Source organism: Rhizobium zaerense, assembly GCF_051810725.1.
Lineage (GTDB): Bacteria > Pseudomonadota > Alphaproteobacteria > Rhizobiales > Rhizobiaceae > Rhizobium > Rhizobium leguminosarum_I.
Genome location: NZ_CM132690.1, coordinates 4,559,185 through 4,616,855, shown reverse-complemented (window position 1 = coordinate 4,616,855; position 57,671 = coordinate 4,559,185). Strand labels below are relative to the sequence as shown.

The 57,671-nt window shown below is 57.6% G+C and carries 31 protein-coding genes and 3 pseudogenes (2 of these 34 only partly in view); 14 read left to right on the top strand and 20 right to left on the bottom strand.

Features of this window, described 5'->3' with window-relative positions:
- From ACS4RR_RS22850 to ACS4RR_RS22810, 9 genes are all read right to left on the bottom strand, one after another.
- Window positions 1-331 carry the 5' end (the start) of an NAD-dependent 4,6-dehydratase LegB gene (locus tag ACS4RR_RS22850; RefSeq protein WP_456189447.1) on the bottom strand. 650 nt of this gene lie to the left of the window's left edge, so the window shows 331 of its 981 coding nt (coding positions 1-331); the start codon lies at window positions 329-331; its stop codon lies beyond the left edge, outside the window.
- The gene (locus tag ACS4RR_RS22845) at window positions 328-1,647 is read right to left on the bottom strand and encodes an ABC transporter ATP-binding protein (protein ID WP_456189446.1); all 1,320 of its coding nucleotides are present in this window, start codon (window positions 1,645-1,647) and stop codon (window positions 328-330) included. Before ACS4RR_RS22845 ends, ACS4RR_RS22850 begins: the two co-directional genes overlap by 4 nt.
- On the bottom strand, window positions 1,647-2,525 hold the full coding sequence (locus tag ACS4RR_RS22840) for an ABC transporter permease (protein WP_456190169.1): 879 nt from the start codon (window positions 2,523-2,525) through the stop codon (window positions 1,647-1,649). The genes ACS4RR_RS22845 and ACS4RR_RS22840 overlap by 1 nt, the downstream gene beginning before the upstream one ends.
- An 85-nt stretch (window positions 2,526-2,610) precedes the next feature.
- Complete coding sequence (locus tag ACS4RR_RS22835) at window positions 2,611-3,810, bottom strand: glycosyltransferase family 4 protein (RefSeq protein WP_260110133.1); 1,200 nt, start codon at window positions 3,808-3,810, stop codon at window positions 2,611-2,613.
- A 15-nt stretch (window positions 3,811-3,825) separates the two neighbouring features.
- Entirely contained in the window at window positions 3,826-4,596 is a 771-nt protein-coding gene (locus tag ACS4RR_RS22830) for a class I SAM-dependent DNA methyltransferase (RefSeq protein ID WP_260110134.1), read from the bottom strand.
- Window positions 4,593-5,702 carry a DegT/DnrJ/EryC1/StrS family aminotransferase gene (locus ACS4RR_RS22825; RefSeq protein ID WP_260057355.1) on the bottom strand — a complete coding sequence of 370 codons (1,110 nt, stop codon included), beginning with the start codon at window positions 5,700-5,702 and terminating at the stop codon, window positions 4,593-4,595. Before ACS4RR_RS22825 ends, ACS4RR_RS22830 begins: the two co-directional genes overlap by 4 nt.
- Window positions 5,699-6,133 (bottom strand): hypothetical protein, encoded by a 435-nt coding sequence (locus ACS4RR_RS22820; RefSeq protein WP_017967130.1) that lies wholly within the window; start codon window positions 6,131-6,133, stop codon window positions 5,699-5,701. Before ACS4RR_RS22820 ends, ACS4RR_RS22825 begins: the two co-directional genes overlap by 4 nt.
- Before the next feature lie 28 nt (window positions 6,134-6,161).
- Complete coding sequence (locus ACS4RR_RS22815) at window positions 6,162-7,097, bottom strand: glycosyltransferase family protein (RefSeq protein WP_260110136.1); 936 nt, start codon at window positions 7,095-7,097, stop codon at window positions 6,162-6,164.
- Window positions 7,098-7,099: 2 nt separating this feature from the next.
- Window positions 7,100-8,296, bottom strand: coding sequence for a glycosyltransferase family 4 protein (locus ACS4RR_RS22810; RefSeq protein WP_260110137.1), 1,197 nt, complete (start codon window positions 8,294-8,296; stop codon window positions 7,100-7,102).
- Between the two features lie 589 nt (window positions 8,297-8,885).
- On the opposite strand from ACS4RR_RS22810, the gene gmd reads away from it, so the two are divergent.
- Both gmd and fcl read left to right on the top strand, forming a co-directional pair.
- On the top strand, window positions 8,886-9,947 hold the full coding sequence (gmd, locus tag ACS4RR_RS22805) for a GDP-mannose 4,6-dehydratase (RefSeq protein WP_017967134.1): 1,062 nt from the start codon (window positions 8,886-8,888) through the stop codon (window positions 9,945-9,947).
- Window positions 9,948-10,898: a GDP-L-fucose synthase gene (gene fcl / locus ACS4RR_RS22800; RefSeq protein WP_311202874.1), complete on the top strand. Its 951-nt coding sequence runs from the start codon at window positions 9,948-9,950 to the stop codon at window positions 10,896-10,898.
- A gap of 68 nt (window positions 10,899-10,966) precedes the next feature.
- Here the strand turns inward: fcl and ACS4RR_RS22795 are convergent.
- Window positions 10,967-11,053 (bottom strand): annotated as a pseudogene (locus tag ACS4RR_RS22795) (IS5 family transposase); the annotation flags it as partial.
- A 288-nt stretch (window positions 11,054-11,341) separates the two neighbouring features.
- Between ACS4RR_RS22795 and ACS4RR_RS22790 the strand changes: the two are divergent.
- A complete protein-coding gene (locus tag ACS4RR_RS22790; protein ID WP_260110139.1) occupies window positions 11,342-12,364 on the top strand; it encodes a class I SAM-dependent methyltransferase in 1,023 nt (340 codons plus the stop codon).
- A gap of 149 nt (window positions 12,365-12,513) precedes the next feature.
- Window positions 12,514-12,642 (top strand): hypothetical protein, encoded by a 129-nt coding sequence (locus ACS4RR_RS22785; protein ID WP_456189445.1) that lies wholly within the window; start codon window positions 12,514-12,516, stop codon window positions 12,640-12,642.
- Window positions 12,643-12,669: 27 nt separating this feature from the next.
- Here ACS4RR_RS22785 and ACS4RR_RS22780 read toward each other — a convergent pair whose 3' ends face one another.
- Window positions 12,670-14,652 carry an acyltransferase family protein gene (locus ACS4RR_RS22780; protein ID WP_260110140.1) on the bottom strand — a complete coding sequence of 661 codons (1,983 nt, stop codon included), beginning with the start codon at window positions 14,650-14,652 and terminating at the stop codon, window positions 12,670-12,672.
- A gap of 1,355 nt (window positions 14,653-16,007) precedes the next feature.
- Here ACS4RR_RS22780 and ACS4RR_RS22775 point away from each other — a divergent pair.
- Window positions 16,008-16,139, top strand: a complete 132-nt coding sequence (locus ACS4RR_RS22775) for a hypothetical protein (protein WP_311202875.1) — start codon at window positions 16,008-16,010, stop codon at window positions 16,137-16,139.
- Window positions 16,140-16,267: 128 nt separating this feature from the next.
- Here the strand turns inward: ACS4RR_RS22775 and fba are convergent, their stop codons facing one another.
- Window positions 16,268-17,332 (bottom strand): class II fructose-bisphosphate aldolase, encoded by a 1,065-nt coding sequence (fba, locus tag ACS4RR_RS22770; RefSeq protein WP_260110141.1) that lies wholly within the window; start codon window positions 17,330-17,332, stop codon window positions 16,268-16,270.
- Between the two features lie 406 nt (window positions 17,333-17,738).
- Here fba and ACS4RR_RS22765 point away from each other — a divergent pair, with 406 nt between their 5' ends.
- Window positions 17,739-18,917: an acetate/propionate family kinase gene (locus tag ACS4RR_RS22765; protein ID WP_456189444.1), complete on the top strand. Its 1,179-nt coding sequence runs from the start codon at window positions 17,739-17,741 to the stop codon at window positions 18,915-18,917.
- Between the two features lie 300 nt (window positions 18,918-19,217).
- Window positions 19,218-20,903 carry an ABC transporter ATP-binding protein/permease gene (locus ACS4RR_RS22760; protein WP_260110142.1) on the top strand — a complete coding sequence of 562 codons (1,686 nt, stop codon included), beginning with the start codon at window positions 19,218-19,220 and terminating at the stop codon, window positions 20,901-20,903.
- Between the two features lie 86 nt (window positions 20,904-20,989).
- On the opposite strand, the pseudogene ACS4RR_RS22755 reads toward ACS4RR_RS22760, so the two are convergent.
- From ACS4RR_RS22755 to ACS4RR_RS22730, 6 genes and pseudogenes are all read right to left on the bottom strand, one after another.
- Window positions 20,990-21,312 (bottom strand): annotated as a pseudogene (locus tag ACS4RR_RS22755) (IS66 family transposase); the annotation flags it as partial.
- Between the two features lie 282 nt (window positions 21,313-21,594).
- The gene (locus ACS4RR_RS22750; protein WP_260110143.1) at window positions 21,595-22,914 is read right to left on the bottom strand and encodes a glucoamylase family protein; all 1,320 of its coding nucleotides are present in this window, start codon (window positions 22,912-22,914) and stop codon (window positions 21,595-21,597) included.
- 5 nt (window positions 22,915-22,919) lie between these two features.
- Window positions 22,920-26,831, bottom strand: coding sequence for a GH36-type glycosyl hydrolase domain-containing protein (locus ACS4RR_RS22745; protein ID WP_260110144.1), 3,912 nt, complete (start codon window positions 26,829-26,831; stop codon window positions 22,920-22,922).
- Window positions 26,832-26,909: 78 nt separating this feature from the next.
- The gene (locus ACS4RR_RS22740) at window positions 26,910-27,479 is read right to left on the bottom strand and encodes a histidine phosphatase family protein (protein WP_260110145.1); all 570 of its coding nucleotides are present in this window, start codon (window positions 27,477-27,479) and stop codon (window positions 26,910-26,912) included.
- A 16-nt stretch (window positions 27,480-27,495) separates the two neighbouring features.
- Window positions 27,496-29,955: a phosphoketolase family protein gene (locus ACS4RR_RS22735; protein WP_260110146.1), complete on the bottom strand. Its 2,460-nt coding sequence runs from the start codon at window positions 29,953-29,955 to the stop codon at window positions 27,496-27,498.
- Between the two features lie 337 nt (window positions 29,956-30,292).
- Window positions 30,293-30,907: pseudogene (locus ACS4RR_RS22730) on the bottom strand (CBS domain-containing protein).
- A 243-nt stretch (window positions 30,908-31,150) separates the two neighbouring features.
- Here ACS4RR_RS22730 and ACS4RR_RS22725 point away from each other — a divergent pair.
- From ACS4RR_RS22725 to ACS4RR_RS22700, 6 genes are all read left to right on the top strand, one after another.
- Window positions 31,151-31,429, top strand: coding sequence for a hypothetical protein (locus ACS4RR_RS22725; protein WP_260110149.1), 279 nt, complete (start codon window positions 31,151-31,153; stop codon window positions 31,427-31,429).
- A 407-nt stretch (window positions 31,430-31,836) separates the two neighbouring features.
- Complete coding sequence (locus ACS4RR_RS22720; protein ID WP_222385716.1) at window positions 31,837-31,986, top strand: hypothetical protein; 150 nt, start codon at window positions 31,837-31,839, stop codon at window positions 31,984-31,986.
- Window positions 31,987-32,055: 69 nt separating this feature from the next.
- The gene (locus ACS4RR_RS22715) at window positions 32,056-32,988 is read left to right on the top strand and encodes a hypothetical protein (RefSeq protein WP_456189443.1); all 933 of its coding nucleotides are present in this window, start codon (window positions 32,056-32,058) and stop codon (window positions 32,986-32,988) included.
- 422 nt (window positions 32,989-33,410) lie between these two features.
- Window positions 33,411-37,037, top strand: a complete 3,627-nt coding sequence (locus tag ACS4RR_RS22710) for a DUF3427 domain-containing protein (RefSeq protein WP_456189442.1) — start codon at window positions 33,411-33,413, stop codon at window positions 37,035-37,037.
- Window positions 37,038-37,516: 479 nt separating this feature from the next.
- Window positions 37,517-40,249, top strand: a complete 2,733-nt coding sequence (locus ACS4RR_RS22705) for a UvrD-helicase domain-containing protein (protein ID WP_456189441.1) — start codon at window positions 37,517-37,519, stop codon at window positions 40,247-40,249.
- 258 nt (window positions 40,250-40,507) lie between these two features.
- Complete coding sequence (locus ACS4RR_RS22700; protein ID WP_456189440.1) at window positions 40,508-44,266, top strand: ATP-dependent DNA helicase; 3,759 nt, start codon at window positions 40,508-40,510, stop codon at window positions 44,264-44,266.
- A gap of 468 nt (window positions 44,267-44,734) precedes the next feature.
- On the opposite strand, the gene ACS4RR_RS22695 is transcribed toward ACS4RR_RS22700, so the two are convergent.
- Window positions 44,735-47,356, bottom strand: coding sequence for a DEAD/DEAH box helicase (locus tag ACS4RR_RS22695; protein WP_456189439.1), 2,622 nt, complete (start codon window positions 47,354-47,356; stop codon window positions 44,735-44,737).
- The gene (locus tag ACS4RR_RS22690; protein WP_456189438.1) at window positions 47,346-54,734 is read right to left on the bottom strand and encodes a sacsin N-terminal ATP-binding-like domain-containing protein; all 7,389 of its coding nucleotides are present in this window, start codon (window positions 54,732-54,734) and stop codon (window positions 47,346-47,348) included. Before ACS4RR_RS22690 ends, ACS4RR_RS22695 begins: the two co-directional genes overlap by 11 nt.
- A gap of 465 nt (window positions 54,735-55,199) precedes the next feature.
- Between ACS4RR_RS22690 and hsdR the strand changes: the two genes are divergently transcribed.
- On the top strand, window positions 55,200-57,671 hold the 5' portion of the coding sequence (gene hsdR, locus ACS4RR_RS22685) for a type I restriction-modification system endonuclease (protein ID WP_456189437.1). Its footprint extends 939 nt past the window's final position; 2,472 of the gene's 3,411 nt are visible here — the first part of the coding sequence; it begins with the start codon at window positions 55,200-55,202; its stop codon lies beyond the right edge, outside the window.

The window sequence follows — 57,671 nt, the reverse complement described above, 5'->3', positions numbered from 1 at the left end:
CGAGAGCGCCCTGAAGTACATTCAACGTGCCATTAATGTTGGTGTCCACATAGCTGGACGGCGCCTGATAGGAATAGGGAATAGCGATGAGAGCGGCCAGATGAAATATCGTGTCAACGCCTTTTGCGATGGCACGCATTTGCGCCGGGTCGCGAACGTCGCCAAGAATGACCTCGAACTCGCCGCGATATTCAGACTGGTCCAGCCAGCCCCAGCTGGAAAACGAGTTGTACTGGCAAAGGGCGCGGACTTCGACGCCTGCCCTTGTCAGGGTTTCAACGAGATGGGAGCCGATGAAGCCGTCCGCGCCGGTCACAAGTACTTTCTTCATTTCAATAAGCCCTCAGAATCGCGGCGGTAGAGCATCTTCACATCCCAGGGGAGCTGGATTGCCGAAATTGATGGTTTTCGTTGCTGGCCCAGCATCTGGATGATCCCGACATTGTCTTCGACTTCGAACCGAATACCCTCAACCACCGAATAGATCGAAAAACGGCTGGAAATGCCGGCGCGGAGATAAAAGGTTCCGGTGTTCAACAAGCCAGCCGGAATGATTACTCGCGCCCGATAATAACCTGGAGGCCGGGTGTCGAGGCGGCTTACGTCGAGTTCCGGATCGGACAGGCTGATGATCGGGGAATAACCATCCTCCATCATGATCTGCAGCCCGACGGAAAGCCCTGTCAGTGGCTCGCGCAGTTCATACTCCATCTCGACGATAAAATTCTTCGTGAGTTCAACGGTTTGTGCTAGCTCGCCGTCTTCGTTTCGGATGGAAAGGCGAGAGATCACCGCCTTGCCGTCGACATCCTGTGGGTCGATTTCAAAATCTATCTTCCCGCTCAGTTCAGGCCGGTCGAGATAGGCGCGAATGACATCGGACGTACTGCCCACCGCAGCAACGCGACCGTCGGACAACAGAATGGATCGAGGGCAAAGACTGCTTACAGCCGTCATATTATGGCTGACGAACATGATTGTTCGGCCCGCCTTGGTCACCTCCCGCATTCGGCCCATACATTTGTTCTGGAAGTTGACGTCGCCAACTGCCAGAACCTCATCGACAAGAAGTATTTCGGGTTCCAGATGTGCCGCAACGGAAAAGGCAAGTCGAACATACATGCCTGAAGAGTAACGTTTGACTGGGGTGTCGATGAATTCGCCGATTTCTGCGAACTCGACAATTTCATCGAACTTCGTGCGAACTTCGGAGTGTGTCATTCCAAGAATGGCACCGTTTAAGTAAACGTTTTCGCGGCCCGTGAGTTCGGGGTGGAAGCCGGTTCCGACTTCCAAGAGGCTCGCAATCCTGCCTCGAATGCCAATATAGCCCGAGGTTGGACGCGTTATGCGAGACATCAGCTTCAGAAGGGTCGACTTGCCTGCCCCATTGCGACCGATGACGCCAACGATATCGCCGCGGGAAATCTCGAAGGAGACATCATCCAGGGCGTGAAAAATATCGTTCTTAAGTCGAGCCTTGTTCTGTCTGTCGGAAGCGTAATCCGACACGGAGGCATTGGGGTCCGGCAGATTGCGCAACCGCGCCCACCAGCTTTGGAGGTCACGGTACAAGGTGCCGTGATTGATGATACCCAAGCGATAGTGTTTGCTGACATTCTCGGCGTGTATAACGATATCATTCATCAAACGGTATCCATAGCGGTTGCCTCAGCCCGCGCAAAAAGTATCAAGCCGCCAATTATAATAATCAGAGTGGCCGCGACATTCGCCAGGCAAATGCTCAGAGGAAGCGGCGACGCGTCGAAAAGTGCCCAACGGAATACCTGAACCGGAGTCGTCATCGGATTGAGGTAGTAAAACCATTGATATCGTTCGGGAACCTGGCTGAAAGCATAAACGACGGGTGTCGCATACATCCAAAGCTGCGTAACGAAACCGACGGCATAAACCAGGTCACGATATCGAACTGTCAGCGCGGAAACCAAGAGTCCCATTCCCACACCAAGCGTTGCAACATATAGCAAAATCAATGGTGTCGCGAAAACGAAACGCAAGCTGATCACTATAGCATCCTGGCTAAGCCAGAGAACAAAAGAGATCGTAAGCAGAAGCGTGAATTGGATGGCAAATGCGACCAGGCCGCTCATCGCGACTGCGAGTGGTACGACTAGCCGGGGGAAATACACTTTTCCAAACAAGTTCGAGTTTTTCGAAAATGTTTCTGAGTTATTGGTGAGGCAAGCTGAGAAATAATTCCAGATAATGGTGCCGGACATATAAAAGACAAGCGGGGAAATTCCATCGGTGGAGAGATTGGCAATCTTTCCGAAGACGACGTAATAGGTGATCGTCGTCAGTATCGGTTGTATGAGATACCAAACCGGTCCAAGCACGGTTTGCTTGTAGAATGTCGTGAAATCTCTTTTGAAGAACATCCAGATAAGTTCACGATATTTCCACGCAGTCATCAGCCCGACGCTGATGGTGCCGGACGGCTTGATGACTATATCCCAGGGTTCGGTGCCGCTTTCCCTTTCCTGTTTTGTCACGTGACCTGTCATATTAATGCGCTCAAACTCTCCGTTAGCCGTTGCTCGTGCCATATTTTCTAGGGCCTCAGGGGACCGCATGGACCGACGCCATGTATCACGCGACTCGATCGAGGACACGCCCCAAAATTTCTCTCAGACGGTGGTCGAAATCTTCTTGCTTCCACAAGGAAGCTCTTTCAAGCCCCTTTTTGATCAAAGAGGAACGTAGGTCTTCATCTTCCCACAGGCGGTTCATTGCCCCTTGAATTTCCTCGACGGATTGCGGCGAGAAATAGAGAGCCGCGTCGCCGCACTGTTCACGCATACCATACTTGTCCGATATCAAAACGGGGCAACCGCACACCATCGCTTCAAGCGGCGGAATGTTTGTCGGGCCGAAAAAAGTCGGCATGACCAACCCTTGGGCACGACGATAAAACCCAGCCAGATCCGAATCCGGCACATAACCGACGAAATGAACCGCTTGGGAGAGGCCAAGCTCGCTCGCCATGGCTTTGACGGCCGCATATTCGCGCTTTGTGTTGCCCGCCAAGACCAGTTCCATGTCCGGATGAGTCCTGCGCGCGGCTGCCAGCGCTTGTATGAGCCGCACATGGTTCTTGTGGGGCCAGAATTGCGCCGGATAAAAATAGAATTTTTCCGGAAGTCGGTAGTGTTCGGCGAAGGCGGACGTCTCAACCGAATCTGTCAGATAGTTCGGAGCGATATAAGGCAGTGGACATATGTGATCTTCTGGCGTGCCGTAGCTTTCCATGACATGCCGCCGCCCGGTTTCGGAATCGACGAGCACGGCAGCACTCTGGTTCGCAAGGTGACGGAACCGGCTTTCTCTCAGTTGAAATCGCAACCAGCTTCCGGCTTCTGGAAAGCTGGGTTCATATCTGTGCATCAAATCGTGAACGGTTGCGATCGAGGGCTCCTTGATCTGCCAGGTCAGGACGTCTTGAGCCGGAAAAATCCACAGATCACATTGGAGAGATGCCAATTCACGCACGATTGGGTTCACCCATCTCGCGACGACGCGCGCTACGGACCCGGGCAGAACCATGAACAGCTTGGCAAGTGTCTCACCCCGCTCCCAGTGCTGCAGCGGGACGGCCTTCAGCGGGCTGGCATCAAGTTCAGAGCGCCAGGCTTCGTCACCATAGGCAACGATGACTTCCACGTCCGTGCCGTCGATTGAAGACAGGGCCTGCACGAGGCTTTGCGCGTACTGGAACATACCACCGGCATGGCGGCTTACTCCCAGATAGAAGCCAATCCTCTTCCGACGCAAGGTAATTCGGCTGTCCAAATGTATCGCCAACAGTCAGCCCGCGTTCTTGCGCGCTACGACACAGACGCCCCAGGTTTCGGTCCCCGGTGTCGAACTGGACATCCACTCTTCGGCAATCACACGGCTCATCCCAGCATTCGTCAGGAGACGATCTATCTCGTTCAGGAAGAGGTAGCGCATGCGGTGGGTTTCGCAAACCATTTCGGTCTTGGCGCTCAGCTTCTCCGTCGCGAAGATCGTGTAATTGACATCCACGATATTCTCGGCGTCATGCACCACCGACTCTGCGACGCGAACGACGGAAATCTCGTCGTTTTCCAAGCGCTTGACGCGGGTACTCGGCCGCTGCCAAAGGACTGCTGGTCCGTACCAGAAGTCGAATATGAAAATTCCGCCATCTTCGAGATGGTGGGAGACAGTCTCCATCATCGCTTCGAGATCGGCATCGGACGTCTGATAGCTCAGAACATGAAAAAGGGAGATGACCGCCTGGAATCGCCGATCCGTCCGGAATGTGCGTGCATCGCCCAGCGTGAAATCAAGTTTGCCGCCCGACTGTGCCGCCTTCGGCATGGCCGCCGCAAGCATGGTTTCCGACAGCTCTACCCCCAGCACCCCATATCCGTCTTCTGCGATCTTCTCGGCGTGAATGCCGGTGCCGGAGCCTAGCTCCAGAATCTGCGAGATCGGGCCGGTGGCATAACGCCCCAGCAGAGCTTTCACATAAGCTGTTTCGCCCTCGTAATCTTTGTCCTTATAGAGAAGGTCGTAATACTGGGAGTACAATCCGAAACTGGTCGTCAACGGATGACCTCCGCCACGATACCCGCGACTTCGCGAATTTGATCTTCCCTCAACGCCATGCCGCTTGGAATATAGAAGCCGCGGCGCGCAAGCTTTGCGGCGATGGGAAGACCTGCATCCTTGAAGAATCCCATCTTCTGCAGAACGGGCTGCTCGTGCATCGGCCAGAAAAACGGACGGCTGCCTACGCCTTTAGCCGCCAATCGTTTCATCGCTTCGGCTGCGTCGAAATCGATCTCGTCCTTCAGAACGATGCCATAGACCCAATAGATATTCCGGGCATAGCTTGTTTCGGGCAACGGCAGTTGAATGCCGGGCAGGTCCTGAAGCAGATCGGTATACAGTTTGCCCATCGCACGTTTGCGCTCGACGAATTCCGCAAGGCGCTCAAGCTGCGCGCAACCCAGAGCCGCCTGCATATTCGTCATACGCATATTCCAGCCCAGTTCCTCGTGAACGAAGCGGCGGGCAGGCAGGAAGCAGAGATTTCGCAGGCTCCGAGATCTGTCGGCAAGGGCGTCGGAATCGGTGACGATCATGCCACCTTCGCCTGTGGTAATGTGCTTATTGGGATAGAAGCTGAAAATGCTGACATCGCCGAAACTGCCGCAAGGCTGGCCGTTATATGTCTGTCCATGCATTTCTGCAGCGTCTTCGATGATCTTGAGGTCGTGGCGGCGGGCGATCTCGTTGATCGCGGTCATATCGCAGGGCAGGCCGTAGATATGTACCACCATGATGGCGCGCGTCTTCGGAGTGATAGCTGCTTCGATCTTCGTCGGATCGATATTCCAGGTGAGGGGATCCGAGTCCACCGCAACCGGCACACAACCGGCTCTCACGATGGCTGCGGCACAGGAAATGATCGTGAAGGACGGCATGATGACCTCAGTGCCTTCCTCCAGGCCAAGCGCCATCATGCCAGCGTCGAGAGCCATCGAACCATTCGCAACGGCGATTGCGTGCTTGCGGCCGACAGTCGCGGCAAACTCACGCTCAAAGCGTGTGATGAAGGGGCCCTCGGAGGAAATCCAACCGGTCTCGATGCATTCCAGCAGATACTTACTTTCGTTACCGTTCAGCAGCGGCTCATTAACCGGAATCATTCGGCACCCTTTATCTTCAGTTCGCGCACTGACGGTACAAATCGCGTCTTGTCGGATTCCCCGGCGTAAGGCCCCTGCTTGACTTCGATGATTTCAGCTTCTTCGATAATTTCAAAACCATGTCCGCCGAAGGCGAGCAGTATGACGTCGCCTGCGCGCAGTATGGCGCTTTCGTAATATTCCTGCGCGTCGGAATAGAAGTCCACGCGGACTACGCCCGACTTTATAAGCAGGACTTCCTTCGTGTAGAGAACCTCGCGCGCGACGGCGTTGTGAACATGGGGTTGGATGACATAGCCCGTCGGTCGCTTCATATAGGCGAGTTGCTGCGAAAATTCGTCCGGCGTGAAGAATTGGATGCCATCGAACGTGTAGTTCGACCGCAATATCATGGCCTGCAGTTCGCCACCGTTCGTGATCTTTTCTATCATGTTTCTCTTTCCCAAATCGACCGATGCGTCAGGATGTCGCCAAACCGACTACTTTGCGTATGCGCTTGACCCCGGCCGAGAATACGAGCTTGTAAAAATCATTCATCCGCCGGCGGCGCATCTTTGCGAAAAAGCCCAACACGCGCAGTCGCATTTGTTCGTTAACTTCAACATCGATCTTTTGCAATTTCCCCGGCGCATGCCCGAGGTTGCCCGCGTAATAATCGACATCGCTGCAGTGGACTCCGCTGTCGTCAAACCCTGAGTTCTCCACAAGGCTCTGGCGAGGATAGAGGGTCAGCATATTGTCCAGATAAGCGCTGGCATGCCACCTGATCGCCCAAGATTGATTCTTGCCTTTGACTTGATTGCGCAGCATCGCGATGAAAAAGGCGTTCCCACCGTAGTCGAAAGCTTTGGCAAGGCCTTTCTCTTTCAGGCCCATCAGAAGCTTAGCCCCATTGGGTTCGAAATGTTTCCATGCCCGGGCCCACGTGGCCCATCCCCAACAGTCCGCCCCACGTAGGAAATAGCTCTCGGGAGCATCGTCATTGGGGACTGGATAGGCGTAACCGTGAATGCTGGCGACGCGCTCCTCATCTGCATAAAGATCCAGCCCCTGGTTCATATAGCGCAAGAAGTCAGGCGAAGTTATCAGATCATCCTCGACGACGATGACGCGGCCATATTGTTCGCACAGGCGGCCCACGCCATCGATGATAGAACCTGCAAGGCCATAATTTCTTTCACGTTCGACGACGGTGACCGACTTGAAACCCGTTACCGCCTTTGCCTGTTCACGGACCTGGCGCACGCGTTCCGCTTCTTTTTCATTGCGCTGACCGTCGCAAAAAATGAACAGCGGCGTCTGTTCCGCCAATTCGTTTGCCTGCAATGCAGCGACGGTTCGTGCCATATGCATGGGACGATTGAAGACAAAAAGTATGACTGGTGCGCATTCCATGATTATTCCCAGCATTTCCTGCGTTGCGCAAACTGCTCGAGCCTATGCACGAATAGGGTCTCGGCTTCGAGCCGCTCCGTGTCGATCGCCTTTAGCTGCTTACGCCCTTTTTCGATCAGATCAACTGCCACCGCAGGATCCCGAATGCGCAACATTGCTTCGGCCCACTGCTCTGCGTCATTAGCGTCGGCAAACAACGCCGCATCGCCGACCTGTTCATTGAGATGCGCCGAATAGATCAACGGGCGGCCGACTGCCCAGGCTTCCAACGGCGGTAGATTGGTCGGGCCAAAATAAGTCGACATCACGACGGCCAGAGCGCCTTCGTAAAGCGCGCGCATGTGATCAACCGGCACAAAGCCGAGAAACGTCACATTGTCAGAGACGCCTAACCGCTGCGCTTGCTGCTTGATCCGGGCCAAATTACCGCTGTCCGCACCCGAAAAGACCACGCGTATGTCGGAATTAACGGCCGTCTTTTTCTTTAACAACGAGACCGCTTCAAGAATGCGTATATGGTTCTTATGAGGCCAGAATTGCGCGGGATAGAAATAATAGCCATCCCTCAGCCCGTAATTGCCGAGCACGGCTGTCCGATCGATCGAATGCGCTTCACTTAAGAACGGAGAGGGCTCGAACGGCATCGCAATCATGCGCTCTTCGTCAATTCCGTAGCGAACGACGATTCTCTTCAGTAGCTGATGTGATGCCACCATGACGGCGACGGCACGTGGCAGGCATGTGGAAAAGTGCCGCTCTCGTTCTTCGAATCTGCCATCGGAGCTCACTTCTGGAAATTCGAGATCGTCCCGATGACAGAGATCAAGGACGGTCGTGATGTAGTTGAGCTTGCGGAAATAGGTCGGAGTTGAGGAATGGGTAACGAAATACGCTAGATCCATGCCTGCTTTCAGCAGCGCATTTTCGATTTTGCTTGCCATCCACGCTTTGCCAATTTCCTTGCGGCTCAGGCGGCGCAACACGGCGAGTGCAATTCGAGATAGCCTTCCGGCGGCAGGCAGGTATTCTGCGGGAACTTCAAGCCGCTTGAGATGCTGCAGATTGGCTTTGATCGTCGTGAAAGCCACGACCTCATGCTGTTTTCCGATGATACGCTGGAGTTGTACTATCGCATTGATTGCTTGATTGAATCCGCCACCGACCTGAATCGGGTTTTCTAACAAGATGCCAATTTTCATGCTTTGACTAACCTCGGCGTCTGCGCCAGCAGACGGCTACTTCACATTTCGATCAGGCCGGAGAACCGCGTCGTTTTTCACAGATAATCTGACACTGCGGATCTCGCTCCTCAATTTCTCGTCCCCATTGTAAGAGGGTCACAGCCAGCGGATGCTGTCACGAATTGATCGTCAGGGAGATCCGCAAAACGGCGCTCTCACCAATTGGCGCGAGGGGCCATCCGCGTCATCCATTCAGTTGCACCTAATTAATTCCTGGTATTCGCCTTAGCATATCCTGCGATCACGACAACACCCACAACGGCCCGGTCACAAGCAAAGTTGGACCTGTGTGGAGGGTGTCGTTGCAAACTCGAGACGGTGATCGACAATTTCTTCTATGGTGCTTGAATGGCCATCAAAATCTGGAGCGGGAAAGCAAACTGAAGGGCAAGGTGACCTCTTGCCCGATGTGTGCCAATCTCACGTCAACCGCGGAGATTGACGATACTCATTTCGCCAGCCTGGCCGCAGTTACATGGGGGTTGCACTCGTTCGGCCGTTTCCATAAACACGACCCGAAGATTGTATCGAAAGACGATGTGAAAAAATGACGAAAACCGCGCTTATTACAGGGGTGACCGGTCAGGATGGTGCCTACTTGGCCGAATTGCTTCTGAGCAAGGGCTATACGGTGCACGGTATCAAGCGGCGGTCGTCGTCTTTTAATACCGGCCGCATCGAACATATCTATCAGGATCCGCATGAGACACATCCTCGTTTCATCCTCCACTATGGCGATATGATCGACTCGACCAACCTGCTGCGGATCGTGCAGCAGACGCAGCCCGATGAAATCTACAATCTTGCCGCACAAAGCCATGTGGGCGTCAGCTTCGAAACGCCTGAATATACGGCGGATGCCGATGGCGTCGGGACGTTGAGGTTGCTCGAAGCGATCCGTATCCTAGGGCTCGAGAAAAAGACCCGATTCTACCAGGCGTCGACCTCGGAACTCTACGGTCTTGTGCAGGAAGTGCCGCAGAACGAGAAGACGCCCTTTTACCCGCGTTCTCCCTACGCCGCAGCCAAGCTCTATGCCTACTGGATCGTCGTGAATTATCGCGAGGCCTACGGCATGCATGCGTCGAACGGCATTCTTTTCAATCACGAAAGCCCGCTTCGCGGCGAAACCTTCGTCACGCGCAAGATCACGATGGCGGTGGCTGCCATCCATCTGGGGCGACAGGATAAGCTTTTCCTCGGCAATCTTGACGCCAAGCGTGACTGGGGCCACGCGCGTGAATATGTCGAGGGCATGTGGCGCATGCTGCAGCAGGACAAGCCGGATGACTACGTCTTGGCGACCGGTGAGACGACGAGTGTCCGCCAGTTTGTGGAGTGGGCTTTTGCCGACGTAGGCATTGCTTTGGAATGGAAGGGGTCCGGCGTCGATGAAAAGGGCTATGACGCCGCGTCCGGTGCGTGCCTTGTAGAAATCGATCCTCGATATTTCCGCCCGACAGAAGTCGATCTTCTGCTTGGCGACCCGACCAAGGCACGTCAGAAACTCGGCTGGCAGCACAAGACGCCGGTTCGCGAGCTCGCCGCTGAAATGGTACGGGAGGATGTCAAGCACTGGAAGGCTCAAAACAGCCGGAAAGAGATCTGAGTGTACGACCTGTCCAACAAGAAAATCTGGGTTGCCGGCCATCGCGGTATGGTCGGCAGTGCTCTTGTGCGTCGGCTTCAATCCGAAGATTGCAACGTCATCACGGCCACGCGCCGGGAGGTCGATTTGACGCGGCAGGAGGAGGTCGAGAAATTTGCTGAAGCAACCCGACCTGACGCGATCATTCTCGCCGCGGCCAAGGTTGGCGGTATCCTCGCGAACGACAGCTATCCCGCAGAATTTATCTATGACAATCTGATTATCGAAGCGAACATCTTCGAAGCCGCCCACCGGGCGGGAGTGGACCGGCTGCTGTTCCTGGGTTCAAGCTGCATTTATCCCAAGCTCGCTCCGCAGCCGATTCCCGAAGAGGCTCTGTTGACCGGTCCGCTTGAGCCGACCAACGAATGGTACGCGATTGCCAAGATCACCGGTATCAAGCTCGCGGAAGCATACCGTAAGCAATACGGCCACGATTACATTTCCGCCATGCCCACCAATCTATATGGCCCAGGCGATAATTTCGACCTGAATTCCAGTCACGTGCTGCCTGCGCTTATCCGCAAGGCGCATGCCGCGAAACTTCGCAATGACCCGCATATGGTGGTCTGGGGCACAGGAACCCCGCGCCGAGAATTCCTTCACGTCGACGACTGCGCCGACGCGTTGGTGTTTCTCCTCAAAACCTATTCGGGCTCGCAGCACGTCAATGTCGGCTCGGGCACAGATCTCGAAATTATCGAATTGACGCGTTTGGTATGCCGCGTTGTCGGTTACGAAGGTGAGATCATTCATGATCTTTCCAAGCCTGATGGCACGCCGCGAAAATTGATGAGCAATCAGAAGCTGCAGGACATGGGCTGGAAACCGCGCATTTCGCTTGAGGATGGCATCCGCGCTACTTACGCTTGGTTCCTTGAGTTCGAAAACAGATCTGATCCAGCGGTCTGATACCAGGTCGGTGATGACCGGCATTCCCTTTCTAGGCTATCCCGTGAATGATGGCAGCAGACCCGCACGGCAGCCGGAGCGAGGAATGCAGCGAATGACCTTTCCGTTTTGTCGTAACGGGTGGCGATGCGCCGAAACTGCTTGAGCCGGCTGAACAGAAGCGATCTGGGCTTGCCCGCCAGAATGGCCAGCAGGTCCGGAATGGCCTTGTAGCCTGAAGCTCCACCACCCGTCGGGATCAGGCCGAGAGGGCGGTTCGATCTGCAGTTTGCCGACGGAAGAGCAACTCGAGTACGTCGCGGCGGTCGGCAGGACAGTTCCGCCATTGAGGCGGGAGAGCCCGATAGGGCTAGCGCGGTAAGTATTGTGGAATATGCGAATATGCGCATATTCTGCGACTGGCGCTGCCAGACAAGACCGGTCGCGGGCCTCTGGGGGATCCCATGGAAACAATCGTCGAGGACGCCCATGCTGGCGTCGTGTCGCCCGAACTCGTGGTCGATGCACTGTTTGCATGCCGGAAGACGGCAGCGATCAGGGCGGCCATTGAGCTTGATCTCTTTACTCATATCGGCGAGGGCAAAACGGCCGCATTGCTGGCGTCGGCGACAAGCGCCTCGGAGCGTGGGGTGCGCATCCTCTGCGACTATCTCGTGGTCCACGGATTCCTGACAAAGGAGAGCGGCCAGTACCGAATGACGCCCTCGACCAGAATGTTCCTCGATCGCAATTCGCCAGCCTATATGGGCTCTGCCGTCGAGTTCGTCGCTGCACCCGAAATACTCGACAATTTTCTGTGCGATCCGGCCGCCATCGTGCGAAACGGCGGTTCGGCCGGACTTGCAAACCTTTCGGCGGACAATCCCGTCTGGTTGAAGTTTGCGCGCGGCATGGGCTCCTTCACGGGGCTCAGCGCCAAAATACTCGCTGACGAAATCTCCGGCTGGACTAGGCATCCCAAGAAAGTTTTGGACATTGCTGCAGGTCCAGGCTTTTTCGGGATCGAAATTGCGAAGGCCCTTCCATCGGCGGAGATCGTCGCGGTCGACTGGGCCGCCGTGTTGGAGCTGTCGAGGCAGAATGCGGAAAATGCCGGCGTGTCTGACCGGTACCAGACAATTGCCGGCAGTGCCTTTGATGTGGAATGGAGCACGGGTTATGATCTTGTCCTGCTCCCGAATTTTCTGCACCATTTCGATCTGCCGACCTGTGCCCAACTGTTACGAAAGATCGTCGCGAGCCTTGCAGAGGGTGGTCGGATCGTCGCGGTAGATTTCGTACCGAACGAAGATGGCGTGTCGCCGCCTTTTCCTGCGGCCTTCTCTTGGGAGATGCTCGCCAGCACGCCGGCGGGCCAGGCTTATACGCAAAGTGAACTGACTGAGATGGCAGGACTGGCCGGTCTTGCCGGCGTCATCGTCAAACCCTTGCCGCCAACTCCGGCAAGCCTCATCCTGTTTGAATAGCAGCAAGAGGTTGGCGCTCCCATCGTCCTCTATTACACGGGCGTGCCGTCAAGGCTGGCAGATGAACGTCATTGACGCAATCCCGGGCTACCACGCTGACGCTCAGGGATGCGCTGCAGGGCAACTATGCGACCGCTGTCTGATCGAACGTGACCCAAATGCACGCCGGCTCGATCGAGCTCAGCGACGTCTGGTATGAGGACGGGAAGTGGAAGGCGCTCATTGTCTGCTTCCAGTTCATGCGCGATGAGAACCAACTCACCGAGTCGATGGGGTAGTTCACCGTCTTCCCGGCGTCTGGCCGCTTAATCTGATGGAGAGGTGGAAGACGTTCGACCAGCGTTCGGCTGAGAACTTGCAGTTCGTTCGGATTGCCTGGCGTGCGGCAGTACCAGGAAATTGAGGAGACCGCCGCCCCGTAGGTCGGCGCTTCTCTTTTCCAAAATGTCACCAATCAAGGTCGTCAGAAATTCTGCCGTCAGATGGGTCCAGTCTGTCATAAACGGAACACCCCCGCTGCTGGTGAGGCATTTCTCCTTGTCGTAGTCGCAGTGAAGCTTGATGATATCGACGTAGTTGAATGCAAGATCAGAAGGGAAAAATGGCAGTTGCGCTATGGTCTGGTTGGCTGGTGGATAGGTCGCCAATCGCAGGCACGTAGAGGCATCAGATTTTGTCTGAAGCATTAGCCCCAGGCACGAGTGCAAGTCGTCTAGCTGGAAATAATCTCCGAAGACGTAAATTCGCGCGTTATCCGAGTGGCTTTTCATCCAGGAAAGAAGCTCAAACCTAAACGGGTTGACAGTGTACTCAAAAGGCCGATGACTCGTCAGGAATATCGCTTTCGTTCGGCTGAGCAATGACTTGTCGTTGATATATTTTTCAAAGGGAATGCAGTATTTGTCGTAAATGCTGGCGCGAGAGGGGGCCTTAACAATATCGTTCTTGATCTCCACCATGCAGTTTAAGTAGCTGATTGCCACGACTTGATATCGGTCCGCATCGATGTAACTTTTCAGCGCGACTGACCAGTTTCTGGCGTACGAGTCACCAATTATGAAGATAACGGGCTTCCCGGCTTGAATGTTGTTGTTCAAGCTTAGAAAAGTGCTTTCGAGTCGTGCTTCGTTCGTCTGCGCGAGAGATGGATAAACTTGATCCAACCTGTGAGGAAAACCGGCCATAGAGACTGCTGACACAACAGCAGCCGTGATGGTTACAACTGATGAGCTTAGGTAGATCCAGAGAGCGCGGCTTCTCCTGGTGCGGCGAAGGGGCTTTTCGATAACGACAAAGCTGACCACCGCGACCAAGACCGTCGCTGCGATGGCGAGGAGCTTATCGCCATTGTTGAAATTCAAGCTTGTCAGCCGCGCGAAGGCGAAGACCGGATAATGCCACAAATATAAAGAGTAGGATACTAATCCGGTGAGCGCCGCAGGTCGAGAAGCCAACAGGCGCCCGACCGCGTCCTGCTGACTGGTGAATGCGAGCACCAGACAGGTCCCAATGACCGGGATCACAGTTACCAAGCCAGGATGAATCGTGTCCTTTCTAAACAAGATGAGCGAACCAAGAACGAGGATAAGCCCGGCCGCCGCGAGTAACGGCCGAGGGCGAGTTCGTCCACGCCCCACCTCGTGATAGGCGAGAAGCGTTCCGGCCAGCAGTTCCCAAGCGCGGGTGAGTGGCGAGTAAAAGGCTTGTTGCTGATCATACCGTACCGTCACGACACACAACACAAAGCTGAGGGATGCCACAAGCAACACGCATGGCAAAAACCTTGATTTCAGGTATCGGCGCACGATCAGCAATAAGAGGGGAAACCCGATATAAAATTGCTCTTCGACGCTCAACGACCAGGTGTGAAGAAAAGGCTTGAGAAGGGTGTTGGGCTCCCCGTACTGGGCCGCAGTAAAATAGAAATAGATATTCGATCCGAATAGGAGCGACGAACCTATGGAATTCGCGAAATCCAGAAGTTCCGATGGTAATAAAAGGTAATATGCAAAGGGCATTGTCGCGAAAACGACTGCAAACAACGCCGGCAGAATTCTTCGCGCACGCCGAGCATAGAATTTGAGGAAATCAATACGCCCCGTTGCTTCGATTTCTGTCAGCAGAATTTGGGAGATCAGAAAGCCACTGATCACAAAAAACACATCGACGCCGATGTATCCGCCCTGCAGCAACGTGTGGCCGGCAACCGTGAACTCGGCGTGATACAGAATAACCGCGATCACCGAGATGGCCCTTAAGCCATCGATCTCTGGTCTGTGAACCTTCAATGCTAGCGCCTGCCTTCGATATCCAGAGCGTAACGTTGTCGCGCCCAACATTGGCGCTTTTGGGCTGCCTAACACAGAGATCCTGGAGGGAGAACAGTATAGCCTGATAAAAGATCTGCGGGCGCGGCCGATTTCAATCTTTATTATCAGTGCTGTTGTAAATCAGCATTCCGGAACCCTCATTAGTCTGCATTTGTTTTCCCAGTCGCTGACCAATTTTGTCTACGGGCCGTTCCAGAAGCGACAAGACGTCAGGCCGAAGCCGAAATCAATAGAAATCGAAATAAGCGCGTGTAATGCGTAAATGCTCGCCCGAGCCAAGATGTCAGCTCCGCTGACATCTTGCGCCCGTCGATTTAAATGATCAGGGCAGAAAAGGAAGCAGGCATTGGAGGAAGGGACGGGGAGGGCAGATAAAAGCAAAAGCGTTTCACTGGAAAAATCAACGCTTAAAATTTGGCTGGGGAACCTGTATTCTCACATCATGTCAATGGCTTATCGAAATACCCTCTGTTTTCCCGCCGCGAGCGACCGTGGATGTCACCTTTGTGCCCTGGCTTTGGGCCTCAGTCAACAGGAAGGCTATTGCGGCAATTATTTCCGCTTTCGACCCAAAGCGGACTTTATAGACACGTTCGCTGAAGGGCACTTTTGCCCCACCTTGCCCGCACTGGCGATGCCTGAGGCGTCAGATTGTTTCTCGTGGCAGCGTCTTGCAGCAGTCTGCTGGCCTGCTGGACCGACCGACTGAGTCAGGCCAACCGCCAGATCTGAAACTGGCCCTTGCACGGCTGGCATTTCCGACGATTGCCACGCCTTACGGTATCGCCGCGGTAGAGCGTGCTCGGGATTTCTGAACAGCCGGTATAAGGGTATCGAGCAGGTTCATCGCGTGTCCTCGTCCCAAGAACCGATGAATTCTCGCCGGGAAAAACGGCCCCGGCATTGCGTTCCTGTCCGTTGCCGTAGCAAGAATGCCCCCGGTGCATGCTTACCCTTCACCTGCGCTCTGCATCGAGGGGCCATTGTCGGCCCTGACACATGGCGAGCCATGAGAGACGCGTGACGGCGACCGCTCTGACGATGATTGTTGATTGCAGTGGGAACTGATGGTCATGTCCTTACATAATCCGGCATCAGTTCAGGATTAGCTGGAGACGCATGAATTCGATTGGTGTCAATTACCGCTGCGTGCCATCGATGTTGGCATGTACTTTATCTTGTTTTTTGAGATAGCGACCACTGCCGCGGCACTAACCTCATTCGCCCACCCGGATGCAAGCGACACTGCGTACACACATGGCATTCATGATGGCACTCACGAGTCACCGCGGCAATGAGGTGGCGAGATCGGTGTGGCCGTCACGCAGGAACTCGTCGTCCACCTGTCCGACATCGTGCTCAGGCGCAGCACGCGTGCGATTGAGGGAACGCTGAGGATGGAAGGCTTGGGCGAGGTCTGCGGGATTGCCGCAGCGGGGCTCTGATGGACGGAACAGCGACTTGCCGCGGAGATCGACGTCGTGACGTCGTTGAAGACTTCCATGGCCAGAGCCTGGATGAAATAGCAGAGGGCAGGGCAGCGGACGCTCCGGCGTCCGCTGCCCATTCGCTATCAATAAAAAGTCGGGTCTAGCGCGCCTGAGTTGTAACGCTTTGCCATTTCCGAAAGGGGAATCGGCCGGATTTGCGAAGCCTTGCCCGCCGTTCCGAACTGTTCGAACCGTTCCTTGCAGAGCTTCGTCAGCGCCGTCATCGCCGGCTTCAGATATTTGCGTGGATCGAATTCGCTGGGGTCTTCCTGCAGAATACGCCGGACCTGGCCGGTCATCGCCATTCGGACATCGGTATCGATGTTGATCTTGCGAACACCATTCTTGATACCGCCCTGTATTTCCTCGACCGGCACGCCCCATGTCGGCTTCATCTGACCGCCGTACTGGTTGATGATCTCCTGCAGTTCGATCGGGACCGAGGACGAGCCATGCATGACGAGATGTGTGTTCGGGAGCTTACGGTGAATTTCTTCGATGACGTTCATCGCCAGCACCGACCCGTCCGGCTTGCGGCTGAACTTGTAGGCGCCGTGCGATGCGCCCATCGCAACCGCAAGCGCATCGACCCTGGTTTCGCGGACGAATTTGACAGCTTCGTCCGGATTAGTCAGAAGCTGATCTTGCGAGAGCTTGCCTTCGGCTCCGTGGCCGTCCTCGGCTTCGCCCATGCCGGTCTCCAGCGAACCTAGGACGCCGAGTTCTCCCTCCACGGAAACGCCGCCGAGATGAGCCATCTCCGTCACCTGTTTGGTGACCCCGACATTGTAGTCCCAATCGGCCGGTGTTTTGGCATCCGCCTTCAGCGAGCCGTCCATCATGACGGATGTGAAGCCGGCTTGAATGGCGGTTATGCAACTGGACGGTGCGTTGCCGTGATCGAGGTGCACGCAGACCGGGATGTGGGGATAGATTTCGACGACGGCATCCATTATGTGCTTCAGCATGATGTCGTTGGCATAGGCTCGGGCGCCCCGAGAAGCCTGCATGATCGCGGGCGCGTCGAGCGAATCGGCCGCCTCCATAATCGCGAGGGCCTGTTCCATATTGTTGATATTGAATGCTGGCACTCCGTAGCATTTTTCTGCGGCGTGATCGAGCAACTGTCTTAATGTAATGCGTGCCATCAAGCTCTCTCCTTCTGAGCAGCCCGAAATGGGGCAGAAGATAAGTGCATGTATCCTCATTGTAGCGCGGATTGGTCGAAACCCGAAGCGTTACTGCGACCTCAGCAAATATAAAAGCCCGGCTCCGCATCGTACGGGGAGCAACTTCGCGCAAAAAGCGGCCGGCATTTGGCACAAGTCCAATCCTCGAGAACTATCTGGCCGGGAGACCACTTAGATGCGCGGTGACAAAAAGCAGCCGGTAAGATGAGAACCCTGATCAACGATCAATGGAGGCATGCCGACGCCGCGGGAATTGTGCTAATCTTGCATTCGGGTTTCCGTGCGCAGCCGACTGGCATCGTGCTCGCTCACGACGCTCTACGCCGCCGCCCGTCGGCGTAAAATAGAAGTGGCGGCCTGAGCTATGGACGCAATTCTTGTCATCAATGCAGGCTCGTCGAGCCTGAAATTTCAGATCTTCGAGATCGCCGACACTGGCCCCAAACGCTGCATCCGGGGCCAGATCGATGGCATCGGCATACGACCTCGTCTCGTGGCGAGCGCCGCCGATGGAACGGTCCTAGTCGATCGCCGATATACGCCAGACGTGGTCGACCACCTGCCGGCGGCCATCTCCGAAACCCGTGCCTGGTTGCAGACCCTCGAGGGGTTCACGCTCCGGGCAATTGGTCACCGTGTCGTCCATGGCGGTCCGGACTACGCAAAACCGATCCTGATCAACCACGACATCCTGGACACGCTCGCCACTTTCCAGGAGCTTGCGCCGCTGCACCAGCCAAACAATCTGGCGCCCATCCGGCTCGCCATGGAGATCAATCCGGATCTGCCGCAGGTCGCTTGTTTCGACACGGCTTTCCATCGCGGTCACGCCCCGCATACGGATTGTTACGCCTTGCCATCGACCTATTACGATCATGGCGTGCGCCGATACGGCTTCCACGGCCTGTCCTACGAATATATCGCCGAGCGGTTGACCGAAGTCGCGCCCGGCATCGCAGGTGGACGCGTTATTGTTGCCCACCTCGGCAGCGGCGCCTCCATGTGTGCGCTGAAGGAGGCGCGCAGCGTGGAGACGACGATGGGCTTCACTGCGCTCGACGGCTTGCCGATGAGCACCCGGCCGGGACAGATGGATCCCGGTGTCGTGCTGTACTTGATCGATCAAAAGGGCATGACCGCAGCGGAGGTGACCGATCTCCTCTACAGGTCGTCCGGCCTGAAGGGCCTTTCCGGCTTCTCAGGTGATATGCGCGATCTTCTTGTCAGCGCCGACGCGCGTGCCGCCTTCGCGATCGATCACTTCGTCCATCGCTGTGGGCTGAGTGTCGGCACGCTTGCCGCCGCGCTCGGAGGTCTCGACGCATTCGTGTTTACAGCCGGCGTCGGGGAGAACTCAGCCCAGATCTGCGCCCGCATCAGCGAACGGCTTGCTTGGCTCGGCGCCGAACTCGATCCCGCGGCCAATGAAGCGGGCGCGACTCTCATTTCCGCTCCGGCAAGCCGCGTTGCACTCTATGTTCTGCCGACGGATGAGGAACTGATGATCGCGCGCCATACGCTTGCGCTCATCACAACGTCCTGAAAGCAAACGCTGGGATTGCGCTTGGCGGCTTCTTCAGCCGCTCTCGACCCGATCCTGACCTTCGTGTTGCTGCCCGGGAAGGTCCGCAAAACCCAGAGGAGCAGTTCTTCGCTCGAGCGCGGAGTCGATGGGACAGCAGAGCGGGCAAATGACAGCAGACGGGAATTCCGTAAGTCGAATGCTGGCTAATCGCGATAGAGACCTAGGGTCAAGCAGCGGCAAGACGATTTCAAGTTAAGACGATCGTTCGCCGGTTGCAGCTGGGTCGTAAGTCATTGAGTTTGCCAAAGGGAGGATGACATGAATAGCCAGAAAATTCCGCTCAAGGTAACAGCAGTTCGCTTTGCGCGCGCGATCCGGGATTTTTCGAGCTCCGATGTCGGCAAGAAGGCCAATTTGATGTTTGCGGGGCTCGCTGCGCTGTTATTCGGCGTAAGCGGCCTCAACGTTGTCAACAGCTACGTCGGCCGAAACTTCATGACCGCGATTGCAGACCGCCAGACCCCCGAGTTCATCCGGCAAGCGATCTTTTACGTCGGTGTGTTCGCTGCATTGACAGTTTTTTCGGTCATCGCACGATTTGTCGAAGAACGGCTGGCACTACTTTGGCGCGAATTCATAGCCCGGCGCGCTGTGACACTTTATCTCGCCAATGGCACCTATTACCGCCTGGATGTCTCGGGGCAACTTACCAACCCGGACCAGCGGATCGCGGATGACGTTCGCGCGTTCACCAGCACGACGCTCTCCTTTGTCCTGTTACTGTTCAACGGCACTCTGACGATAGTGGCCTTTTCCAGCGTGCTGTGGTCAATCAGCCCATTGCTGTTTGTCGTGGCTGTCCTCTATGCGGCTAGCGGCTCTTATCTGACGGTTCTGCTCGGACGGCCGCTGATCAATCTGAACTACGATCAACTCGACAAGGAGGCCAACTTCCGCTCCAGCCTCATTCATGTTCGGGAAAACGCCGAGTCGATCATCCTGGAGCGCGGCGAGGGGCGACAGCAAATTCTCCTGTCGCATCGACTTGACGATGTGGTCGCAAACTTTCGCCGAATTACGGCCGTCAATCGCAACGTGGGGTTCTTCACCACCGGCTATAACTGGCTAATCCAGATTATTCCGGCTCTGATCGTCGCTCCGGCATTCATAAGAGGAGACATCGAGTTTGGCGTGATCACACAGTCGGCCGCAGCCTTCGCGATGCTCGTAGGCGCGTTCTCGCTGATTGTCACCCAGTTCCACTCTATCTCGAACTTTGCCGTACTGGTCGCTCGGCTCAACTCCTTACTGGAGGCAATCGAACAATCACAAACAACCGCGGAGTCGACCATCGAGATTGTCGAGCGAGGGGGGTGTTTGGCCTACGAGCGGCTATCCTTGCTGTCATCAAACGGCACTCCTCTGCTGAAGGAGTTGTCGGTATCGATCCCGCTCGGGACCCTCGTGTTGCTCACCGGACCTAGCCAGGCTCCGGGGACGGCGTTGTTCAGAGCGACGGCGGGCATTCCGACGCCCGGCACAGGGCGCATAATTCGCCCTGGTTCCAACGACATCGTGTTTCTCAAGCAACGCCCTTATCTGCCGCCAGGGACGTTGCGCCAGATTCTTGTGCCTCTGGAGAATGCAGGCGAAATTTCGGATGACCGAATGTTCCAGGTGTTGCGCGAACTTGATCTCGAACGGGTCGTGAGCCAGGCGGGCGGGTTGGATAAGGAACAAGGCTGGGAAATGTCGCTTTCGCTGACTGAGCAGCAGCTCTTAGCCGTTGCGAAAGTTCTGCTCGCGCCGCCGCAGGTCGTCTTCCTGGATCGAGTCGACACGACACTGGGGTCCGAAAAACTCCGCAAGATCCTGCGCCTCCTTTCCGACCGTTCGATCACCTGCATCAATAGCGGAGAAGCCAACGACGCGCGTGATCTGTATCACGCGGTCCTTGAGTACAGTGAGGATGGTCGCTGGACGTGGGCACCGAACCGAGTCTGATCTTTACTGAAATGGCCCGCAAGAACTACCGACCAATCACGGTCAAGAAGGCCTGCAACGGTCAGAGGAGCTGTTTCGGGAATTGTTTACGCGGCCGCAGCAATAGCTGCCGGCCTTGCGCCTTCCAATTCCACGATAGAAAATCGTCGGTCATGCCGGCCGGATGGTCGGCGATACGGGCAAGTACATCGGCAAGCCAAGCCTGCGGATTATGTGGTTCATTTTTCGCTGTGACGATCAAGCTATAAATCGCGGCCCGCTGACCACCGCGGTCAGAACCGGCAAACAGCCATGCTTTTCTTCCCAAAGCCACGCCGCGCAGCGATCGCTCTGCTCAATAATTCGACGAGCAGATGCGGCCGTCATCGAGGAACCGGATAAACGTGGCCCAGCGGTTCAGCATGTAATTTTCATGAGGGATTAATTGGCGCAAACTAATAAGGCCGAGCGCGCAAAACAGGGCAGCCGCGGGGAATATGTCCCGCAGCCATGTCAACGATGACCAGTCTCTAGCCAAGAGAGCGCCTTCCTTTCGCTTGGAGCCGAAAAACGGGATTTCGTGGTGAACGAAATAGCCGGCGATGCGTTGTTCGACCCCTCGAAATCGGGCGCCTCACCTGAAGCCCATCCTCTGCTTTGAAACGAGGGCGGTAGTCGGCTCTATCCGCGCGAGACGATACACACATCCGACCTAGAGCCATCCCCCCGAAAAACCTGCTCGGCGCAACCCGGTCACAATGGGCTTGCATTGGCGCATGATGTTCCAGAGCAAGCCGGTCCGATAGTTTTCGATCATCAGCACCACCGGTCCTTGGTCAATGCCAAAGTGATAGGGACTTACCCACCATCCGGTCGGACTGGCTTCCATGGAATAGGTCTGGTTGAACGACGGCTTGAAACCGTAAAGCCGGCTCATGCCGAGATTCATCCGCGCAAAATTGCCCACCGTCGGCACGACGATCTCCGGCGCGAACGGCAGCGAGGCGACAACGACCCAGGGCGCCACGGTCCCATCATCAGGTCCGAAGGGGGCGCCTCGGGCAATGTAGTCGAAGAACTCCCGATCGACCCCATCGATCGTTCGCTTGCCCCAGCCGGGTCCATCGCAGGCGGTGAATCCCCAACAATGCTCCCCATAGCCTGCGAAGTTCATCGGGTTGCGAATTGCGTATTCCTGCTGGACATATGTCGCATGCCGGCTGTTTTCGAAATAATCGGTGTCATGCTCGCGCATGAACGCATCGCGTATGCCTCGAAAATCTATCCACATATGTGACAGCTGGTGGGTGAAGAGCGGTCCCGAATATAGCAGTTCCCGGCCGTAGATATTCCTCCATTCGTAGCTCTCGGTGTAGGCGGCGTAAGATTCGGGCGGCAGCGGGTGAGTTGGGGATCCGAGACCAATGATGTAGAGAAGCAGGCCTTCATCATAGCCGCGCCATCGATAGGGGATGAAGCCGCTCTCCGGACGCCAGCCATGCGTCAAGGTTGCGCCGCCGTCGCGGGCCCAATTCCAATCGGCCCGCTCGTAAAGCGCCGTTGCGAGCCCGCGGATTTCCGCCTCATCGGCCGTATCCCGATCAAAGTAGGTGGCAACGGTCAAGGCGCCCGCAAACAGGAAAGCGGAGTCGATTGTCGACAGCTCGCATTGCCAAACTCGGCGGCCCGTTTCGATATCCAGAAAATGATAGAAGAAGCCCTTGTAACCTGATGAATCCGGCTCAGGTCCCTGCGGGCATGCCATCAGGTATCTCAGGCGGCTGCGGGTGATCTTTGCCGCAAATTCGCGGATGAGGACGCCGCGCTCCACAACCACGGGGATGGTCGCCAGCGCCATGCCGATCGCCGCGATGCTTGCCGGGGCGTTCGGTTCTGTCTTGTCGCGGACGAGGCCGTTGTCCGGATTGGTGCAGTGGAGATAGTATAAGACAGTGGTGAACTGCAGCCGACCGAGATCCTGGTCGGTTGGCATGCGGTCGAGATCGGCGTCGGTTGAGAGCGTTTCGGGCATGGCCGCTAACCGACTATGACGTGGACATCGTGCGTACGTCCGTCTTCCGCAAGCCGGACGGCTCCGTTCGCGACGGGTTCACCGTCCAGCGTGACTGAATGGACGCCTCGGCCGATGCCCTTTGTGTTGTCGAAACGGATTCGATAGGTCGTCGATCCAGCTCGGTATGTGATCTCATAGGATGGCCAGCTTTCCGGAACGCACGGTTCAAACCGCAGCAACCGCCCTTGCTGGCGAAACCCAAGGATCGCCTCGAGCGCCGCGCGATAGAACCAACTGGCCGATCCAGTGTACCAGGTCCATCCACCGCGCCCCGTGTGCGGAGGCGCGCCATAGATATCGGCGGCGACCGCATATGGTTCGACCTTGTAGCGTTCGACTTGATCCTTCGTTGCACCGTGATAAATCGGATTGATCAGGTTCCAAAGCTTTAGCGCGAGATCGCCGTCGCCCTGCAAGGCCGTCGCCCAGACAACCCAGGTTGCCGCATGCGTGTATTGCCCGCCATTTTCACGGATGCCGGGGACATAGCCCTTGATGTAACCGGGCTGCAGCACGCCTTCGTCGAAAGGCGGGTCGAACAACTTGATCAGCTTGTCTTGCTGGCGCACCAGCCGGTCGTGGACCGCACGCATTGCCTGCGAAGTGCGTTTCACATCGGCCTCGCCGGAGATGACGGCCCAGGCTTGCGGAATGGCGTCGATCTGGCATTCGTCGTTCAGGGATGACCCAAGCGGCGTGCCATCGTCAAAATATGCCCGGCGATACCAGCCACCGTCCCAGGCTTTGGCTTCCAAGGCAATGCGCAGGGCCTCGGCTCGTTCGCGGCACCAGGCGGCACGGCTTTCATCTCCGCGTGACGCTGAAATCGTGGCAAATGAATTTAGGACCGTGAGAAAGAACCAGCCGTTCCAGACGCTCTCGCCCTTGCCTTCGGCGCCGACCTTATTCATGCCATCGTTCCAGTCACCTGTTCCCATAAGGGGAAGTCCGTGACTGCCTAAACGGTAGCCATGCTCCAGCGCCCGGACGCAATGCTCGTAGATGGTGCCGGACTGTTCGCTGGTCGCTGGTTGGTTGAAGTCTTCCTCCTGGTCGTCTCTCAGCACCGGTGACGTGATGAAGGGAACAGTCTCGTCAAGCAGTTGAACGTCGCCCGTCGTGGAGACATAATGGTGAACGACGAGAGGCAGGAAATACAAGTCGTCGGTGATCCGGGTGCGAACGCCGACGCCAGATGGCGGGTGCCACCAGTGCTGGACATCCCCCTCCTCAAATTGGCGCGCCGCCGATCGCAGGATGTGTGAGCGGGCCTCGCTCGGCACGCTGTAGACCAGTGCCATCACGTCCTGCAGTTGGTCCCTGAATCCATACGCGCCGCCAGACTGATAGTTGGACGTGCGCGCCCATACGCGGCATGCCAAAACCTGGTACAACAGCCAGCGGTTCATCATCAAGTTCAAGCCCGCGTCCGGCGTCGAGACCTGAATTGTGTTCAGAATGTCATCCCACTGGCGGCAGACAGCCGACAGGCTCGCGGCTGCGCGCTCGAGGTCGCTATGCTCATGGACGAGCCTACGGACCTCATCGAGGCCGGCAGCCTCTCCAAGGACGAAGACAACCTCTCTGCTTTCGCCGGGGGGCAGGGAGATATCGACCATCAGCGCGGCGCAGGGATCCAGTAGCGGACCAAAACGTTCCGCCAGATCTATTCGCTCCAGGGCCGACGGCTGAAACACGAAACCATATTTGCCGAGAAACTCTCTACGGTCGGCCGTGGCCGACCTTGCCGGCTGACTGGCGCCTGCAAACGCCAGCTTTCCGGCAAAATCGCCGGCCCAGGGATTGTTGGCTACGATCGCACCGGATCTGGCATCCCGCTCGCAGACGATCCGCGTTGCTGTCTCTTCGCGCTGCGACCCAAGCACCCACTCGGCGAAATAGGTTGCGGTCACATGCCGAACGCGGGTGTCCTCGTTGCTAAGCCTGAGACGCATGATTTTGACCGGATCGTTAGGCGCGACCGATACCGTCAGCTCTTGCTTGAGATGACGACTGTAACTTGCATACCGGCTGTAACCTTGGCCGTGACGAACAGTCACGACCGCACCGGGACCGAGCGGTAGGGGCGTCGGCGTCCAGACATCGCCGGTTTCCTCATCCCGCAAATAGAGGACCTCGCCCGGTGCATCCGTAACCGGATCGTTCGACCACGGCGTCAGCCGGTTCATCTGGCTGTTCTCTGACCAGGTGTAGCCAAGACCGGCTTCGGTTGTCAGGCAGCCATAATTAGGATTTGCGATCACATTGGTCCAAGGCGCCGGTGGCAAGGCGGGGGCTCTGGGGCTGACCGCATCCACGCGCACGACATACTCGCGTCCGTCGGGCGTGAAGCCCCCGAATCCGTTCCAGTGCTGTAAATCCTCGAGCGCGTCGGGATGTGGGGCCGCAGGTTGCCCGCTCACCCGAACGGCTAACGTCTGTGAAAGAGGTGGCAGAGCGGGGGAAGGCAGGTTGAGCTGATGGGCAAGTGTGCCGCTGCTTCCCAGCAGGACGATGCGCGCTGCCGCGGCGATGGTCGCCACGTGATCGCTTTCGGTATCGGGTTCGGAAAGGACAAAGATTCCGCCAGGTTTACCGATCATTTCGGCGTGCGGGCCTGACTGCAGCGTTTCAGTCTGTCGCTTGGCGCTGGCTGCGCTGTCGTCGAGTAGTACCAGGTCGAATCTCAGGCCCCTACGACCGGCGAAATCGTGGCCCATCGTCACTTGGCTAACCAAGGCATCATCCCTGTCGCCAATGGCTCGGAGAAGCACGATCGGAAGGTCGCCGGAGATACCATGGGCCCACAGAGCGGTTCGATCCAATCGATCTCTCTGGGGCTGCCCAGCCGCCTGCCGCATGGCCGGGTTCGCGAATACGACATTCCCGGCCAGCCGATTGAACAGCGAGACATCGCCAGATTTCAGGTTCGACGTGCGAAGCTCATTTTCGTATGTCTCTGAAGCGTCGGAGAACGCTCGCTCGACCGTGTCGAACTTGGCATATCTTTCGGCGATGAGTTGCACGGCTGACTTGTCATCTGTAGCGCCTGTGACAAAGGCCACGCGTGCCTTGGCGCCTGGCGCCAGACGAACCGTCCGCCGCAGACAGAAAATCGGATCGAGGACGGGGCCAGTCGTTCCGGAGAGCGATGCACCCGCGTCGAATACGACGGGGTTGGCCGTTGTCCGGCCCCGGCCAAGAAATCTCAGCCGATCGGTTTCATATTGGACCGCTTGGGAAGACGGCAGGTTCGATGAAGAAACGTGAACTGCCCATGTGGCTTTCTCCTCGGCAGCACGGGGCCTGCGGCGCGCAAATAAGGCGCCTGTCGCCTCGTCATATCGTGTTTCGACAAAAAGCTTGGCAAAACCCGGATGCGCCATGTCCGCGCGACGATTGTTCAGGCAAACTTCGGCATAGCTTGTCAGTTCGAGGATTCGCTCCCGTGTGCCATGGTTCGTGACCGTGAGCATACGCACTTCCGCATCCAGATCGGGTACGACACAGATTTTCGTGAGGATATCAATGTCACCGGCATGACAGCGGAATTCGGCCCTGTCTCCGTAAAAGGCGTGCTCATAGACATTCGAGGACCGAAACAATGGCTGCTTTCCGATGGACCAGAGCTCGTTGTCAGTCAGATCCCGAACGTAACAAAATTGGCCCCAGCAATCACGGGTGCTGTCCTCGCGCCACCGGGTGATGTCGAGCCCTTGCCATGTTCCGTAACCCGCCCCGGCGGCTGTAACCAGGACACTGTACCGATCGTTGGAAAGCAACGCGACAGCGGAACTCGGATCCGCCATTTCCGCGACGCTATCGTGTCTCGCCGCCGCCTCGGGGTTTCTGTGGCCGTGAATTGATTTTACCATCAACGTTTTCCCACTTAGAACGACGACGCCCACCACGAAAGCAAGACCATCACCAACTGCTGGCAGCTGTCCCGCACACTACTCATAGACTTGTCCATTCCAGACCCTCACTGCCGGTATCTCGTGGTAGTAGGTAAGGATGCTCAACGTGCCGGTATTCAGGAGAAAATGCTGTCCGGCACCCGGTGGCAGGCCGATCCATCGTGCTGCAAGCACGCGCAGCACGTGCCCATGCGCGAACAACGCAACGTCGCCATCTGCAGCCCGTGTGCGCGCCACGACTTGATCCACCCGAGCACCAATTTGCCCCGGCGTCTCGCCTCCGGGGCATCCATCACGGAAAACCAACCAACCCGGTCTTTTCGCCTGAATTTGCTGGGGCAGCAGGCCCTCATATTCGCCGTAGTTCCACTCCATCAGGCCTGGTTCAATGATGGCCTTGGTGCCGAAGCCTACCAAGTCACACGTCTCCCGTGCCCGCTGCAGCGGACTCACAAGAACGAGCGCGAATGTTTGCCGAGCCAACAATGGCCGCATCCGTTCCGCTTGTTGTCGTCCGTTGTCGGTCAAGGGGACGTCTGTCATGCCCGTGTGTTGCCCGCTTAGGCTCCACTCGGTCTCCCCATGCCTGATCACGAATACTTTCACGTCCAGCCCTCCTGGCTCAGACGTTGTCTGCCTCTGTCGATCGCAGCTCTCCCAAGGCAGCCGACTGTCCCCACGTCCAGCTCGAGATTTCGGGCACGTCGTCGCCATATTTTTCGATGTGCTGCCGGTGTTCGATCAGCTTATGGTGAATAGCCTGTTTGAAATAGGCTGCGCGCGCACCGAGTTGCGGCAACCGGTCGATCACGTCCTCGACCAGATGGAAGCGATCCATCTCATTCAGCACCACCATGTCGAACGGCGTCGTCGTCGTGCCTTCTTCCTTGTAGCCGCGGACGTGCAGATTGCCGTGGTTGGTGCGGCGGTAAGTGAGCCGGTGGATGAGCCAAGGATAGCCATGGAAGGCGAAGATTATCGGCTTGTTCTTGGTGAACAGAGCATCGAAATCGCGGTCCGGCAGCCCGTGCGGATGCTCTTCCGGCGGCTGCAGCTTCATCAGGTTAACCACATTGATGACGCGGACCTTCAGCTCCGGCAGATGCTCCCGGATTAGCTCGACCGCTGCCAGCGTCTCAAGTGTTGGAACATCCCCACAACATGCCATCACGACGTCAGGCTCGGTGCCCTTGTCGTTGCTTGCCCATTCCCAAATGCCAAGGCCCTCACTGCAATGCTTGATGGCCTGATCCATCGTGAGCCACTGCGGGGCAGGCTGCTTGCCGGCGACAATGACGTTGACGTAGTTGCGGCTGCGCAGGCAGTGATCGGTCACGGAGAGCAGCGTATTGGCGTCCGGCGGCAGATAAATCCGGACAACATCTGCCTTCTTGTTGACCACATGATCGATGAACCCCGGATCCTGGTGGCTGAAGCCATTGTGATCCTGCCGCCAGACGTGGGAGCTCAGGAAGTAGTTGAGGGAGGCGATCGACCGCCGCCATGGGATCTCGTGGCAGACCTTCAGCCATTTGGCGTGCTGATTGAACATCGAATCAATGATGTGAATGAACGCTTCGTAGCAGGAGAAGAAGCCGTGCCGGCCGGTTAGCAGGTAGCCTTCCAGCCAGCCCTGGCATTGATGCTCGCTGAGCACCTCCATCACCCGTCCGTCCGGCGCCAGATGATCGTCCTCCGGATAGATATCCGCCATGTAGCAGCGGTTGGTGACTTCGAGCACATCCTGCCAGCGATTCGAGTTGTTTTCGTCAGGGCTGAACAGGCGGAAGTTGTTGCTCTCCATGTTCATCTTCATGATATCGCGGAGAAACGCCCCCATCATCCGCGCCGATTCGGCGATGGTTGCTCCAGGGCTCGGCACGGATACCGCGTAGTCCTGGAAGTCGGGCATCTTCAGGTCCTGCAGCAGCAATCCGCCGTTGGCGTGCGGGTTGTCGCTCATTCGACGATGCCCTGCGGGGGCAAGCGCTGCCAGCTCCGGTTTGAACCGGCCTCCGTCGTCAAACAGTTCCTCGGGGCGGTAGCTCTTCATCCATGCTTCGAGAATGCGGAGGTGTTCCGGCTTGTCCATGTCGCCCATCGGCACCTGGTGCGACCGCCAATAGCCCTCCGACTTCTTGCCGTCTATCTCAGGCGGGCAGGTCCAGCCCTTCGGTGTGCGGAAAACGATCATCGGCCACATGGGACGCTTCACGTTGCCCCTGTCGCGGGCATCTGCCCAGATCTCCTGGATATCCGCCACTGCGGTATCAAGGGCGCCTGCCAGATGCTGGTGCACGCTCGCGGGCTCATCGCCCTCGACGAAATATGGCGTGTAACCCATGCCTTCGAAAAATTTCCTTAGCTCGTCGCGGGGAATGCGGGCTAGAAAGCACGGGTTGGCGATCTTGTAGCCGTTCAGGTGCAGGATCGGCAGCACACAGCCATCGCGAGCAGGATTCAGGAACTTGTTGCTTTGCCAGCCTGTTGCAAGCGGCCCCGTCTCGGCTTCTCCGTCGCCGACGACGCAGGCGACAATTAGATCCGGGTTGTCGAACGCCGCGCCGTAGGCGTGGCTGAGGGCATAGCCCAGTTCCCCGCCCTCGTGAATGCTGCCGGGTGTTTCCGGAGCAACGTGGCTTGGGATGCCGCCTGGAAAACTGAACTGTTTGAACAGCCTCTTCATGCCTTCCGTGTCTTGGCCAATGTTAGGGTAGACTTCGCTGTAGGTGCCTTCGAGATAGGCGTGCGCGACCAACGATGGCCCGCCATGTCCCGGCCCGATGACGTAGATCATGTTGAGATCATCGCGTTTGATAACGCGGTTGAGGTGGGCGTAGAGCATGTTCAAGCCTGGCGACGTGCCCCAGTGACCAAGCAGTCGCGGCTTTATGTGCTCGCGCTTTAGCGGTTCTTTCAGCAAAGGATTGTCGAGAAGATAGATCTGTCCGACCGACAGATAGTTCGATGCCCGCCAGTAGGCATCCATCGACTGCAATTCTTCCGCCGAAAGGGGGCCGCCCGCTGCCGTGTTCTCCTTCATGGCGACCTTTACGTCTCCTGCCGTCTTGAGCGAAACCATGGGTGCCTCCTCCTCTGAGCCCAGATTGCTGCGGTAAGATCTTTCAAGGTGAGAAATCGTCGAATTTTCAAAACTGCTAGCGACTGGGGCGAACGCCCTGGCATTGGGATGCTGGCCGCAAGGGCACAGTTCGTAGCGCAGTCGTTATCGACCGAATATTGCCACAGCAGCATGTTTGGACATCAGCATGAAACGCTGGCGCGTCCGTGATTATCGCCCAGCATATGTCCCGCTCGGCTATCCAAAACAGCTTCGTCCCAGTTTGCAAATATTCACGCGTTCTAATACTCGCACGAAATGCATCCGAAGCACAGTTAAAATCGACGGTGCCTGACGTTTAATCCGAACGCGCGATCGCAGATCTTTTCGGATCTTCGGAGAAATGCTCAACCACTCCTCTCACGACGCGAACACTTTTGGCAGCAACGCGCGCCGCCTTCTTGCACTCTGCCGTGTCAACGTTTCCCCATAGATGAGCCACACCGTCGGTTACGGCTACGGTCACGTCTCTTCCGAGAAGACCCGTATTTTCGCTGAGCCGTATCGCGATGCTGCGACGGACGGCTTCGTCACCTCGCGCGGTTTCGTCTAGGTCGGCTCTAACAATCACTTTCAGAAGATCTGCACGACTGATGATGCCGACCAGCACGCCCTCTCTCATAACGGGAATGCGCTTGATGCCATGCTTTTGCATCAACCCGGAAACCCGTCCAAGCGACGCGTCCTCTTCCACGACCACTGGCGCGCGGCTCATGACGTCTGCAACCCGCCACGAGTTACTCTTGACGTAATCTGTAGCTTGCTCCCCGGCGGTAAGTACTCACGTTCCGAGTTCGGCGATGGTTCCCCGCCCCAATTCCGTTCTGCGCAGCAGATCACCCTCACTGATGATCCCGACGAGGCAACCCGCATCGTCGATGACCGGAACACCGCTAATGCGATAGGTAAGCATGACCTCGGTACAGGTGTCCTGGAAGCCGACTTGATGGCCGCGGAGAGCGCTCGGTCCCGGAAAGGCGTTGCAGAACCTGGGAGACGATCCACAGCGATCAAAAATGTCACTTTCGTAGGGCGTCTGCGGGTTCTCCCTAATTCGATGGGCGCTTCCTCGACCAGATCCGGCGCCGGCCGTTCGCGATCTCGCCTCCCATGCGCGAAGCCGACAGCAAGGATCACGTCATATTCGGCATCGGATATGCCAGTCAGACGAAAAGCTGGCAAGCGCCGCTCGATCGATGGGCTCGATCAGTGGTTTTTCGTGTTCTCCAGCGGCCACGATTTCTTCGACGAACTGGCAGAGCTCGGAATCGAGACAAATGCCTACCACCGTCCATCGATCGATGTTGCTGAGGCAGCCTGGCGCCGACTTGGTGACTCCTTTCTTGAAATCCCGCGCCACCCTGAGCAAGGCGAGCCGTGGGCGCTGAAAGAGTTCGGGCAGCCGACAGTTCGCCGCGGCAAGCGGCGTCGTTAGTCAACTCCAGGCGGAAGGCTATCAAGAGCGTGGGTGGCTTTGGGCGTTAGTCCTGCGACGAGTCGTCGATATCCTTACCCAAGGCACCCTCAATGCCTCTGCGCACTCCCATCAGAAACGGTGTGCTGTTGCCGCGAGTGACAGGTTGTTCCGGAATACTAGGAAGGGCTACGGCTGTCCCGCGTACGGTTCTGTAGCCAACTTCGAAACCATCTCTAAAAGAGCCTTCTCTGACTATGTCGACCATTGTCGGACCCTCACGTTTCACACCAAAGTCGCACACCCCCGGTCGGTCGTCAATTTCCCGTAAAAAGGCTTGGACCAGCATGGGTCGCTTCTTCAGCATGTCCCCGCCAAGGGGTCACGGGCCGCTTGAGCCTCTTCGCAGTTTAATCAAAGGAAATCCCATGACAATCACCACCGCCCCAACGAGCGACCCAAAACCTGCGCCCGAAGCTGAAGACGAAACAAACCCGCCGCCTGCCGAGGCGACAGAAGACACGGGCATTCCCTTCGACGACGAAACCACCTTCAGCGACGGAGCCGGCTGGGCATAGCCCAACGCCACGTCACCAAAATCACAGTTTCACAGCCGCCTCTGCGCGGCTTTTTTCATGGAGAATTGAATGCCATTAACTGCAAGGCAGGTTTGGCGCGACTTCGTTTCGGACGGCATTCCGGCGTCTGGAAACCACAAGCCATCAAAACCGGATGTCCGAGCTTGGGGCACCTACCTCGAAAGCTTCATCACAGGATCATCAGTCGTCAAAAGCCCAGTTTTTTTGACGAATGCTCTTCTGCTTGCCGATGTGGCCCACGACGATAACACGATGGCGTGGGTCATCGCCGACCCGACGACCGCATATAACGGCCTCTATCAGAAGTCTGGGGCTTCCGGCCTCGGCACGTGGGCGCGCGTCGCCGATCTGCCGTTCCCGTTCATCCCGGCTTCGAACGTCGGAGCCGGCACGGCTAGCGCGATCCAGGCGACGACGGACATTCCGATCTCCGAAACGGCGCTGATCTGGCTTCCGATTTTTGCCACTAACACGACCACGCCTGTCACGGTTGCCTTCAACGGCGGATCGGCGCTCACTATCAAGACCAATCCCGGCAATGATCCGGTAGTCGGCGGCCTGCTCGGCGGTATGATCGTGCTCGGTCGCCAGCAGGGCAGCGAGTTCCGGCTCATCAGCGACCAGGCGTCTTCGGCGATCGTAGCGGCAGCGGAAGCTGCGGCCGATCGCGCCGAAGACGGTCCGACCTCGCCCTCAATAATAGTGGCGTGCCGTCTTCGTCTTCAGCTTCGAAAGCATCGATCCGCATCAATCTCGGCCGGCTCTTATGCTCGGCCAGCGCGTCGACGGCGGCATCCTTGGTCGCGTTGTAGTAACACGAGCGCGCCAGTAGAAGATGTTGCCGCGGCGAATAAGGTTCTCGACGTCGTGGCGGACCGCCATAAGGTGTTTGCCCTTGCCTGCCACCTGCGACGCCGCCGCGCTTGTTCGCGCGTGGGCATCACCTGCGGGCTACTGTTCTGGGCATCAGGTCGCCAATGACGCCAAAACGATATCCGGCACGACTGGAAAATCAAGGAATTAAGGGGATTTAGGGAGAATTGGCTGGGGAACCTGGATTCTCACATGATTTCAATGGCTTAACAAGATTGCCTTGAAATCCCCTCTGTTTTTCCGTCGCGAGCGACCGTGGATGCCACCTTTGTGCCCTGGCTTTGGGCCGCAGTCAACAGGAGGGGTATACCGGCAATAATTTCCGCTTTCGGGGCGAAGTTGTTGTCTGGCCGTCACCTTGTTAACGACCGCTCATTCCCGTCATAGCTTGCATTCCTGCCGCGTCCCAGAAGTGGTCGTCTCGGTGAATCGGCGAGGCGGCAAGTTTGCGCCAAAGCAATCTTGAATCGAAGCCGCCCTAATTCTCTTCCTTAGATTGAACGCGCTTCCACTTCACGGTTCCACATTGGATGGCGCCTCAGCCAGGTGCCGAAAACGCGGCGGGTTCTCAGAAATCATTGTGTGGAAAAGCATCAGCCATCCTGGGATGCTTCGGCGATGCAGCCCATAGTTTGCCGATGATCCAATGCCCTTTCTGCACCGCTGAACTGAGCCGCATCGCCTTTATGGACGATCAAGTCGTCGCCCTGTGGGACGCCTTCCCGGTGTCGCCAGGACATTTACTCATCGTTCCACGACGGCATGCGGCGACATGGGACGATCTTTCAGCGGACGAGAAGCAGGCAATCTGGCAGAACATCGACAGGGCAAAAATCGAGATCGAACGAAAGCATAAGTCGGATGGGTACAATGTCGGTTTCAATCTGGCTGAGGCTGCAGGACAAACGGTCTCCCATTTTCACCTGCATGTCATTCCGCGCTGCCTAGGTGACGTCGACGATCCGAGAGGCGGCGTCAGGCATGTTATCCCGCACAAAGCCAACTACCTAGCCCAGGAGGTGAGCAGCACCGAAGCGTTAAAGCGCTTGGTCACTGGCGGAAGCGACCACCTTCTGCCCCATCTCATCATGCATATGGACGAGGCGAACGCCTGCGACATCGCAGTAGCATTTCTGCTTGATAGCGGCGCCAGACTGATCGTCGAACATCTGAAAGATTTTCTGGCCCGCGGTGGACGAGCCCGAATTCTCGTCGGCGACTACATGGACGTGACGGAGCCGATGGCTCTGCGGCGTCTGGCCGATCTCGACGGCGATCTGACGTTCCGGGTCTTCGAGGCTGCGGCGCAGGGATTTCACCTAAAGACCTATATCTTTTTATCGGGCAAGGAGGGCGTGGCATTCGTCGGCAGTTCCAACCTGTCAGAGGCGGCGCTGACCACATCCATCGAGTGGAACTACAAGGTCATTTCCAGCCACGACCGGTCGGCCTTCCCCCAGATCACCAATGGCTTCGAAGACCTGTTCAATTCCTATAGCGCCGTCTCCGTCACGCCGGAGTGGATTGACCGCTATGAAAGCCGGAGGAATCCGCTAGGCTTCCAGGATGCTGGCTTAGCATACGAGCCGCCGCTGCCCCCTCCCGAACCCCACGCCATCCAACGGCAGGCCCTCGCAGCGCTCGAGCACACACGGCAGGACGGATTTACGGCGGGCCTTGTTGTGCTCGCTACCGGTCTTGGCAAGACTTGGCTGGCGGCCTTCGACAGCGATCGCCTCGAATATCGTCGCATCCTCTTCGTCGCCCACCGCGAGGAAATACTCAATCAGGCGATCGAGACATTTCGACGTGTGCGACCGACAGCTCGGATCGGAAGGTTGGCGGGCGATTACAAGGACACGGATGCCGATCTCCTTTTCGCCTCCGTTCAAACTCTCGGCAAGGTGAACCAGATCAAGCAATTTCGACCGGACACCTTCGATTATATCGTCATCGATGAGTTCCATCACGCAGCAGCGACCACCTACCGACGCATCATCGATTACTTCGAACCAAAGTTCCTCCTCGGTCTGACGGCGACGCCCGAGCGGAGCGATGGAGCTGATCTCCTCGGTCTGTGCCAAGAGAACCTCGTCTTCCAGGCCGGTGTACATCTGGGGATAGAAGCCGGGCATCTCTGCCCCTTTCATTACTTCGGCGTCCCGGACAAAGTAGATTATCGGAATATCCCCTGGCGCAGCGCGCAGTTCGACATGGCAGAACTCACCGCTGCTGTCGCCACAGAAGCACGAGCGCAGAACGCGCTCGAACAGTACCGACTGCGCGGCGGGACGAAGTGCATCGGCTTCTGCTGCTCCCAGACGCATGCGGATTTCATGGCCGACTTCTTCAACCGCCACGGCGTGCCCGCTGTCGCCGTCCATTCCGGCATCAACTCCGCACCTCGGGCTACGTCGCTGCAGAGACTGGAAGTGGGCGAACTCGAGGTAGTGTTTGCCGTCGACATGTTCAACGAAGGTGTCGATGTCCCAAGTATCGATACCGTGTTGATGTTGCGGCCAACGGAATCGACTATAATCTGGCTGCAACAGCTCGGCCGCGGTTTGCGAAAGTCCGCAAACAAGAAGCGTCTCGTTGTCATCGACTATATTGGCAACCATCGTATCTTCCTCACGAAGTTGCGTGCGATCGCCTCGATTGCGAATGTCGATGCGTCTTCTGGTGGCCGTATCCGCGAGCTCCTGGAACGGCTGCAAGGCGATCAGATCAATCTGCCCACCGGTTGTGAGGTGACATACGACCTCGAGGCAGTCGACATACTGCGCATGCTGGTGAAACCAGCCAGCACCGAGAATGCGCTGGAAGACTTTTACCGCGACTTCCAGGAGCGGCATGGCTTCCGCCCAACAGCGTCAGAGGTTTTCCACTCAGGCAACAATCCAAGAAGCAGCAGCGAACGTTCCTGGCTTGGTTTCGTGGAACGCATGCGCGGGTTGGACGATCTGGAACGATCGACCTGGTTGGAGCATCGGGATTTCTTTCGGGAGATGGAGAAGACCGAATTAACCCGAAGCTACAAGCTCGTTACGCTTCTCGCACTGTTCGATGAGGAGACCGTGCGGGACCGCTGTACCGTCGATGAGCTCGTCGAGCGCGTCGCGCAGTTGGCCTCTCGAGTCCATAAGCTTCAGCAGGATTTCTCTGTCGATCTCGCCGATCGGAAAGCGCTCAGATCGCTCGTGTTAAGGTTTCCGATCGATGTCCTGACGAAGCTCCGGGATAGCGAGGGCGCTCCGTATTTTGACTTGCGAGAAGATCAATTCGGCTTAGTCAAAGTCCCACGGGATAGGGCGACGTTTAGCCAACTTCTGCGGGAAATCCTCGATTGGCGTCTTGCGCAATATTTGAGCAGAAGCGGTGTTCCCAATGAGCCGGCGGAAGCTGTTTGCCGCGTCGCCCGAAACACGAGCGGACAACCTGTCTTATTCCTCCCGACGACGTCGGGCGCAGGGCGGCTGCCGGAAGGGCTCCTGCACGTTATCATAGACGATCAGCCGATGGAGGCTACAGTTGCCAAGATCGCAATTAACGTCGTGCGGAGAGCCGACGATTCATCCAACCGCTTGTCCACCATTCTTCGCGGATGGTTCGGCGACGACGCCGGACTTCCGGGCAAAGGCGATCGTGTCCGATTCCGATACCAGAGCGATATCTGGCGCATGGAGCCGATGGGTGTACAGGCCCAGGCACAGACAGGCCTTCGGCTTTGGGAACGCTATTCGCGCGAGGCTATCCCTCCAGCTTTCGGGCTAACCTTCGATCAGGCGACGTGGAACGCTGGTTTTGTGCCAAAACCGCCTCACATCTTTCTGCTCGTCACCTTGGAGAAGGAGGGGATGATGGACGAGCACCGCTATGCTGATCACTTCACCTCAGCCACGGAATTCTCATGGCAAAGTCAGAATAGGACCAAGCAACAATCGAAGCATGGCGAGATGATCCGTGACCATCAAGCCCTGGGTCTTCACGTCCACTTGCTCGTCCGAAAGACGAAGAAGATCGGATCCAAGCCGGCACCATTCATCTACTGTGGCGAAGTGGATTTCGAAACCTGGAAAGGCGAGATGCCGATTACCGTGACATGGCGACTACGTGAGGCGGTGCCGTCGACGCTTCTGTCACAACTAAAGGTCTGAACTATTGGCGCTTTCAAGTGCGTCAGAACGCTGGGTTGACTAGGCGGCGGGCTACGTGCGCCAGTGCGGAAATGACTTCCAGGTCAACTTGCCGAGACTGAGCGCCCTCATTGTCGGTAGTCGGGGGCGCGAAACTCTTCGTTTAAATCCGCCTTACTTCATCCTCGTTAGTGGGCTCACTCAACATGGCCATTAGTTATTGGTCATGTGCATCCTCTTTACCACTCGCGATGTATAGTCGGATCATCGATGGCAAAGCCGAGCTGCGCCGCCGAACGCGATACGAGGCTCCAATATTGAATCGACTGCAACAACGGCCATTGCTTGGACTGCTTGTGAACCCATTCGGGACAACGTTTCAGGCCATGGAGCTCGATGGGGACTACCTGCGCGTTACTCGCCGCGGATTGACCTCTTCCGTATCCCTTGAAGCGATATCTGCTGCTCCGTTGGTACGGAAGGGAACTGTTGGTGCGACGATGACAGTTGCCACGGCAGAGCGCCATCTCGTGGTGCGCGGCCTCCGGCATCCTGATGCGCACATGTTCGCCGAAGAAGTCAAAAGAGCCTGGATCGGGTTCAATCTTTCGGCGCTGGAACGTGAAGCAGATAGCTTGCTTCGCCTTCATCGAGCGATTGCCGACCTTGCCAAGCCCACTCGTTATCCCGCTGCATGCCAAGTCGCGCCGCTTCTGAGCGATGCCAGGGCACTCGAGACCTTGCTGCTATCGAAACTTCAGCCAGACGCCATCGGGGCCGACCAAGCCGAGCGTGTTGCGCTTGTGAGGAAGTTCGCCGCCGAGCCTGACACGATGAGAACGAGCGCAATCGCTACCTTTGTTTCTGCCGAGCTCGAACGCTGGAAGGATTTCTTCGATACGATCGAAAGCAAGCCTCTGACGCCGGAACAACGCCTCTCTGTGATGGTGGACGAAGACGCAACGCTGGTGTTGGCCGGCGCCGGATCCGGAAAGACCAGCGTGATCACTGCCAAGGCCGCCTATCTGATCAAGGCCGGTATACGTCGGCCGGATGAAATACTGCTGCTGGCATTCGCAAAGAATGCCGCCGAGGAAATGTCGGAACGAGTCGAGGCACGATCCGGCGTGCCGATCGTGGCGCGAACTTTCCACGCAATTGCCTATGACATCATCGGGAGTGTCGAAGGGTCAAAGCCGGCACTGGCGGATCACGCTACGGACGAGCTGGCGTTCACGAACTTAATTAAGCAGATTCTGAAGGATCTCGTTCACGCGCTGTCTGAAGTGTCCAAGGCAATCATTCAGTGGTTTGCGCACTTTCTGATCGAACCGAAGACCGAGTGGGACTTCAAGACCAAACACGATTTCTACACGCATATGGAAAAGCAGGATCTCCGCACCCTGCAGGGAGAGAAGGTCAAGAGTTACGAAGAGCTGCAGATTGCCAACTGGCTTTACGAAAACGGCATCGAATACGAATATGAGCCGGACTACCAGCATAAGATCCGAGAGACGGGACGCCGAGACTATTGCCCGGATTTTCGCCTGACTGAAAGTGGTGTCTACATCGAGCATTTCGGTGTGCGGCGTCAAAAGATGCCCGATGGCAGCGAGCGGCTGACCACAGCACCCTTCGTCGACCGTGACCATTACCTGGCAGGCATGGAATGGAAGCGCGAGCTTCACACGGCTTATGAAACCACGCTCATCGAGACATATAGCTACGAACGGCAGGAGGGGCGTCTGCTCATTGCCTTGGCAGAGAAGCTCGAACCGCATGTGACGCTGAAACCTCGCCCAGCCGATACAATCTTTGACCGCGTGATTGAGCTGAATCAGGTAGACGCCTTCTCACAACTGCTAGGGACGTTCCTGCGCAAGTTCAAAAGCGGCGGCTACAGCGTCGCCGATTGTGACGAAAAGTCCGAGCGATTGAGGCTGGGCAGTCGCGCCAAGGCGTTCCTCGCCGTCTTCGCGCCAGTTTTCGCGGAATATCAGAAACGTCTGGGCGAACGGATCGACTTCGAAGATATGATCCTGCGAGCCGCCCGGTATGCCGAAACTGGCCGATATATAAGCCCGTTCCGCCACATCCTTGTGGACGAGTTTCAGGACATATCACAGAGCCGTGCCCGGCTGGTGAAGGCGTTGAAAGCTCAGCACCCGGATGTCCGTGTATTTGCGGTTGGAGACGACTGGCAATCGATCTTCCGATTTGCAGGATCGGACATCCATCTGATGCGCCACTTCGGCGAAGAATTTGGTGGGAGCTTCAACGGAATGACCGGAGTCCACCGGACAGTCGATCTTGGCCGCACATTCCGATCGATCGACCAGATCGCATATGCGGCGAGGGCGTTTGTGCTGAAAAACCCGGCCCAGCTCTCCAAGCAGATCGTTCCCGCAGGGAAGGCAACCGAGCCGGCCATCAGGATCGTGATGACGCCAAAAAACGAAGAGGAGAGGAAGCTCCGTGACGTTCTTGCGGAAATCTCCACGAGAATCGATCCCGCAAGTACCGCGAGTGTGTTGCTGCTGGGGCGGTATCGCTTTCTTCAGCCGGACATGAGCGACGTTCGGCGAAGGTTCCCCCGGCTACGCATCAATTTCAAGACGATCCATGCATCGAAGGGCCTCGAAGCAGACCATGTAATTCTTCTAAATGCGGACAGCGGCCGGTTGGGCTTCCCTTCCGAGATCGTCGATGACCCCTTGCTTGCGTTGGTATCGCCAGAGGAGGAATCGTTCGAGAACGCGGAGGAGCGTCGGGTCATGTATGTTGCGATGACGCGAGCCCGTCACACGCTGACGATTATGGCTTCGAACTCCAGGCCTTCGTCCTTTGTAACCGAACTCAACAAGGACCCTGAATACGGGATCGCCTCGGCGCCCGGCAGCGAACAGACTGTGCACGAATGCGGAGAGTGTGGCGGACGGTTGCTCGATGTCCGGGGCCAGGATGCGCGGATCTGGTATCGCTGCGAACATGTGCAGCACTGTGGCAACTTGCTACCCGCCTGCTCGTCCTGTGGAGTTGGGCTTCCGAGCCGTACGAATAAATCAGCGGAGATGCGGTGCAACTGCGATGCAAGCTTTCCATCATGTCCGGAATGCAAGGATGGATGGCTGATTGAACGGTCCGGGCGTTACGGTGCCTTCCTGAGCTGTGTCCGCTATCCCGCGTGCACAGGAAAGACGAAAACTTTGTCCAGAATCGGCGGGCGCGCTTAGGTTGCCTCGTTAGCCTTCGAGAGGAGGGCGTCGCCTCGAGTGAAATGGGTCCCCGCAGGCCAGCTACGCGTCTCTGCCAATCGTCATCGCCTGTGGCGAGGCTAAAAAATGCAGTTGGTTAGCTTTCGTCGGCCTTTCAAATGGGAGCGCAGGTTGTAGGCTTGCGTGTGCGACTAGGGTTAAGCCGCGCGTCGGGACGTAACCGTCGCCCTTGCAGATAATGGGGTAACAGGCCCGCAAGCGGCCGGAGGGGAACAAATGATCTTGGGATCGAGGAAACTACCGTCGCAGCATGTGACGATACGTGTGCCGTGGCACGACGGAGGTTGGAACGGCCGCGTGTGCACCGCCCCCTCGGCAAACACCTCCTGCCTCGTCCTGAGTCGGGTCGCCGCCGGGAAGCGCGACGATCAGGACGACTACGCCGCACAGCTCTTCGAGGAACTGGCTGCTTCGGTCATGCCGCCGTGCATCGACGAGCGGGTGAGCTTTATGGCGGACCATGACCTCGTTCTGAAGAAGCAGCATCCTTACAAGACGTCGAGCCCCGAGAGCCATGGCCACTTCGGCGAGACCACGCTTAGGCTCGAGGCCTTCTCAGCCGCCTGTATCCCATTCGGATGGATGCTAAAGTCTAACGTGGAAGGAAACGAGAAGTCAGGCGAGGTCGGGAAGGCGGCAGCGCTTCGCCTCGGCTATGAACCCGAGCGCGAACCCGAACTCTCATTCGAGACCGGCTGGGTCCAGGACAAGGCCAACCAGCTCGTGATGCTTGACACTTTCTTTGGTGCGCTAGAGCCTGAAGCATCCCTCTGCTTTTTCTATGCGAAGAAGACACCCCTTTCTGACAGTGCTAGCCGCGTGATCATCGGGGCGGCGCGCGTGAAGGGTATAGGCCAATACACCGAATACGCGTACGATTCGCCGGGGGACCTTCAGGGCGTCCTTTGGGAACGATGCGTCCGGCATAGTCTGCGCCCCGGAGGCGCCGACGGGTTTCTGATGCCCTACTACGACGTGCTCGCTGCCGCGGACGCCGACGCCGGCATTGGGGTCGAGGAGTGTGTCGCGTTTGCGCCCGACGACCAGTTCGACGCCTTCTCCTACGGATCCGAACATCTGAGTCATGATGGCGCCATCGCGTCGCTTCTCGCATGTGCAGGCGCGCTGAGGGCGTCAGCAAAGGTGATCGAGACGGACATTTCGGCCGCGCTCGCGTGGATCGACCGTGAAGTCGCCCGCCTCTGGACCGCCAGGGGGATCCACCCAGGGCTCGGAAGCGCGCTTACAGCTTTCGGACTCGAGCACGGGGCGCTGCTCGCGTACGAGATCGCGAGCGCCGGAAGTAAGGAAGGCGACGTCTTCGACGCCTTCTCGTTCATCGACGGGTTCGTCGCCGCACCGACGTCGTTCCCGGAAGCGGAGTTGTTCGGCTTCGGATCGACATACCGTGAGAAGTGGCGGGGCTTGGCGAAACCTCGCCGGCAGCTTCTCGACCTCATCGCCCGATGTAGCCTCAGCGCCGACCAAGCGATCAGGGCCTACCAGCCAAGCCAGCGCGGTTACTCGGAGGAGACAACGGACGCCGAGATCCTGGCGAACCCCTACTTATTGTTCGAGCGCGACGAAGCCGCGGCAGACCGCACCTCTTTTGCCACGATCGACCGCGGAGTCTTCCCGCCTGGCGCAGTCCGCGAGAAGGCTCTCCTGCCGCCGGGCACTAGAATGAGCGACGGCATCGACCGCCGAAGGGTGCGTGCGCTCGTAACTGAACTGCTCGAGCGGGCCGCACAACTGGAGGGCCACACCCTGCTGCCGCGGAGCTGGATAGTGCGCCGCGCACTCGATTCGGCCCTGGACCCCCGCTGTGCGGTCGACGAGGACGTCCTCGACATGGCGGCTGGCTATCTCGCGGACATCCTGGAGGAGGCGAAGACCTCGGGTGGCGAGCCCGCGCTAAAGCTGAGACGCTACGGCTTAGCCCGCACGTCGATCGCCAACGCGGTGCGGAAACGAGTTATGGGCAAGCGGCATGTACTCGCCCATAACTGGCGCGCACTTGTGGACGCCGCGTTGCCAGATATGGACACCGGCCCCGACGTTGAGATCGAGGAGCTGGCTCGCCAGGAGAAGACGATTGCGCTCGAACAGCTCGCATCGGGGCGCTTCTCGGTGCTGATTGGGCCCGCTGGGTCGGGTAAGACCACGCTGCTCAAGGTCATCTGCGATCTCCCCGAGATCGCGGCAGGCCGCGTCCTGCTGCTTGCACCGACGGGCAAGGCGCGTGTCCGCCTTGAAGAGGCCACCGAGCGCCTGGGTGAGGGCATGACCCTCGCGCAGTTCCTCCAGCGCCACGAACGTTACGACGGGTCGAGCGGTCGCTACTTCCGCAATTCGGAGGCCCCGCGCGAGAAGGGCTACCGCTCCGTGATCGTCGATGAGTGCTCAATGCTTACGGAGGATCAATTGGCGGCACTCATCGACGCAATCGAGGGTGTCGACAGGCTCATCCTCGTGGGCGATCCCCGTCAACTGCCGCCGATTGGCGCGGGCAGACCCTTCGTCGACATATGCCGGCAGCTTGGGCCGGACGACACACAATCAAAGTTTCCTAGGGTGGCCCCTGGGTATGCCGAATTGACGATCATCGGACGGCAGCGTGGTCACGCCAGAGGCGACGTGCTGCTGGCCAGGCAGTTCAGTGGTGAACCGCTAGATGCAGGAGCCGACGAGGTCTGGAATGCCTTGCAGCTTGGAACGCTGTCGCACGTCAAAACCGCCCGCTGGGATCTGCCTAGCGCTCTCGAGCCCCTCCTCGCCGAAGAACTGGTGCGAGGGCTCAAGCTGGTTGACGGGTCGGACCAGATTGGCTTCGAGCGAAGCATCGGTGGCAGCGAGTGGGAGGGCCACATGCTGTTTTGGGCACGTCGAGCTGGCGAGACCGAGGGCGGCGCAGCGGCGAGTTCGCACGACTGGCAGATCCTGTCGCCGGTTCGTGCGGGTCTGTCAGGCGTTGAGGCGATCAACCTAGCAGTGCAGCGACGCTTCCGGAGCAAAGTACGCGAGCGGGCGCTGACCAGGTACGCGAAGGTCCCAAAGCCGGCTGGGCCGCAGGGAGTACTTTGGGGCGACAAGGTCATCAATCTTCGCAACAACGGGCGCCGACGGACCTATCCACCCCAGCCATCGTCCTACATCGCGAACGGTGACGTCGGAGTGGTCGTCGGCGGCTACAAGACGGCTAAGATGAAGTTTCGTCCTAAGGACCTTGAGGTTGAGTTCGCGAGCCAACCGGGGATCAAATTCACCTACTATGCAGGCGAGTTCTCCGGCGAGGAGGGTTCGCCAGATCTCGAACTTGCCTACGCGCTGACGGTGCACAAGACCCAGGGAAGCCAGTTTGGCCGATCCTTCCTCGTGCTGCCGCGCAACTGCCGCCCGCTCTCGCGCGAACTGCTCTACACGGCCATTACCCGGCACCGGGATGAACTTGTCATTCTCCACGAAGACGAACTCGGCACGCTACGTCGTTACGCGGATCCGTCCGCTTCCGAAATTGCGCGACGAATGACGGACCTGTTCACGGATCCCGGCCCGATTGAGGTCAAAACGAGCTCGGGGCCACGCTTCCTCGACCAGCATCTCCTGCACCGCACGAGCAGGGGCGAGTTCGTCAGGTCTAAGTCCGAACTCGCGATCGCGGAGAAGCTGCACGGCATGGGCATCGCCTACGTCTACGAACAACCCGTGCTGCTTGGCGGCAAAACCCGCTGGCCCGACTTCACGATCGCCGACGATGAGTCCGGCGTCACCTATTACTGGGAGCACTTGGGCATGTTATCGGACCCGCAATACGCGGCGAGATGGCAGACCAAGCGAGCCGGCTATCTCGCGGCCGGAATCCGGCCGATCGAGGAGAACGCAGGTGGAGACGTGCTGATCGAGACGCGCGAGCTTGCCGGCGCTGGGCTCGACATGAGCGAGGTGGAGCGACTTGCGAAACTCATGTTGTCGTAGCTTTTGCCCGTCGCGCCACCGAACAGGTGCTCGTTGCTGAAGACGTTGCCGGCTGCTGATTCTACCGTCCTGGAGGTCCGCGTCATAGGGCTCCTGCGCCACCATCTGCGTGACAACCTTGTCGCCGGTCTAGTCGATACCCAGTACACCGAGGTGGATCGGCAATCGTAGAAATCTCACGAGCTGCCAAGCGCGGAAAGCGGCTGGAGTGTTGATTTCCATTGAGAACTCTCAGTGGAATCAACACTCTGGCTTCGAGCCTCAGCCAACAGCAGGGGCTAGCGGCAATAATTTCCGCTTTCGGGGTAGAAGTCGCCGTCTGGCCATCTCGCGTGCATGACTGCTTTGGACCCTATCTAGGTCATCCGCGTAGCCGAGAACTTCTAAGGCGGATATGCTCGCCGAACCCACATCGATCGCATTGTTGGACAGACGTCCGGTGCGCTGCTGACAGAATATCGATGCTCATCAAACCGACGCTCGCTCTGGAAGCAGTGCGACTATTAGCCGAAGTTTCGGGCGTCTGAAGGGAAGCTCTAAGATTGTGTCGTGAGTTTTTAATGTCGTAAACAACCCCTCAAGATCCAAGAGTTCGGCAACACTCGGTGGGGTCGCTATGTCCATACCAGGTTCCAGGTTGTTCAGCCGCAGAAGCAGTTCCCAGTCGCGCTGTACACTCGACCTAGCATTGCCTGTCCCTTCAATACCGATGACGATCCGGTGCACGGTCGCGCCCGTTCCAGTAATCTCGTCCTCGACCTGGGCGATGACCAAGGGGCCACAAATGCCACCTACGCGCGTCAAAAATACTTTTTGATCAGTGCTTTCCGCGACCGCGCGATCCAGTAGCGGATGTCCAACCCCAAGAAGCCGAAATAGCGGCTGGTCCGAACGCATGAATCGATCAAACGTGAGCGCATCATACCTGTCACGAAGTTCAAGGCTTCCCCGCCAGACCTCGGGGGTTGCCACGGATAGGCCTTCGTCACCTCTGATCACCCGGCGGCCAGCTAAGGACATGGCGTTGCGGAAAAAAGGTTCCAAGGCAGGCAGGTCGAGTTTGGGAATCTCAGCCCCTGCCGACTGGAAATCATAACGGGCGACATTGCCAAGCATCGCTCTCACGGTTTCAACGGCATCGCGCCCGCCGAACTGTTGGGTGCTCTGATCAAACCAAACCGAAAGCCCGTCTCCGCCGCGTAAGGACCCCTCCGCATACAGCTCATCAAAGAACTGATTGCCAGCCATGCCGATCACCAGTAGCGAAATATCCTCCGGCTCATCCATCGAAGCGGAAAGGGTCGCCTGAATCCGCGTGAGTTTTTCCTGCAAGAGTGCCCAGATGCGCGCCTCGACTGTTCGGGGGTTGCGGAGCAAGAATACGCTAACGGCACGCTTCTGCCCGTATCGATTGAGTCGGCCAACCCTTTGGTGCAGCCGCATAGGGTTCCACGGCATGTCGACATGAACAAGCACTGCACAGCGTTCCTGAAGGTCAATGCCCTCTCCGCCGGCTTCCGTTGAAATGAGGAAGCGGGTCCGACCGGCGTTGAAATCATCCGCGGCGGTGTCGCGCGAAAGCGGCAGTGTGATTTCCACGCCATCGGCGGAGGAAACAACAAGACGTTCGTCGCCATTGATGAAGCCTACGCAGCCCCTGCCGAACCTAGCCTCCAGCGCCTTATGAACCAACGCCTGCGTGGCCTTGTATTCCGTGAACAAGAGTACCGGCTCGCCTTCCGGAAGTTCGTTCTCGATTAGGTCGAGCAGCGTTGCGATTTTAGTTTCGTCCGCTATCTCATCCGCCAGGGCGATGATTTCATCCAGACGCGCGATTTCATCCTGCATTAGTAGGATGGCAATCTGACCGGGCCGGCTTTCCTCGATCTCGGCGATTTCGTCGAGTGTCTCGGGATCGGCCGTATCGCTGGAGGCGGCGTCCAGCACCGTGCTGACCAGCATGGCACGTCTGCGTCGCAATGCCCGGGTGATGGCAGAGATCGAGCTGGCCGCCAGTTTTTGCAGCGCGATCAACAAGAGCATCCTCGCAGTCTGTTGTCGACCTGAAAGGCTTGCCGCATAGGCCCGACCATCCAGGATGAACTCGCTCATCGTGTGATAGAAGGCTTCTTCAGCCTCGGAATAGCTGTAATCGACGGCGCGGGTCTCAACCGGACGAAAAAGCTTGTTCCCTTCAAGGTCCGTAACAAGTGCTTTGTTGTTGCGAATCATGGCCCGTGGGAGGGCGGAAAGCTGTTCGGCCATCTCTTTCTCCGGGTTGAAGAGATCAGGCCGCAGAAGCTGCATAAGTGCAAGAAAGCCGAAGTCCTTACCGCGATGCGGTGTGCCGGTGAATAGAACAAGCGATCCGATCCTGCCCGCATTTGCAAGCTCGCTCAGCAAGCCGTAGGTCAATGTCGCGGCCCGCTCCTGCGCCTGAAAATGGTGTGCTTCGTCTACGATGACCAAATCCCAGGGTTCGGCCTGAAGCAACCGTTTACGCGGTTTCTCCATGCGAAGCGTGTGGAAAGACGCGACGACCTGCTGCGCCGTCTCCCAAAAGCTGATGCGGCCCCGATCACTGTCGGCGGTGTATTCCTGCAGGCGGATGTCGAACATCGTCTTCATCCGGGCTCGCCATTGCGGCACCAGACGCGCCGGCGCGAGAACAAGCACCCGCCGGACCCTGCCTGAGGCGATCAATGGCTCGAGGATCAGCCCTGCTTCGATGGTTTTGCCAAGGCCGACATCATCGGCGACCAGCCAGCGGATTGGCCATTGCCGTGTCACTTGCCGACAAACCCAGAGTTGATGCGGCAGTAATTGCACCCGAGAGCGTGAAAACACCCCCCACTGGTCATTGACTGAAGATATGGCAAGGGCCTGCGCTCGACACAGAACAGCCAGGCTGTCGTCCATTTGACCCGCTCGCAGCGCGCTGTTGAGCGATCGTTGCAAACTGAGACTTGCGCGCTCGACCTGTTGGATCGCGGTGTCGAACCGGACAACAACAGTCGGACCAAGATCGGTCACCACAAACCCTTCGCCATGCATCTCATGGCGGACAAGCTGATCCGGCTCAAGCTTCATAGTAGTCGGGCTCCATCAATTCGTCTTCAAAATGGGTGTCAGAGCGCCCGCCGGATCCTGCAAGCATCAGCAGTACAGCCTCCCTCCGGGTATCACTGACGATCTGCATGGGTAGATCCAGGTCGCCCAAGAAATCAGCATCCTGGCCAAGGTGGCTTGTTATGACATCATGAAGCTCGCGAGAAAGCTCCATGTCCCCTGGTTCTCCCAGATCATAGCCGATGTGGTTGCGACACAGGTTTCGAACCCGTCCGGAGGCCGCCCATCCATACGGGATGAGCAGACGCCTATCGCGGTCGCCCCAGAGCTCGGCACGCATCCCTTCGCGAATTAGCCAGTTGGCCCCAAGCCCCAGGCTTTGGGTCAGTGGTGCACCTTCGAGGCCCCTAGGTTGCCATATTTCGGATGCACTCACACGCCAGACATCCCTCAAAGAGATCGCTCCCCTTTGCCGCAAGACCTTGGGCAGATTGCGATAGGCATCGACATAGTCCGGCAGCCAGCGCGCCAGTACATAAAGATCGGCGAGAGCCCTCCGCCATTGCGGATACTCGATTTTCCAGACATTCGGGCTGGCGAAGTCCTCTAGGTTCCGTAGCCAAGGTCCTGGATTGGCGGGCAATTTCGCCCGCGCCATCTCCTGCCACCAACCCGCCTGTCGCGCCCTGATGATGAAGTTGCGGTGGGCGCCATCTTGCGTGCGCCCTAGCGTGCGAAAGATCGCAAGTGCGAAGAACGTAAACCAACCTTCGCGCTGCTCATCCGCTTCTTGTGCGGCAAGCTGGCGAGGATGAAATTCGGAGGGGTAAATCGTCGCTTCATAAGCCTTCCGCTCTTCCTGGTGGTTTTTATTCCACCAGTCGTGCAGGCGCCGAAGAAAACCTTGCGGGTTGGCCTCTTTCTCTTTCTCCTCGTAGAGCGCGGGTTGAACCACGCCAGACCAGAGCAGGCGCTGCTCCGCAGGGTAGAGTATTCCGAGAAGTCGCGGCAAATCCTCGGGAGGAACTGATTTGCCGAGAGCACTGGTGCGAAATTCATCGGAGGTTTCGGGCAGCCAGTCGGGGCGATCGCGGGCCAACAACTTACCCAACTTGCCGTCCTGTCTGCCCTCAAGAATATAGGTTAGGACAGCTTGTTTCTGGGCATCGCTATTGGCTGAGTTAGCCCATTGTGCCAGCGCTTCTGCTCCGCGCTGAAAGCCGCTTTGTCTCATTGCTAGCCGGTAAAGCGCCAATGCGTTGCCAATGTAACCTCGTTCAGCCAGATGCTTTTCTGGCGCAAAATCCAAAATGCGCTGCTCCTCCTCATCACCGTCTTTTGCTGTACGTGGGGGCAACGCTGCCTTCTGCCAAACACCGTTGCTCATCAGGAATTTGAGGCTTGAGAGAAACTCCAGAATGTCGGCTTCTTCCTCTTTGTCGGCCGACTTCATGAGCGTTTCGTTGACCAGCGCACCAATGCGATGCGCAGTATCCGGAGCCACTTGCTTCGCTTCTCCAACTTCACGGCGCAGCAGATCGACTAGCCTGAAGGCCGGTGGGCAACCAAAGCCCAATTTCTCAATTTTCCCAGCGACACTGGCGGAGATTGCGGATTGCCCGATGATCTCAATCGCCTGCCAGCCATCCAGTGACATCAGTACCCTCGAGTCCGAAAGTACCCCCATCACCACGAAGCGTGCCTCATCCACGCGCAAGAAGGAACTGAACGGCTGGGGCAAACCAGTAGCAAGAGCGGGACGATCGGCAATCAACCGGCCAAAGCCACGATCGGCCGCGTGCAGGTGCCTAGCGAGTGGGTCAGACTGATCCAATTCGAATAACTCGCCGAGAGCACGCACAAAGCTTGCGGGGCCGCTATCTTGTGACCTGTCCGAAAACCCGGCGGCTCCACACAGGGTCGCCCAATCGCGTGAGACGAGATCATAAAGTGCGACAAGGCGCGCACCGAGCGTTCGCCCAAATCCGGTGAACATTGCTTCGTGCTCGGACTCGCTCCCCGCCAGCCTGCCACGACCGGGATCGACCCGGAAACGCCGCCCGTTCATCAGCCAGCCGCTGCGAAGCGCTTCTGCAAGCGGAGCAAGCAGCCATAGGCGTGGCAGTTCCTTCGGCGCAGGTGTTGGCCCCTGCATGTTGAGAGGCACGAAAAGGATCGTGTCATCGCCAAGGTCGAGTGCAAGAGCATGACCAGACCCTCGCCCACGGAATGACATCAGCGCAATGCCCTTGGCATCCAGGTGGACAGGTTCGACGCGCCATTCACCATGCCCGTCGATCTCTATACAGCGGATCGCCCGACCCATCGCAGGCAACCAGGAAACAGCCTGTTGAAAAGCCTTGAACGCCTGCAAAGCATCCTCGCGCCGCTCAGGGTCAATTTCCACGTCGATCACCGTCGCAGGGCGGCCTTCCGCTGCCAGCCGCACCGACACTTCACGCCCCTCTGCCCAGGCCTCGGGCAGCATCCCGCCATTGATCCGGCAGGAAACGAAATGGCTTGCAATCGAAACCCGGCTTGAAAGCAGATGGACGCTCTTGAACCCCAGTCCGAAGCGACCAGTCACATCCTCGCGCTTTTCCGAGAGGTTCATCAGCAGCATATTGAAAAGATCGCTGCGCCAGCCCTTCTTATTCCCTTCCTCCACGTCCGGGCCGGGGTGGTTTATCAGACGGCCCCAATGGCTGACGTTCATGCGGTCATCTCGAACCGTCAACCGGAACCGGCCCTCAGATAGAGCGGGATGCTGCAGAGCTGCATCATCCGCATTCTGGAAGAGTTCGAACAGAACGCGGGAGGGATCGTAGCCGTAGTCTTCGATTCGCTGCCGGATGGCTGCGAGAAGTTCAGCGGCATTGTTCGAGGATCCTACCTTGTCCCACAGATCATGTTTTGCAGCTTGCCGGACTTCTTCCTGCTTTCTTCCCACGGGGATGGAGTCGATTTTGTCTCGGTAAGCCTTGCGGGCACTCCAAAGCCCCGACCCGTGCTGCGGCTTCAACTCGTCCAGCACTTGCGGCAGGCGGTCCTCAAGTTCCGCCCTGGCCGCGTCCACTGTAGACTGCTCCAGACGGTCGCATTCATCGGCAAGCCTGTCGAGGGCGTCAAAGCAGCGCGCTTGCTTGCTTCGATCACCGATCAGTGCTTCGGCCAGCGACAGGCACAGTGCCTTTGCGTCGGCTGAAGTCGGACGTGTTCCTGTGAACGTTGCTATCTTAAGCCTATACTCGCGGACGTTTCGCTCGCCCGTCCAGATCGTCCGCAAACTGTTCTGTACACCGCCCAGCACTCCCAATGCCTTTAGCTCACCGGTTGGCAACCTGGCCATGGTCCCAGCGATCGTTTCGATCTCGATCATATTTGGGGGAGTCTGTATCGATTCGAAGCGAACGCGTCGCGCACTACGCCTGCCGGCTAGTGTCAGCGCTCCCGGTTCCGGAGAGAAATGATCGTAAACACGATGATCAATCATGCTCCATACACGTGTGATGTCTTGGTCCACGACCGACAGGCACTCACGCGCAACAGCCTTGAACGGCTCCGATCGCTCCACCAGGCCAATGAGTAGAAGAAGCATATCCGGAGGCACTTCAGAGCTTGCAAAGCGAAGGATCGGCTTGAGGCTGATTGCCAAGCTGCTTCCGGATTGCACTTGCCTCTCGTCCTTCTCGGCGTCCTGTTGCAGACGTCCGATCTCATTTGCATCGCTTGGCGGCAAAAATTCACGCAGATCGCGATGCAAAAGGTGCATAGGGGCTATTCCACTACCGGCACGAGCGACTTTGCCACCCTCTTCCCAGGTCTCTGCCTCCGTTCGTACCCGGATATGTTGAAATACCTCGTGCCTCTCCGCTTCGCCCCATTGGCCGATGTCTTTGAATACCTCTCGACAGACCGACCAGGCTGCGCCATTCAACTTCGGACTGTCGATCTGCTTTTCCAAGGCAGCCAGAAATCGTCCAGCGCTGTCCTTGTCGCCTTTCCTTACCTTGCCGAAGGATCGCAGAAGTCCTTCCGGCGGCGCGTCTGAGAACCGCAAGAGCCCTGCAAGGAGCGGCCATCCCGGTAAGCCAAGTTCAACGCCACTGCAGGCAAGCGTCTTGAGGTCAGCGACGATCTGATCACCATCGCCTATCAGGGCGACGGGCTTTGTCTCGTCTATAAGAAGCTGCAGCCGCTCAAGCGAGCCATTTCCATCCGGCAAAACTCTAAGCTTACGAAGCGTTTCAATCGCATCCGGGTCGCAAATTTCTGACGACAGCTCATCGAGGGGTAGAAAGGCAAGCTCGCTGTTTTGGGCCAGTGTCTGGCGCGCAGCGTTCAGGATATCCTGCGGTAGGTCGAGAATATACTCCGGGGCCCAGGAGTTCCCTCGTTTGTCGGTAAGCCATTTCGTACTCTGAATTGCTTTCGGCGAAGGATCTGTGCCATGCGAAAGCGCCCTTAGAATTTCTTTCGCGAACGATTGCGGTAGCGGCTGTTGAAGCGCGACGTCGATGAGTGCCGTTGGCGTCCATGGCCGAACGAGTCGCTCCATACGGGCATCGCTTTCAGCATGTCCGAGACGTCGAAGTATCGGCACCTGCTCGGCAAGCGCAGCCGGAACCGTGGAATATTGCCCAACCTTCCAAATCTTGGCTGCGACAAGTTTGCGCCCGTTTCTTGACGGGAATATCGGCAGGTAGCGCAAATGATCGTCGGGAACATCTGATTGCAAAAGAGCGAGCGCTGTTTCATCTTGCAGAACCGGCGATGTCAGCTTGTCTATGTTTCGGCACAGCAAATCGCCTAGTTGGGCGCCCTTGATCTCATGGATATCGATTAGCTGCAGTTGCCGCTTGTTGAGACCGATCAGTATTTCGGGAGCGACAAGCAGGCTGCCGTGTTCACCAGCGATAAGCTCCTCTGCCACGGTGGCAAGGGGGCCCATGCTGTCGCTAAGCGCACAAAGCCTAGCGCCGTCATCGCAGTTCTGTCCCGCAGCCATGCTGCGCATCGCCCTGCGTGCTTCCGGCGCCTCGGTGAAATGGCTATGCAGATATTTAGCGCGCGCCTCAAGGGAACCGAATTCCTCACCTCGCAAAATCAGTCTGGCGAAGTTCTCGCGGGAGGAATCGGCAAAGACGAACGGCTCTCCGATTTCTTCGAGCAGGTCCGCTTCGGCCTTGCGGACAATCAAGGCCCCGCGGTCTGGCGCGGCTTCATAGAGTGATTTTACCAACTGCTGCGATTGGGGGCTATCGCGAAACAGCCGTCGATCCCGCGATGCTGTCGCCAGATCGCTTAGGCTTACAAGTTTTGCCAAGCCGCTGCCATTTGTAGCCCGCAAGATGTGAAGATGCCGGAACCTCGCATCCTCCAGAAGTGCTGAAAGCTGTCGACCCAGAAGTTTCACAATGCAAAGGGCAGCCGCTCCGGCAGCCTCATAATCGTTCGCCCGCTCCAGAAGCGGTTTAATTGCTTGTAGAAGCGCCACCGCCTCGGCAGGGCTCAGGTTTCGCCGCTCGGCGCCGGGCGGTAGCAATTCCGCCCACAGGCAAAGCGGGGCATCCCATACTGTGGCAAGGCTGCGCAAGACGCTACGAGAGCGGCCTGCTGATTTTGGCAGAGCGATGACTTGGCTTTGCTGCAGGAACCCGAGTATCGCTCGAAGATCCTCCTCATTGGCAAGGCTCGTATTTTCCATCAAGGCTTTGCGCAGAAGATCCAGCAAGCGGGTCCCGGCCGCCTCCCGCAGTCGGTCATCCTGCCCTACTACAGCCTCCAGTAGTTCTGCCAGGGCCGCGGCGTTTCCACCTTGCAGGAAAACACGAGGGGACAGCTCCGCAAGCAACGCCTCGATCTCGTCCGGCTTCCAAGCAGGATCGATCCGGCTGAGCACAGCAGGACGTGTTGCGAGCGCGAGGTCGCGCTCATGTGCCCATCGGATAATGCTGGGAAGTATATCGTGGAAAGCGAATTTTCCGCGCGCATTCGCAGCGGGTACCCAGCGCAACTCGACATCCGCCTGAAGCAAGCGCCAGTTCGTAGAGATCTTGCCTTCGTTCTCCACTAACATTCGGGCGAGCGTGTGCTGCGACGCGATGGCACGACGGTGCGTTCGGCCAAACCCACTACGCTCGATGGCGCGCAACAACGTGGCAAGCTCATCGTCCGCTAGCATCCCGGCTTCGAATGCGTCAAAGATCGCAGCCGGCACCAGCGGAAGGAGAACCTCGTCGCGCAGCAGTGCATTCCACTCACTCTGAACAGAACCCGTGGGAGGGCTTGAGGAATCGAAACCCTCGATAAAACGGCGCCCCGAATCGACAAAGAAATAGCCATGCAGCATCAGACGCACGCAAGCTCGTTCGGTTGGGAGTCGCACGGCGTTCGTCACCGGCAAGAAAACTGCCCAATCAACCAAGGTTTCCATACCGCTGACCCGGTCGGTGAGCACAACAGCAGCATGCACCTCGGCCTTCTCAGGCAACATTTCCTCGCCAAGACTGGTGAATACCGGAGATTGTGGCCAGCGGTCCGAGCTGCGCAGTGCGTCGAGTGAGGCCTGCCCCCCAGACGTCTCGCGCCCGACATATGTCGATGGATCGGTACCTACCTCGCTGATCGTTCCTCTGAAGCTGAGGGGGCGCATGCCGCCGGCTGGGTCGAAACCTATCATTCGGGGCGCAACTTGATCGCGTGAAAGGCCGATGAGCTGCACCTCGCCATGCCAAAGTTCGATACGATCGAGATGCCGCAGGCCCGCCAATGTCAAATGCAGTTCGGCGCGGTTCTCAAGGAACCCTGAGATCAGTTCCTCGAGCTTGGGCCGGCTGTCGATGAAGGCGAGTTTCGGGGCCGGCAGGATATCGTCGTGCCGCAAAGGAATCCAAAGTAGCAGACCCCGTTCAATCGCCGACGAGGCCTTTTGCAGCAAAGCGAGATCTTCGGGGACAATTGCATCCCATGTGGCTGCCTTTGTGTTCTCGATCACGTCGAGGCAGGGGTTAATGACTTCGGAAAATGGCACTTCATGACCGAAGGCATGTACGATGAAGGCATCGCAAAGGTGAAAAACCGCCTTCTGACCGAAGCCGAAACGCCCGATGCTGCTGGAATCCTCACCCTTCGCACTGTCGGCAAAGGATAGGATGCCACGACCATCTTTTTCGGCGAAGGAGCCATCGTTTGAAACCAGCAGACCCGGCACCCGCAGCAGAGGGTTGATTGCTTCTGGCCAGCCCTCGTGAGCGCCAAAGTGAACTATTGTCGCCTTGGCATCCTCAGCATTCTGGATCAGCTCCTTGAGTACCGGAAAACCTGAAGAATAGCGATCTTTGAGATTTGCCTGGATCTGCCGAAATATGGCCCTGGGTGGGGTGATCAGATTGGACATATTCTTTTGATGTTCCGGATTTTGGACAGTCTTACTAAAGGGCGAGCAACGAGGGAATATTCAATCAACAGACACGAACATAGCAATCTTCTCAAGATCCCCGATCCAACTCCGTCCAGAATGTCCGCGATTATCTCACCGCCACCGCGCCGTATGACACTTGAGCTGCGCAAAAGCTGATCTCGGAAGAAAGAACCTGTGTTCGGAACAGGGCGGCTAGCTATCTCAGGGTACCGCAAGCGGCACTGCAAAGTAGCTTTGGTGACGCGACACATCTTTGAAACCATATGCCGGTCCGAGGAGAGCCGCTGGCCCATTCAGGCCACGGGCCGCGGAAATAATATCCGCAAGCCATAGCCCAGAACGCATCGATCGCAAGTCTCCCAGACTCGACAACTCTAGTTTGCCTGCTTCCAAAACGTATGTCATGGTCCGCCGGGGCGATACGAAGCATTGGGTGGGGCATTGTCGGCAAATTTTGGTCATCTCAAGGAGCTTAGCCCTGAGCTTCACCGGCTTGGCGTGCTCGCCGAGCGCTTCTTTGCAGAAGACGCGAATACCTCGCTGATCAAAAGTCGTCAGTTCGGCGAATACATGATCAAGGAAATCGCAGCCTTGTCGGGTGTCTATGACGCCGCCAATCGCGAGTCCGCCAACGATCTCCTCGGCCGCCTGAAAAGCCAGATGGTGCTTCCTCGCGAAGTGACCGACATTTTTCATGCTGTACGAAAGGCCGGCAACCAGGCAAACCACGAATTCGGTGGCTCACCCGCGGAAGCGCTTGCCGCGCTGAAGTTTTGCCGCTCCCTCGGTATCTGGTATCGCCGCACATATGGTCGTGACCCGAATTTCAAGCCTGGCCCTTTTGTGCCGCCTAAGTCTTCGCAAGAGTTGGACCAGGACACGTGGACCGAACTTGAAGTTTTGCGTAGGCAAGTTCGAGAGGCCGAGTCACGGCTTGCTGACGCACATGCCTCTGGTGAGGAGTTGGAAAAGGCACGAGCCGCTGCCGAGGAGCTTGCCCGTCAGGCCGCCGCTGATAGCGCGGTCTGGGAACAGACGGCTGTCGAGATGGAGGCCAATCAGGCCGAACTCGCTCGCAAACTGACTGAGTTGCAGAGGCACGCCGAGGCTCAGCCGCAGCAATTGCAAATGGAATTCAAGCAGGCCGGCCTGCAGGCGGCCAGCCGCCTTGAGCTCGATGAACGACAGACCCGCCGCCTGATTGATGTCCAGCTCGGCGATGCCGGGTGGGAGGTTGACAGCGATACTCTCGCCTATCAGAAGGGCGCTCGCCCGGAGGACGGCAGGAACCTTGCTATCGCCGAATGGCCGTCGGACGGTGGACGTGCTGACTACGCGCTGTTCATCGGCTTGACCTGTGTCGGTGTGATCGAAGCGAAGCGCGAGAGCGTGGATGTACCCTCCACCCTGCAGCAAGCAGAGCGCTATGCCCGCACGATCGCTCTCGCCCCGGAACATGACCACGCGGACGGTCCTTGGAAGCACGGACTGGCCGATCCCTTCCGGGTGCCTTTCGTTTTCGCCACCAATGGTCGCCCTTTTGTGCGCCAGTGGCAGACCAAATCAGGCATCTGGTTCTGCGATCTGCGTCGCGACACCAATCATCCGCGGCCGCTGACGACCTGGTTCTCCCCCAGGGATCTTCTCGACATACTCGCGACGGATCTTGACGCCGCCGCCCAGGGCCTTGCCGAGGAAAGTTTTGGCAAGGGCAGGATGCGTCCCTACCAGGAGGACGCAATCGCGGCGATTGAGAATGCGGTCGTCGCTGGCCAACGCGATATCCTCGTGTCCATGGCAACCGGGACAGGTAAGACGCGCACCAGCATTGCCCTGATGTACCGCCTGCTGAAGCATAAGCGCTTCCGCCGTATCCTCTTCCTGGTTGATCGAAAGGCGCTCGGTAAACAGACAAGCGACGCCTTGGAAACGACCGAGATCGAAGGCATGCTGAACTTCGCCCAGATTTACAAGGTTGCCGGGCTGGAGAAAAAGGTTCCGGAGGACGAGGATCAGGTGCAGGTCGCCACCGTCCAGTCGCTGATCGCACGCATCCTCAACGAACCTGATCCGGCCAAGCGCCCGACGCCTGGCACCTTCGATTGCATTATCGTCGATGAAGCGCATCGCGGTTACACGCTGGACGCGGAACTGCGTGAAAGCGATATCGGCTTCCGCAATCTGGATGACTACCAGTCCGCCTATCGCCAGATCCTCGACTACTTCGATGCCGTGAAGGTGGCGCTGACGGCGACGCCCGCACTTCATACCCGCGAGATCTTCGGCCATCCAGTCTTCCACTATGGCTACCGTCAGGCTGTCGTCGAAGGCTATCTCAACGATCACCTGCCACCAAAGCGCATCACCACGGCGCTTTCGGAAGCCGGCATTCATTTTGAGGGTGGCGAAGAGGTCGAGATCATTGACCGCACCACTGGGCAGATCGACCTTTTCGAGCTCCCGGATGAAGTCTCGCTCGACTATGACGTCGCCGATTTCAACAAACGGGTTTACTCGGAGGCGTTCAACCGCATCGTGTGCCGGGCGATCGCCACAGAGATACCGCCGGGGAAACCGGGCAAGACGTTGGTCTTCGCTGCCCGCGATGCCCATGCGGATGACATCGTCCGTCTCCTGGTTGAGGAGTTGCAGGAAGAATATGGCAACGACGCTGTGCCGCACGGCATGGCGATGAAGATCACCGGCAACGTCGATAAGGCGGACGACCTGATCCTGAAGTTCAAGAACGATCCCTATCCGAAGTACGTTGTCACCGTCGATTTGCTGACAACAGGCATAGACGTGCCGAGCATCTGCAATCTTGTCTTTGTCCGCAGGGTCAAGAGCCGCATCCTCTACGACCAGATGATCGGCCGTGCTACTCGGCTCTGCCCGGAGATCGGCAAGGAACAT

Coding starts and splice junctions, on each gene's coding strand:
- ACS4RR_RS22845 (WP_456189446.1), bottom strand. CDS start 1,647: ATGAATGATATCGTTATACACGCCGAGAATGTCAGCAAACACTATCGC.
- ACS4RR_RS22840 (WP_456190169.1), bottom strand. CDS start 2,525: ATGACAGGTCACGTGACAAAACAGGAAAGGGAAAGCGGCACCGAACCC.
- ACS4RR_RS22825 (WP_260057355.1), bottom strand. CDS start 5,702: ATGATTCCGGTTAATGAGCCGCTGCTGAACGGTAACGAAAGTAAGTAT.
- ACS4RR_RS22820 (WP_017967130.1), bottom strand. CDS start 6,133: ATGATAGAAAAGATCACGAACGGTGGCGAACTGCAGGCCATGATATTG.
- ACS4RR_RS22815 (WP_260110136.1), bottom strand. CDS start 7,097: ATGGAATGCGCACCAGTCATACTTTTTGTCTTCAATCGTCCCATGCAT.
- ACS4RR_RS22810 (WP_260110137.1), bottom strand. CDS start 8,296: ATGAAAATTGGCATCTTGTTAGAAAACCCGATTCAGGTCGGTGGCGGA.
- gmd (WP_017967134.1), top strand. CDS start 8,886: ATGACGAAAACCGCGCTTATTACAGGGGTGACCGGTCAGGATGGTGCC.
- ACS4RR_RS22790 (WP_260110139.1), top strand. CDS start 11,342: ATGGAAACAATCGTCGAGGACGCCCATGCTGGCGTCGTGTCGCCCGAA.
- fba (WP_260110141.1), bottom strand. CDS start 17,332: ATGGCACGCATTACATTAAGACAGTTGCTCGATCACGCCGCAGAAAAA.
- ACS4RR_RS22765 (WP_456189444.1), top strand. CDS start 17,739: ATGGACGCAATTCTTGTCATCAATGCAGGCTCGTCGAGCCTGAAATTT.
- ACS4RR_RS22760 (WP_260110142.1), top strand. CDS start 19,218: ATGAATAGCCAGAAAATTCCGCTCAAGGTAACAGCAGTTCGCTTTGCG.
- ACS4RR_RS22750 (WP_260110143.1), bottom strand. CDS start 22,914: ATGCCCGAAACGCTCTCAACCGACGCCGATCTCGACCGCATGCCAACC.
- ACS4RR_RS22745 (WP_260110144.1), bottom strand. CDS start 26,831: ATGGTAAAATCAATTCACGGCCACAGAAACCCCGAGGCGGCGGCGAGA.
- ACS4RR_RS22735 (WP_260110146.1), bottom strand. CDS start 29,955: ATGGTTTCGCTCAAGACGGCAGGAGACGTAAAGGTCGCCATGAAGGAG.
- ACS4RR_RS22725 (WP_260110149.1), top strand. CDS start 31,151: ATGCCAGTCAGACGAAAAGCTGGCAAGCGCCGCTCGATCGATGGGCTC.
- ACS4RR_RS22720 (WP_222385716.1), top strand. CDS start 31,837: ATGACAATCACCACCGCCCCAACGAGCGACCCAAAACCTGCGCCCGAA.
- ACS4RR_RS22715 (WP_456189443.1), top strand. CDS start 32,056: ATGCCATTAACTGCAAGGCAGGTTTGGCGCGACTTCGTTTCGGACGGC.
- ACS4RR_RS22710 (WP_456189442.1), top strand. CDS start 33,411: ATGGCGCCTCAGCCAGGTGCCGAAAACGCGGCGGGTTCTCAGAAATCA.
- ACS4RR_RS22705 (WP_456189441.1), top strand. CDS start 37,517: ATGACAGTTGCCACGGCAGAGCGCCATCTCGTGGTGCGCGGCCTCCGG.
- ACS4RR_RS22700 (WP_456189440.1), top strand. CDS start 40,508: ATGATCTTGGGATCGAGGAAACTACCGTCGCAGCATGTGACGATACGT.
- ACS4RR_RS22695 (WP_456189439.1), bottom strand. CDS start 47,356: ATGAAGCTTGAGCCGGATCAGCTTGTCCGCCATGAGATGCATGGCGAA.
- ACS4RR_RS22690 (WP_456189438.1), bottom strand. CDS start 54,734: ATGTCCAATCTGATCACCCCACCCAGGGCCATATTTCGGCAGATCCAG.